Annotated in this window: 48 protein-coding genes and 2 pseudogenes (1 of these 50 cut by a window edge); 27 read left to right on the forward strand and 23 right to left on the reverse strand. The window is 70.3% G+C overall.

Annotation, left to right across the window (positions count from 1 at the left end):
• Positions 1-368: 368 nt before the first annotated feature.
• Positions 369-2,315, reverse strand: coding sequence for a GmrSD restriction endonuclease domain-containing protein (locus ACZ60Q_RS11740; RefSeq protein ID WP_469631894.1), 1,947 nt, complete (start codon positions 2,313-2,315; stop codon positions 369-371).
• A 1,685-nt stretch (positions 2,316-4,000) separates the two neighbouring features.
• Between ACZ60Q_RS11740 and ACZ60Q_RS11745 the strand changes: the two genes are divergently transcribed.
• Positions 4,001-4,468 carry an ATP-binding protein gene (locus tag ACZ60Q_RS11745; protein WP_469631897.1) on the forward strand — a complete coding sequence of 156 codons (468 nt, stop codon included), beginning with the start codon at positions 4,001-4,003 and terminating at the stop codon, positions 4,466-4,468.
• Positions 4,469-4,619: 151 nt separating this feature from the next.
• Here the strand turns inward: ACZ60Q_RS11745 and ACZ60Q_RS11750 are convergent, their stop codons facing one another.
• The 8 genes from ACZ60Q_RS11750 to ACZ60Q_RS11785 form a co-directional block, all read right to left on the reverse strand.
• Positions 4,620-5,372 (reverse strand): thioesterase II family protein, encoded by a 753-nt coding sequence (locus ACZ60Q_RS11750; RefSeq protein ID WP_469631900.1) that lies wholly within the window; start codon positions 5,370-5,372, stop codon positions 4,620-4,622.
• Between the two features lie 53 nt (positions 5,373-5,425).
• On the reverse strand, positions 5,426-6,535 hold the full coding sequence (locus ACZ60Q_RS11755) for a cytochrome P450 (RefSeq protein WP_469631904.1): 1,110 nt from the start codon (positions 6,533-6,535) through the stop codon (positions 5,426-5,428).
• A gap of 128 nt (positions 6,536-6,663) precedes the next feature.
• Positions 6,664-8,556, reverse strand: a complete 1,893-nt coding sequence (locus ACZ60Q_RS11760; protein ID WP_469631909.1) for an amino acid adenylation domain-containing protein — start codon at positions 8,554-8,556, stop codon at positions 6,664-6,666.
• Positions 8,553-9,323, reverse strand: coding sequence for a hypothetical protein (locus tag ACZ60Q_RS11765; RefSeq protein WP_469631912.1), 771 nt, complete (start codon positions 9,321-9,323; stop codon positions 8,553-8,555). The genes ACZ60Q_RS11760 and ACZ60Q_RS11765 overlap by 4 nt, the downstream gene beginning before the upstream one ends.
• Positions 9,324-9,327: 4 nt before the next feature.
• Entirely contained in the window at positions 9,328-9,726 is a 399-nt protein-coding gene (locus tag ACZ60Q_RS11770; protein WP_469631916.1) for a nuclear transport factor 2 family protein, read from the reverse strand.
• Positions 9,723-12,902: an amino acid adenylation domain-containing protein gene (locus ACZ60Q_RS11775; protein ID WP_469631920.1), complete on the reverse strand. Its 3,180-nt coding sequence runs from the start codon at positions 12,900-12,902 to the stop codon at positions 9,723-9,725. The genes ACZ60Q_RS11770 and ACZ60Q_RS11775 overlap by 4 nt, the downstream gene beginning before the upstream one ends.
• Positions 12,899-16,999, reverse strand: coding sequence for a non-ribosomal peptide synthetase (locus ACZ60Q_RS11780; protein WP_469631924.1), 4,101 nt, complete (start codon positions 16,997-16,999; stop codon positions 12,899-12,901). Before ACZ60Q_RS11780 ends, ACZ60Q_RS11775 begins: the two co-directional genes overlap by 4 nt.
• Positions 16,996-18,660: a condensation domain-containing protein gene (locus tag ACZ60Q_RS11785; protein WP_469631927.1), complete on the reverse strand. Its 1,665-nt coding sequence runs from the start codon at positions 18,658-18,660 to the stop codon at positions 16,996-16,998. The genes ACZ60Q_RS11780 and ACZ60Q_RS11785 overlap by 4 nt, the downstream gene beginning before the upstream one ends.
• Positions 18,661-19,147: 487 nt before the next feature.
• On the opposite strand from ACZ60Q_RS11785, the gene ACZ60Q_RS11790 reads away from it, so the two are divergent.
• The 10 genes from ACZ60Q_RS11790 to ACZ60Q_RS11835 are packed head-to-tail and all read left to right on the forward strand — an operon-like array spanning position 19,148 to position 27,150.
• Positions 19,148-20,665 (forward strand): AMP-binding protein, encoded by a 1,518-nt coding sequence (locus ACZ60Q_RS11790; RefSeq protein WP_469631930.1) that lies wholly within the window; start codon positions 19,148-19,150, stop codon positions 20,663-20,665.
• A complete protein-coding gene (locus tag ACZ60Q_RS11795) occupies positions 20,662-20,925 on the forward strand; it encodes a phosphopantetheine-binding protein (protein WP_469631933.1) in 264 nt (87 codons plus the stop codon). The genes ACZ60Q_RS11790 and ACZ60Q_RS11795 overlap by 4 nt, the downstream gene beginning before the upstream one ends.
• 2 nt (positions 20,926-20,927) lie before the next feature.
• Entirely contained in the window at positions 20,928-21,962 is a 1,035-nt protein-coding gene (locus tag ACZ60Q_RS11800) for an anthranilate phosphoribosyltransferase (protein ID WP_469631936.1), read from the forward strand.
• Positions 21,959-22,777, forward strand: coding sequence for a tryptophan synthase subunit alpha (gene trpA, locus ACZ60Q_RS11805; protein WP_469631938.1), 819 nt, complete (start codon positions 21,959-21,961; stop codon positions 22,775-22,777). Before ACZ60Q_RS11800 ends, trpA begins: the two co-directional genes overlap by 4 nt.
• Positions 22,774-23,148 carry an ectoine synthase gene (locus tag ACZ60Q_RS11810; RefSeq protein ID WP_469631941.1) on the forward strand — a complete coding sequence of 125 codons (375 nt, stop codon included), beginning with the start codon at positions 22,774-22,776 and terminating at the stop codon, positions 23,146-23,148. Before trpA ends, ACZ60Q_RS11810 begins: the two co-directional genes overlap by 4 nt.
• 12 nt (positions 23,149-23,160) lie before the next feature.
• A complete protein-coding gene (locus ACZ60Q_RS11815; RefSeq protein ID WP_469631944.1) occupies positions 23,161-24,300 on the forward strand; it encodes an acyl-CoA dehydrogenase family protein in 1,140 nt (379 codons plus the stop codon).
• Between the two features lie 6 nt (positions 24,301-24,306).
• The gene (locus ACZ60Q_RS11820) at positions 24,307-24,990 is read left to right on the forward strand and encodes a phosphoribosylanthranilate isomerase (protein WP_469631946.1); all 684 of its coding nucleotides are present in this window, start codon (positions 24,307-24,309) and stop codon (positions 24,988-24,990) included.
• Complete coding sequence (locus ACZ60Q_RS11825) at positions 24,987-25,772, forward strand: beta/alpha barrel domain-containing protein (protein ID WP_469631949.1); 786 nt, start codon at positions 24,987-24,989, stop codon at positions 25,770-25,772. Before ACZ60Q_RS11820 ends, ACZ60Q_RS11825 begins: the two co-directional genes overlap by 4 nt.
• Positions 25,769-25,984 carry an MbtH family protein gene (locus ACZ60Q_RS11830; protein ID WP_469631952.1) on the forward strand — a complete coding sequence of 72 codons (216 nt, stop codon included), beginning with the start codon at positions 25,769-25,771 and terminating at the stop codon, positions 25,982-25,984. Before ACZ60Q_RS11825 ends, ACZ60Q_RS11830 begins: the two co-directional genes overlap by 4 nt.
• A 29-nt stretch (positions 25,985-26,013) precedes the next feature.
• The gene (locus tag ACZ60Q_RS11835; protein WP_469631954.1) at positions 26,014-27,150 is read left to right on the forward strand and encodes a Glu/Leu/Phe/Val dehydrogenase dimerization domain-containing protein; all 1,137 of its coding nucleotides are present in this window, start codon (positions 26,014-26,016) and stop codon (positions 27,148-27,150) included.
• Between the two features lie 93 nt (positions 27,151-27,243).
• On the opposite strand, the gene ACZ60Q_RS11840 is transcribed toward ACZ60Q_RS11835, so the two are convergent.
• Both ACZ60Q_RS11840 and ACZ60Q_RS11845 read right to left on the reverse strand, forming a co-directional pair.
• Positions 27,244-27,831: a TetR/AcrR family transcriptional regulator gene (locus tag ACZ60Q_RS11840; protein ID WP_469631956.1), complete on the reverse strand. Its 588-nt coding sequence runs from the start codon at positions 27,829-27,831 to the stop codon at positions 27,244-27,246.
• Positions 27,832-27,925: 94 nt separating this feature from the next.
• The gene (locus ACZ60Q_RS11845; RefSeq protein WP_469631959.1) at positions 27,926-29,428 is read right to left on the reverse strand and encodes an MFS transporter; all 1,503 of its coding nucleotides are present in this window, start codon (positions 29,426-29,428) and stop codon (positions 27,926-27,928) included.
• Between the two features lie 328 nt (positions 29,429-29,756).
• On the opposite strand from ACZ60Q_RS11845, the gene ACZ60Q_RS11850 reads away from it, so the two are divergent.
• From ACZ60Q_RS11850 to ACZ60Q_RS11865, 4 genes are all read left to right on the forward strand, one after another.
• The gene (locus tag ACZ60Q_RS11850) at positions 29,757-30,569 is read left to right on the forward strand and encodes a hypothetical protein (RefSeq protein ID WP_469631962.1); all 813 of its coding nucleotides are present in this window, start codon (positions 29,757-29,759) and stop codon (positions 30,567-30,569) included.
• A 111-nt stretch (positions 30,570-30,680) separates the two neighbouring features.
• A complete protein-coding gene (locus tag ACZ60Q_RS11855; protein ID WP_469631963.1) occupies positions 30,681-31,211 on the forward strand; it encodes a carboxymuconolactone decarboxylase family protein in 531 nt (176 codons plus the stop codon).
• Positions 31,212-31,714: 503 nt separating this feature from the next.
• Positions 31,715-33,013, forward strand: a complete 1,299-nt coding sequence (locus ACZ60Q_RS11860) for an MFS transporter (protein ID WP_469631966.1) — start codon at positions 31,715-31,717, stop codon at positions 33,011-33,013.
• A gap of 374 nt (positions 33,014-33,387) precedes the next feature.
• Positions 33,388-34,962 carry an alpha/beta hydrolase gene (locus ACZ60Q_RS11865; RefSeq protein ID WP_469631968.1) on the forward strand — a complete coding sequence of 525 codons (1,575 nt, stop codon included), beginning with the start codon at positions 33,388-33,390 and terminating at the stop codon, positions 34,960-34,962.
• A gap of 209 nt (positions 34,963-35,171) precedes the next feature.
• Here ACZ60Q_RS11865 and ACZ60Q_RS11870 read toward each other — a convergent pair whose 3' ends face one another.
• The 3 genes from ACZ60Q_RS11870 to ACZ60Q_RS11880 form a co-directional block, all read right to left on the reverse strand.
• Positions 35,172-36,386 carry a hypothetical protein gene (locus tag ACZ60Q_RS11870; protein WP_469631970.1) on the reverse strand — a complete coding sequence of 405 codons (1,215 nt, stop codon included), beginning with the start codon at positions 36,384-36,386 and terminating at the stop codon, positions 35,172-35,174.
• Positions 36,387-36,786: 400 nt separating this feature from the next.
• Complete coding sequence (locus ACZ60Q_RS11875; protein WP_469631973.1) at positions 36,787-37,710, reverse strand: S1 family peptidase; 924 nt, start codon at positions 37,708-37,710, stop codon at positions 36,787-36,789.
• 68 nt (positions 37,711-37,778) lie between these two features.
• Entirely contained in the window at positions 37,779-38,309 is a 531-nt protein-coding gene (locus ACZ60Q_RS11880; protein WP_469632733.1) for a DUF302 domain-containing protein, read from the reverse strand.
• Positions 38,310-38,383: 74 nt separating this feature from the next.
• On the opposite strand from ACZ60Q_RS11880, the gene ACZ60Q_RS11885 reads away from it, so the two are divergent.
• The 3 genes from ACZ60Q_RS11885 to ACZ60Q_RS11895 are packed head-to-tail and all read left to right on the forward strand — an operon-like array spanning position 38,384 to position 40,859.
• The gene (locus tag ACZ60Q_RS11885) at positions 38,384-39,748 is read left to right on the forward strand and encodes a rhodanese-like domain-containing protein (RefSeq protein WP_469631976.1); all 1,365 of its coding nucleotides are present in this window, start codon (positions 38,384-38,386) and stop codon (positions 39,746-39,748) included.
• 5 nt (positions 39,749-39,753) lie between these two features.
• Positions 39,754-40,119 carry a rhodanese-like domain-containing protein gene (locus ACZ60Q_RS11890; protein WP_469632736.1) on the forward strand — a complete coding sequence of 122 codons (366 nt, stop codon included), beginning with the start codon at positions 39,754-39,756 and terminating at the stop codon, positions 40,117-40,119.
• Positions 40,116-40,859 carry a sulfite exporter TauE/SafE family protein gene (locus ACZ60Q_RS11895; protein ID WP_469631978.1) on the forward strand — a complete coding sequence of 248 codons (744 nt, stop codon included), beginning with the start codon at positions 40,116-40,118 and terminating at the stop codon, positions 40,857-40,859. The genes ACZ60Q_RS11890 and ACZ60Q_RS11895 overlap by 4 nt, the downstream gene beginning before the upstream one ends.
• Before the next feature lie 20 nt (positions 40,860-40,879).
• Here the strand turns inward: ACZ60Q_RS11895 and ACZ60Q_RS11900 are convergent, their stop codons facing one another.
• Entirely contained in the window at positions 40,880-41,167 is a 288-nt protein-coding gene (locus ACZ60Q_RS11900; protein ID WP_032791887.1) for a metal-sensitive transcriptional regulator, read from the reverse strand.
• Between the two features lie 82 nt (positions 41,168-41,249).
• On the opposite strand from ACZ60Q_RS11900, the gene ACZ60Q_RS11905 reads away from it, so the two are divergent.
• Positions 41,250-41,858, forward strand: a complete 609-nt coding sequence (locus ACZ60Q_RS11905; RefSeq protein WP_469631980.1) for a rhodanese-like domain-containing protein — start codon at positions 41,250-41,252, stop codon at positions 41,856-41,858.
• A gap of 520 nt (positions 41,859-42,378) precedes the next feature.
• Here ACZ60Q_RS11905 and ddaH read toward each other — a convergent pair.
• Both ddaH and ACZ60Q_RS11915 read right to left on the reverse strand, forming a co-directional pair.
• Complete coding sequence (gene ddaH, locus ACZ60Q_RS11910) at positions 42,379-43,191, reverse strand: dimethylargininase (RefSeq protein WP_469631981.1); 813 nt, start codon at positions 43,189-43,191, stop codon at positions 42,379-42,381.
• Between the two features lie 16 nt (positions 43,192-43,207).
• A pseudogene (locus ACZ60Q_RS11915) lies at positions 43,208-43,799 on the reverse strand (hypothetical protein).
• A 368-nt stretch (positions 43,800-44,167) separates the two neighbouring features.
• On the opposite strand from ACZ60Q_RS11915, the gene ACZ60Q_RS11920 reads away from it, so the two are divergent.
• Both ACZ60Q_RS11920 and ACZ60Q_RS11925 read left to right on the forward strand, forming a co-directional pair.
• A complete protein-coding gene (locus tag ACZ60Q_RS11920) occupies positions 44,168-45,745 on the forward strand; it encodes an amidohydrolase (protein ID WP_469631984.1) in 1,578 nt (525 codons plus the stop codon).
• 516 nt (positions 45,746-46,261) lie between these two features.
• A complete protein-coding gene (locus ACZ60Q_RS11925; RefSeq protein ID WP_469631987.1) occupies positions 46,262-47,467 on the forward strand; it encodes an MraY family glycosyltransferase in 1,206 nt (401 codons plus the stop codon).
• Between the two features lie 17 nt (positions 47,468-47,484).
• Here ACZ60Q_RS11925 and ACZ60Q_RS11930 read toward each other — a convergent pair whose 3' ends face one another.
• On the reverse strand, positions 47,485-48,363 hold the full coding sequence (locus ACZ60Q_RS11930; protein WP_469631989.1) for a glycosyltransferase family 2 protein: 879 nt from the start codon (positions 48,361-48,363) through the stop codon (positions 47,485-47,487).
• Between the two features lie 511 nt (positions 48,364-48,874).
• Between ACZ60Q_RS11930 and ACZ60Q_RS11935 the strand changes: the two genes are divergently transcribed.
• Both ACZ60Q_RS11935 and ACZ60Q_RS11940 read left to right on the forward strand, forming a co-directional pair.
• The gene (locus tag ACZ60Q_RS11935) at positions 48,875-49,855 is read left to right on the forward strand and encodes a metallophosphoesterase family protein (RefSeq protein WP_469631992.1); all 981 of its coding nucleotides are present in this window, start codon (positions 48,875-48,877) and stop codon (positions 49,853-49,855) included.
• The gene (locus ACZ60Q_RS11940; RefSeq protein WP_469631995.1) at positions 49,852-50,574 is read left to right on the forward strand and encodes a 4'-phosphopantetheinyl transferase family protein; all 723 of its coding nucleotides are present in this window, start codon (positions 49,852-49,854) and stop codon (positions 50,572-50,574) included. Before ACZ60Q_RS11935 ends, ACZ60Q_RS11940 begins: the two co-directional genes overlap by 4 nt.
• Positions 50,575-50,706: 132 nt before the next feature.
• Here the strand turns inward: ACZ60Q_RS11940 and ACZ60Q_RS11945 are convergent, their stop codons facing one another.
• On the reverse strand, positions 50,707-51,297 hold the full coding sequence (locus tag ACZ60Q_RS11945) for a histidine phosphatase family protein (protein ID WP_469631998.1): 591 nt from the start codon (positions 51,295-51,297) through the stop codon (positions 50,707-50,709).
• A 265-nt stretch (positions 51,298-51,562) separates the two neighbouring features.
• On the opposite strand from ACZ60Q_RS11945, the gene ACZ60Q_RS11950 reads away from it, so the two are divergent.
• The 3 genes and pseudogenes from ACZ60Q_RS11950 to ACZ60Q_RS11960 all read left to right on the forward strand — a co-directional run.
• Positions 51,563-51,778, forward strand: a complete 216-nt coding sequence (locus tag ACZ60Q_RS11950; protein ID WP_365083280.1) for a CbtB domain-containing protein — start codon at positions 51,563-51,565, stop codon at positions 51,776-51,778.
• A gap of 60 nt (positions 51,779-51,838) precedes the next feature.
• Complete coding sequence (locus ACZ60Q_RS11955; RefSeq protein ID WP_469632000.1) at positions 51,839-52,594, forward strand: CbtA family protein; 756 nt, start codon at positions 51,839-51,841, stop codon at positions 52,592-52,594.
• 59 nt (positions 52,595-52,653) lie between these two features.
• A pseudogene (locus ACZ60Q_RS11960) lies at positions 52,654-53,155 on the forward strand (SDR family oxidoreductase); the annotation flags it as partial.
• Positions 53,156-53,288: 133 nt separating this feature from the next.
• On the opposite strand, the gene ACZ60Q_RS11965 reads toward ACZ60Q_RS11960, so the two are convergent.
• Together ACZ60Q_RS11965 and ACZ60Q_RS11970 are read right to left on the reverse strand one after the other, a co-directional pair.
• Positions 53,289-53,951, reverse strand: coding sequence for a hypothetical protein (locus ACZ60Q_RS11965; protein WP_469632003.1), 663 nt, complete (start codon positions 53,949-53,951; stop codon positions 53,289-53,291).
• Between the two features lie 109 nt (positions 53,952-54,060).
• The gene (locus tag ACZ60Q_RS11970; protein ID WP_469632006.1) at positions 54,061-54,426 is read right to left on the reverse strand and encodes a tetratricopeptide repeat protein; all 366 of its coding nucleotides are present in this window, start codon (positions 54,424-54,426) and stop codon (positions 54,061-54,063) included.
• A 147-nt stretch (positions 54,427-54,573) separates the two neighbouring features.
• Between ACZ60Q_RS11970 and ACZ60Q_RS11975 the strand changes: the two genes are divergently transcribed.
• The gene (locus ACZ60Q_RS11975) at positions 54,574-55,539 is read left to right on the forward strand and encodes a pirin family protein (protein ID WP_469632009.1); all 966 of its coding nucleotides are present in this window, start codon (positions 54,574-54,576) and stop codon (positions 55,537-55,539) included.
• Positions 55,540-55,568: 29 nt separating this feature from the next.
• Here ACZ60Q_RS11975 and ACZ60Q_RS11980 read toward each other — a convergent pair whose 3' ends face one another.
• Together ACZ60Q_RS11980 and ACZ60Q_RS11985 are read right to left on the reverse strand one after the other, a co-directional pair.
• Positions 55,569-55,841, reverse strand: coding sequence for a hypothetical protein (locus ACZ60Q_RS11980; protein ID WP_469632011.1), 273 nt, complete (start codon positions 55,839-55,841; stop codon positions 55,569-55,571).
• 273 nt (positions 55,842-56,114) lie between these two features.
• Positions 56,115-57,671 carry the 3' portion of an ATP-binding cassette domain-containing protein gene (locus ACZ60Q_RS11985; protein ID WP_469632013.1) on the reverse strand. 444 nt of this gene lie beyond the right edge of the window, so only the last 1,557 of its 2,001 coding nucleotides appear in the window; its start codon lies off the right edge, out of view; the stop codon is at positions 56,115-56,117.

Consider the following 57,671-nt stretch of genomic DNA (forward strand, 5'->3'; position numbering starts at 1 on the left):
AGCATCCACCTGTGCACTCGGGCTCGCCCAGCACTACACGTCGCCCCTCGTCGGTCGCCCAGAGAGGGCCCGGGCCATCAGCCGGCAATGCCTCCTCTGCGAACGGACTGCGGCCTCCCTCTCCGCTCGCCGCTGCCACCACTTCCTCGCCATCGATCCGAAGAGATAATTGGGCAGCCCATCGAGAGCCCGGTGGCAACACACTGACCTCAAGCCGATTGAACACCCAAGTATCCTACGCGGATGTAGCCCTCTGGCCGACTATCAGTCGACCCCAGAGGAGGCGAACGTTGCCTGATGTGGCAGTAGCCGTCACTGATGAGCCTCGGCCATACCCGGATGCTTGAGGGATGCTGACGACGGAAAAGTCAGTCCGACCTTTGCTCAGTTCGCAAGCGGCTTACATAGTGGCGTAGTGACTGGCTGCTGTGGAAGACGCGGTAGTCACAGGACTCCAGTGCAGCGAGTTCGGTCGGGCTGGTCTCCGGGGCGAGCAGGACCGGTGTGCCGGTCTCTTCCCGGAGCCCCTGTGGCCAGAATGCCGCCGCGATGGTGATCGCCTCGCCGGTGCGAGGGTCGCAGACTTCGGCCTCGTACTCCGGCTGTGCCATGTCGGCGGCGGTGAGGAAGGCGACTAGTTCGGCCAGTCCCGGTACTTCTTCCGGGGCTTCTTCCTGGTCCGAGGCGCTTACTGCGGACCGAGGCAGAAGGCCCAAGGTCTCGGTGAGGGCGACCGGGGACGGGCCATTGTGGAGGACTCGGAGAAAGGTGTTGGCGGCGTTCGCCAGCAGTCGACGACGCTCTTCCAGGAAGTACCCGTAATTCTCCGGGCGCCACAGCAGCCGGTCCGTGGGAATCCACTGCGACGAGAGGGCTTCCGGCATCCGCTCCGCGATCTCATCCAGATAGACAGCCGGCGGTTTGGCGCCGATCTTAAGGTTGGAATTCTGCGTGAGAAAGCACAGATTGGCCACAGCGTTGACTTCCTCCCCGCTGTAACCGTATTCTCTCAGCCGGGCCTTGGGGAAGATGTGGTGGACCTGGAGTGAGCTGTTGCGTCCGAGCAGGGTGTTCTTGAGTGGAACTCCACTGAGCAGGTCCTGGGCACCATGGACCCGGGTAAGTAGGTAGAGCAGCGGGTAAAATCGGGAACCGATGCTGGAGGCGATGAAGTCGTCGGGGCGGATTTCGAGATGCCCTCGGCTGCGCTGGAGAACGGCGATCAGCGCATCCACCCCACCCTCGTCGAGGGCTTGGAGGTCCTGATTCAGAGCGGTCTCCGTGGCACCCGTGTAGCGCCCCCAGAGAAAGCTGTGAACGTACCAGTAGAACAGCCGGTCCCGGGTCATGGCGTCAGGGAAGGTGCCACCATGATGGTGCAGCAGTCGGCTCATCGCGGGAAATGCTCCGCGGCCGTTTACCACCCGGTCGTGATCGAGACCGAGTCGTCCCCCGAGGGAGTTCAGCAAGTAGGAGATGGCGGCGATGGTTTCTTGAAGACCGTCCTTGAAATCTGCCGTGCCGACATCGCCGAGCCTGGAGAACTCTGCCCCGCCGGTCACTACGGCGTTAGTGTTCCGAAGCAGCCAGTCCAGTTTGAAGTTGAATCCGGCATCGGACCAATCGATCAGTGCGTCTTTCATGGTCGCCCGGGCGCTGGGCCAGGAGGCACAGACGGCGGCGAGCGCCAGGTCCCCCTTCGAGAGCTTGGTTCCTCCGGAATTCACCCGGTTGAATATTTCCACCACGACATCGATGGTCATGTCCGGACCAGTGACATCCTCGACGTAGATCGTACGATCTTTGATCTGGGTGACGCGGTTCAATCGCTCGAAATAGGTCGCCTGCCGCACAGTATCGCCCTCGGCCAGCGCGGTGACTCCCATCAGATGTGCACCGAGCCCTTGTTGGAAAAGAGCGGTCACGCTGACCCAGGTGGGGTTGTCCTTCATCTTCGCCGGTGCGTAGAATTCAAAGGCTTCGGTATCGAGGTTGAAGTGGAGGCCGCCGAATGTGGCCGGATTTCCCTCGAAGAACTGGGGCGGTTCGCCGCGGGTGACACCGAACAGAGTGGTGACGCGCTGCTGACCATCGAGCAGCAGATGGATCGTGCCATCCTTTTCCGGTGAGTTACCCCGGGCATCGGCATTTGCTGCCTTGGTGCTCCAGGTGAGGAATCCCCCGATGGGATAACCGCGGTAGAGGGACTGGAAGAATCCACGGACCTGGGCACGGGTCCAGACGTAGCCACGCTGAAACTCCGGAAGTGCGATATCGCCCGAATTGACCTTGTCCAGGATCTGGGAAATCTGCATGCACTCCGCCCTCCGGACCCGGCGGCGCCCCACCGAATGCTGACATGAAGCGGTAATACTAGCGGTACGGACGGTTATCCCCTGACCCTAGGGGTGAGGTGAGGCTCCCTGAACCCGTTCGTCAACGTAGCCGACTTTGGGGCGTTGTTGTGCTCGATGGGGCACGGTCAGCCACGGGGGAGCCGCTGAGTCGCCCGGGTGAGGTCTTCCGGCAGCAGATCAGCAACCAGCTCCTTGATCGCGGCGGTGTCGTACGTTGTCATGGCCGCGGTCAATTTGGGATCCCGGGGTGCTTGGGTGGCGCGCCCGGGCTCCGGGCCGTGGGGATGCGGGCGGCCGAGGAAGTCCATTTGTTGCCATGCGTCAGGGTGCGCGGACGAAGGATGCTCAGAGCCCCACCCGTGGTCGTGTGGAGCGGTGGACCTCCTCGCAGTTTGCGGGCGCTGCCCGCCGCTGGCTGCCAGGGCTGCGGAGGCGCGGAGAGGTCGGCGTGCACTTCGGGTGTTCAGGCGTGCTGAGTGTGGAACACCACTTCGATGGCCCTTTTATGGACAAAAAATGAAGAATCAAGATGGGGGCCGGCCGGCCTCAAGCTGCCCAGGCGAGCCCGATAGCATGCGCTCGGGTTTTCCGGTCCGCCGTGTACTTTCGGTGGTCCGGAAAACCCGATAGCACAGGGGTGTGGAGTGAGGGAGAACCGGGTGAGGGTGTGGCGCGAGCGAAGTAGACGCAGGTCACGTGGCGTGAGGTATCTGGTATTCGTAGTCATCAAGGCAGACTAGGGTGGCCCGTCCGCCCGTCTGCTCGCGCTGGATTCGCTGGCGAATCCATTTAGCCAAGGTGGAAAACCGGCCAAGGTGATCGCGTGTGATTCCATGAAGTGCTCTACAACTGACTCGGTGGCATCGTCAAATGGGCTCGGATGCGGACCATGGTCATGAGGTTGCCTGGAGGTCATTTCTTCACCGTGCACCCGGAAGGAATCTATGAAGCCCAGTCCTTGTAAGCCTCCCTCCTTCGCTGTCATCCCGTCGCAAGGCTTCGGGCTTCATCCTGGGGAGCCGCACTCCACTACTGCGTCGGGACCCAGGAATCTGCTGTCGTCAACGGCTCTCGCCCCTACCCTGGTCAGCTGTCGCCACAGCAATCCGCACCCCCGCGAACGCGGACGGGTACCTCGTCGCGGGCTCCGAACCATCGCATTACGAGACCGTTCCAACATGGAGTCATGCCCAGGCGAAGCTGCCAGAGGCCGCCCCCGCGTTCCGCGAGAAACACGCTGACGGCCTCAGTGCTGCGACTGGACAACCCCCGCAGAGGCGGGGAAGAGGCGCCCCTTTGATTCCGGGCTCGCCTGGGCAGTGGAACACCCCCGCAGAAGCGAGGCTGGTGAGGATTCGGTTGGTCATGTGAGCTCGAGGCTGGTTCCGCGATCGATATATGGAACCGTCTCCCTGGATCTCTCGGCTCAGGAGAGTATCAGGCAATCCGTCGCCTATGGCAAGTTCAGTTACCCCTTCCATCTCGCTGGTTGGCCGCGATGGCTCAGACGGAGATAGCGGTGGCCATCGGGCGGTTGGTCGACAGGTAGCGGAATACCTCTAGTGCATTGCATTTTACTTGAAACCGGACTAAGTACAGGCCCCTTCGGGGCTACTTTCGCTCGTGAAAACGGCATTTCAGTCATGGTGATTCTTTCTCAACGCGAGTCGCAGTCGCCACCTCATTTCAGTTTTGAAGGGCTTCTTTCCGTGGAAAAATGCAGACTTGCCTCCTTCTCGCTGAACCGAACCGAGGTTTCTGTCCCGCATGCCCGCCGCATTGTGCGAGCCTTGGTCGGCAACTGGTTTATCCGTCTGGACAATGACACCGGATTCCGGCTTGAGCTGGTCACTTCTGAGCTGGTGGCCAACGCAGTGCGGCATGGAGCCGGGGCGATGCTCACCATCGACATGGACGTCGTTCCCCGTCCATGGCGGGTCCGTGTCGAGGTCCACGACGGCTCGACTGTCCTCCCGGAGCTGTCCACGGCTGGGCTGGATGCTGAATCCGGCCGCGGCATGCTCCTGGTCGCGAGCATCTCCTACGATCATGGGTCCGAGGGGACCGAGCAGGGTAAGGGGGTCTGGGCCGAGCTGGTTCTGCCTGAATAGCCGACGACCAATCGTGCGGCGACCCCCTGCCAGTAGAGCTCCGATTTGGGTCACCAGTGTGTCCTTCACAGTGGCTGCTGGAGTCGTTTCGGGGGTAGGAACGGGCGATGGACCCGCCGGGCCGGGTTCCTCGGCCGTCGGCTGAGTGCGGTCAGGGATGCGGGAGCGGCCGGAAAGCGGACCCCAGGACGGACAGCAGCTCCGCCGGGGCCTCCAGGAAGCGGTAGTGGCCTCCCTCCAGCAGTTCGAAGGACACCTCTCCGCAGGCCGGCCAGCCGGTCATGAGCGGCGACGGAACCCCATCGTCCGCGGACCAGCCGATGGCGGTGATCCGGCAGGGAAGCCGGAACGGTTCCGCCCTGTGATAGCGCTTGTTCATGTCGACATCGTTGCGCAGTACGCCCAGGTACAGGGCGGCCAGGCGCGGGTCCAGGGTGCCGCCCAGCTCCGTGACCAGTCGGCGCAGCTCGGCGGCCAGTTCGTCGTCGGAGAGTTCGAGAAAGCGGCCGTAGGGCCCGTCCTGGGGCGCCACCTCGGCCGAGACGAACAGCCGGGTCGGTGCGGGACGGCCCTGTGTGACGAGCCGGACGGCGGTCTCGTACGCGGCCAGCGCGGAGCCACAGTGCCCGAACAGGCCGTAGGGCCGGTCCAGATAGGGCAGCAGAGCCTCGCTGAGGCCGTCCGCGAGCGACTCGTACGTCGTGTACGCGGGCTCACGCATCCGGTTCTCCCGGCCGGGCGGCTGGACCGGGCAGATCTCGACGCCGTCGATCGACGACGGCCAGCGACGGTACATGGTCGCCCCGCACCCCGAGTAGGGAAGGCAGAACAACCGGGCGGACGCCGTCGGCGACGGCTCGCGCAGGAACCATTTGTTACGGGAGGGGACCGCTGGAGCGTTCACTCATGACCTTTCACGGGGGGAGAGAGATGGGCCTGTGGTGTCGTCTGTGGCACCTACCGGACGCGCGCGGTGATCGGCAGGTGGGTGAAGCCGGCGATGATGTTGGAACGCAATCGTCGCGGCACCCCCGCGAGTGCGAAGTCGGTGTACCGCCCGAGCAGTTCGGCGAAGAGAATCCGCAGGGTCACCCGCGCGACGCTGTGCCCGACGCAGTAGTGCGCGCCGACGCCGAACGCGATGTGCCTGTTGGGACTGCGCCGGATGTCGAAGGTGTCCGGGTCGGTGAAGACGGTCTCGTCACGGTTCGCTGACCCCAGCCACACGACGACCGCGTCTCCCGCAGGGATCACCACGTCCCGGAGCTCGATGTCGCGGGTGGCATGACGCATGAAGTGCTGGGTGGGTGAGGACCATCGCAGTGACTCCTCCACACCGCTGCCGAGCAGTTCGGGGTGGGCCGCCCAGTCGTCGAGCACCGGGGTTCCGGCCAGTTCCACCATCATCGCGGCGCTCGGTGGCTGGGCCGTGGTGACGGTCGCGCCGAGCAGCAGGCTGTAACAGTTGGAGACGATCTCGCCGGGCGAGAGCCGCCGCCCGTCCAACTCCATGCTCAGCAGCAGGCTGATCAGATCGCCGCCCGGCGAGCGCCGCCGCCGGGTGACGAGGTCCTGGAAGTAGGCGAAGAGCTCGCGATGGGCGGTCACCAGGGTGGCCTGCGGACCGTCGCCGATCTGGTACTCGGGATCGTCTGCGGCGACACACGCGTGGGTGAGCCGGACCAGTCGCGGCCGGTCCTGTTCCGGCAGCGCCATCAAGGTGCCGATCACCGCCATCGGCAGGCCGGCCATGGCGGCCGCGAAATCGAAGGGGCCGCCGTCGGCCAGTGGCCGGAGCGCCTCGGAGACGACGCGGCGGATGGCGTCCCGTTCACTGTTCACTGTCCTGATCGACAGCGCCTGTTGCAGAGGACCGCGCAGGCGGGTGTGTTTCGGGGGGTCGGTCACCGCCATCTGGTGGCCGCCCGCCGGGTCGTCCCTGCCCAGGAGATTGAGCAGAGTGCCCCGTTCGGAGGTGAACGCCTCGTGGTCGCGGAGCACCCGGACGGCCTCGGCGTACCCGAGGACCGACCAGTAGCCGGTGGAGCCCACCGACTGTCGGCTCACCGGAGCCCGGCGGCGTGACCGCCGCCCCGCTTCGGGTGCCCCGTCCAGTTGTGGGAGGCCGGGACCGGTCGGACCGGTCGCCCATGACGCGGAGACCGGACATCCCGTGGCCGGTGGGAGAGCGGTCATCAGGATCGGGTCTCCCCGTGCTCGGCGGTTGTCGGCTCCACCGGGCCGCTCGCGTCCGGTGTCTCCATCCGGGCGGTGAGGGCCGCGGCGAACTCCGCCACGGTCGGTGAGAGGTACAGGGTCTGCGCGGGGACCTCCACGCCGAACTCGTCGGCGGTGGCGACCAGTAGTTCGGTGGCGAGGAGCGAGTGCCCGCCGAGTTCGAAGAAGTCGTCCTCGGTCCCGATCGGCTCGACCCCGAGGAGATCACCCCACAGCTCGGTCAGCCGCGACTGCGTCTCGGTGAGGGGGGCGGCGAACGCGTTGGTCACGTTGCGGGGCACACGGGTGGCGACGGGGAGCGCCCGGCGGTCGATCTTGCCGTTGCGGTTCAGCGGAAGTTCGCGGCGGATGAGGACCGCCCAGGGGACCAGATGGGCCGGCAGGGCGGCCCGCAGCTCCTGACGCAGTCGCTCACCGAGGCCTGCCGTGTCTCCCCGACCGGGATCGGCAGGCACGACATACCCCAGCAACCGGGTGCCGCCCGCCGGATCGGCCTGCGGCAGCACGACCGCGTGCCGCACCTGGGGCAGCCGTTCCAGCGCGGCCTCGACGGCCCGTGGCTCGGCACGACGGCCCTCGATCTTGATCTGCCCGTCCGCCCGGCCGATGAACTCCAGCACGCCTTCCGGGGTCCATCGCGCCAGGTCGCCGGTCCGGTACATCCTGGCCCCCGGCTCGGTCCCGGACGGATCCGGAAGAAACCGTTCGGCGGTCGCGGCGGGGCGGTGGAGATAGCCGCGCGCCAGGCCGGCGCCGGCCGCGTACAGCTCGCCGCACTCACCGGTGCGGACGGGACTGAGCTCGCTGTCGAGCACGGCGACCCTGGTGCCGCTGATCGGGCGGCCGATCGGCACACTCGGTAGATCTCGGAAGGCTCCGCTGGTCCAGCAGGTGGTGTACGTGGTGTTCTCGGTCGGTCCGTAGCCGTTGGTGAAGACCAGCCGGGGGCGGCCGGTCAGCAGTCGTGTGACATGGGCCGGTGAGGCCACGTCACCCCCCGTCAGGACATGGCGCACGGCGGCGAACGCGTCCGGATGGAAGTCGATCATCTGGTGGAGGAGGCCCGTGGTCAGCAGGAGCACGGTCACCCGCTCGGTGCGGACGACCTGCGCCACCTCCTCCAGGGTGATGGTGCCCGGAGGGAAGACGACCAGGCGGCAGCCGTTGACCAGGGGCGCCCAGATCTCCAGTGTGGACGCGTCGAACGCGACCGGCGCGATGTGGAAGAAGACGTCCTCGGGCCGGATCTCCATCCAGTCCGTGCCCCGTACGAGACGGTCGACGGCCCGGTGAGGCACGCCGACCCCCTTGGGCTCACCGGTGGACCCCGAGGTGTAGCTGATGTAGGCGAGTCGGTCAGGGTCGGCCGGGAGGGCCGGACGTCGGCGACCGGTGCTCGGCCGCTCGGGCTCCTGGCTCCCGGAGATCGCGGTGACCGTACCGGGCACCCGCTCCCGCAGCGCCTCGTCGGCGATCACCATGCCGGCTCCGGCGTCATCGAGCAGCAGCCGGTGGCGGCTCGGCGGGTCGTCCGGTTCGAGCCCGAGGTACGCCCCGCCCGCGATGAGTACGGCGAGCAGAGTCACGATCAGCTCCGGTGACCGCCGCATCAGTACGCCGACGACATCCTCGTCGGCCAGGCCGGCCGACCGCAGGCGGTCGGCGAGGTGGCCGGCCCGGGTGGTGAGCTGACGATAGGTCAGGGTCTGTCCGCCGCAGGCCACCGCAGGGGCGTTGGGAGTCCGTTCCGCCTGCTCGGCGACCAGTTCGTGAATGCCGCGCGCGCTGAACCGGGGCCGTCCGCTGCCGATGAATCCCGCAACGCCGGTGGTGAAGACCGTCCTGCTCAACTGGTTCCCGCTTTCGTGTCGTGAAGTGTGGCCGCCGGGGCCGGACGTACCCAGGTCGCGGTGGCGCGGGCGAGTTCTGTCCCGTCGCGGCGGAAGAGTGCGGTGGTGCAGGTCCGGACCGGGCCGTCCCCGGGTACGCCGCGGCCGGCCACCACGACGGTCTCGCCGACGCGGGGAGGGATCCGGACGCGGGCCGCCATCCGGATGAGCAGCAGCGGGTCCCGCATCGGGCCGAGGGCCCAGCCCCCGGGGCAGTCCAGCGCCGCCCACACCAGTTCTTCTCCTACGGCGCCGGTCCCGTCGCAGGCGGCGGTGGACGGGGTCCAGAGACAGGCGACACGGTTTTGGGCGTCGGGTACCGGACCCGGCGCCAGCCGCAGCCCCTCCCGGTGGCCGTGACCACAGACGAAGCAGGTGGGAAAGGGGTGGTGACGGAGGCCCGCGTAGTCGCGCATGGCCCATTCCGCGACGGCCGGCGGTACCGGGCCGGCCGTGTCCGGGACGGACGCCCGGGGCGCCGCGGTGGCGATGAGTACTTCGCCGTGCCAGACATGGACCCGCCGGCCCGCCCGGATCAGCCGGAGGGCGCGTCCCAGCGGTGGCGGCGCGTGCAGTTGGACGGCGAGGCCGCCGTCCACCGACAGTATCCGGCTGGCCCGCGTCGCGATGAGTCCACAGGCGTAACCGCCGTTGGCACTGTGCGCCGGTCCGTTGTAGCGGCGGCCGACACGGATCGTGTGGTCGGCGCCGACGTCGGGCGCGCCCACCGCTTCAGACCGCCGGGACGAAGAAGAAGGTGTCCCGTGCCGCGATGCGGCCCTGCGGGGCCAGGCGGAAGAAGTCGGCGAACCGGAGTTCGACCTCGTCGCCGTCGCGCAGGACGCCGCGGAACCGGCCGTGCACCGCGATGTCCTCGCCCGCCGCCACCACGGCGGACAGGGTGTGCACACCCGCACGGATCACCCGCTGGTCGCGATAGAAGCGTTCCAGCTCGGTGTGTCCGACCAACGGCCGGTAGCCCGGTCGGCGGTAGTGCGCGTCAGGGGTGAACAGAGCGACCAGGGCGGGCACATCCCCGGCGTCGACGAGCCGGTAGTAGCGGCGGACCAGGGAGGTCCCCGGGGCTTCCGCCGCCGGAACACCACTGGAGTGGTGGACGGTGTGGGTCATGACGAGGAACTTTCTGTACGTGCCGTGGGAGAGGGGGAACCCGGGGAGAGGCCTGGAATCACCGTGGCCTGCGGGGCGTTGTCCAGAGCCTCGACCAGCCGGGCCGGGGTGCGTGCCTGGAACAGCGAGCCCAGGGTGAGTTCACGGCCGAACCTCACCCGCACCCGGTTGATGAGCCGGGTGGCCAGCAGGGAGTGCCCGCCGAGGGCGAAGAAGCTGTCGTCGGTGTTCACCGCGGGTAGTTGGAGCACCTCGGCGAACAGAGCGCACATGTCCCGCTCCGTCCGGGTTTCCGGTCGCCGCCCGGACGGAGCCGGTGCGCTGTCCGGTTTCGGCAGCGCGGCGCGGTCGACCTTGCCGCGGGGAGTCAGGGGAAGGCGGTCCAGCAGGACGATCGCCGAGGGCACCATGTAGTCGGGGAGTGCCGTGGTGACGTGGTCCCGCAACGCGGCCGGGTCGGGCCGCGGGCCCGCCGCGGGCACGACGTAGCCGATCAGACGGCTGCCCCCCGGGGCGCTCGTATCGGCGATCACCGTCGCCTGGGCGACGCCGGGATGGCCGGTCAGTACGGCTTCGATCTCACCCAGCTCGATACGGAAACCATGAATCTTGATCTGTCCGTCGGACCGGCCGAGGAACTCCAGTTCGCCGTCGGGATTCCAGCGCACCACATCGCCGGTGCGGTACATCCGGTCGCCCGGCCCGCCGAAGGGGCACGGCAGAAACTGGTGGGCGGTCGACCGGGGGTCGTTCAGATATCCGCGTGCCACCCCGGCCCCCGCGACGTACAGGACGCCCGGGACCCCCGGTGGCACCGGGGACAGCCTCTCGTCCAGCACGTACAGCCGCCGGTCGTCCATCGGACGGCCGAGGGGGACGGCATCGGGCACGGCCCGGCCCGGGCGCAGCACGCTGCGGGTGGTGAACGTGGCGGCCTCGGTCGGACCGTACCCGGCGACCACCACGGTGTCCGGACACCGGTCGAACACGCGCCGTACCGCATCGGCCGGCACCAGGTCGCCACCGGTCCACACCTGGCCCACCCGGGCCAGTGACCCCGGGGATTCCTCGGCCAGCACCCGGAACAGCCCGGCCGTCAGCCACAGTGCGCTGATCCGGTGCTCGGTGAGGAGCCGGTGGTAGTCCGCGAGGTCCAGTTCACCGGGCGGGGCCATGACCACCCGGCCTCCGTTGAGCAGGGGGACCCACCACTCGAAGCTCGACGCGTCGAAGGCGTGCGGGGAGTGTGCCAGGACCCGTGGCGCCGAGCTCCCGCTGCGCCAGCATCGCTGCGAGGTCAGGCTGATGAGGTTGCGGTGGTTGAGGGCCACGCCCTTCGGTGTGCCGGTGGACCCCGAGGTGTGCAGGACACATGCCAGTTGGTCCGGGTCCAGCGGGACGACCGGGTCTCCGGCCGGCTCCCCGGCGGGGCCGGGACAGGCGTCGACGACGATTCCCGGTGTGGAACGGGACAGTTCGTGTCCCCGGGTGGCCCGATGGGTGAGCAGTACGGTCGTACCGGTCTGTGCCATGACCAGACGCAGGCGGGCCGCGGGGGACCGGACGTCCAGGGGCACGTAGGCGCCGCCCGCCTTGCTGATGGCGAGTACCGACACCACGACGTCGGTGGAGCGTTCCATGAGGACGGCCACCGTGCTCTCGCCGCCGACCCCCAGGGCGATCAGCCGGTGGGCCAGCCGGTTGGCGCGGAGGTTCAGCTCGGCGTAGGTCAGGGCGTCGCCGTCGGACTCCACCGCCGTCGCGTCGGGGGTGCGGGCGACCACGGCCGCGAAGGCCCGGGGCAGTGTCGTCCGCGCGGACGGTCGCGTGGTGCGGTTCACCGCCACGACCGTCCGATGCCGTTCCCCGGGAGTGAGGATGTCGGTGTCGCCGATCGGACCGGCCGCGGTGGCGGCGGTGTCCAGGAAGCGGAGGAACCGCTCCTGGTGGGAGGTGAGTCCGGCCTCGGAGTGGAGCGCCGGGTTCGCGTCGATGTCGATCCGCGGCGCCGTGCCGTCGGACCGGTCGTAGACGGAGATCGAGAGGTCTTCCACCGGCCCGTTGGAGAGGTTGTGGGCGGTGGCCCGGACACCGGCGAACTCCGGACGGCAGTAGAAGGACATGATGTTGACGACGGGGCCGAACCCCACCTGCCCCGGCCGGTCCGGGCTCACTTCCCTGCGCAGGTCCTCACCCCGGTACCGCTGGTGCCGCCGCAGGGCGCCGATCTCCGCGGCGGTCTGCCGCACGAGGGTGCACAGGTCCCGTTCCGGCCGGACCCGCAGCCGCAGCGGCACCACGTTCGCCACCATCCCGGGAACGGTTCGCTCGGGCGCCTCCGTACGCCCTGTCACCGGCAGGCTGAGCACGACATCCCGCTCACCGGTGAGACGGTGGAGGTAGGCGGCGGCTGTCGCGATCACGGCGCTTGGCCAGCTCGTTCCCGCGTGGCGGGCGGTACGGTGCAACGAGGCCATGGTGGGGGCGGAAAGGCTGCTCGTACGACGGAGGAAGCCGCCGGAGGCCGCCGCCGACCGGTCGGTGAGGCCGAGGGGGCCGTGCCGGCCGGCCAGCCGCGCCACCCAGAACGCCCGGTCCCGTTCGCGTTGCTCCGATGCGAGGTATTCCGCGTCGCGTTCCAGGAGAAGACTCAGTGCTCCACCGGCGGACGGACCGCCGGCGGGAACGCCTTCGGCCAGCCCGGTGTAGATCCTGGCCACCCGCCGTGCGATGAGCGACATGCTGAAACCGTCGACCGCGATGTGGTGGGCGCGCTGGTACCAGAGGAAGCGCTCGGGCGCGATCCTGAACAGTGCCTGGCGGAACAGTGGATCACGGGTGAGGCCGATCGGTGTGGACAGGTCGGTCCGCATCCACTCCACCGCCGCCCGCCGAGGGTCGGGCGCCGAGCTGAGGTCGGCACGGTGCATCGACCAGTCGGGCAGCGGTGCGACGAACTGCCGGGGGCCATGGGCGTCCGCGACGATGCGCACACGCATGGCGTCGGTCTCGTCCGCCGCCTGCCGCAGCGCCCGCTCGAACAGGTCCGCGTCGATCGGGCCGGGGATGTCCAGATATTCACCGGTGTTGTACGCCGGGTTGCCGGGCCGCAGCTGGTGGGCGAACCAGATCCCCGACTGCGCTGACGACAGCGGCAGTTCGGCCGCGGTACTCATGGTGCGACCGTCCTTCCGGTTCCGAGCCCGTCCAGGGCCGCCGACAGCGCGTCGGCGAAGGACGCGACGTGTGGAGGAGACAGCATGTCGTGGTGGTTGCCGGGCACTTCGACCGTTATCAGCTCCCCCTCGGTGTGCCGCCGCCATCCCTCGGGAACCACCACCGGGTCGCTGAGCCCGGGATGGGTCCCGGTGCTCAGGAACACGTGGATCGACGTGCTCAGCCGTGCTGTCGGGCGATAGCGCGTGACGGCGTTCCCGTTGGAGGTGAAGACCCGGAGCATGCGCCGCAGCTGTTCGCCGCCCACCCGCGAGGGCAGCCGCTCCCGCCGGTGCGCGTCCTGGAGCAGTAGGGGGATGATGCCCTGGTCGTCGAGGCCGCCGACGTCCTGGGCCGGCAGACCGGAGGCGATGGCGAACCGGGCCGCCTCGCTCCCGTCGGGGGCGCCGGACCCGGCCAGGGTTCCGGGCGCTCCGATGTCGATGATTCCGAGGAACGCCGGCGGGCGCCCCGCCCGCTCCAGCAGACGGGCCAGCTCGAAGGCGACCAGACCGCCGAAGGACCAGCCCGCCAGCAGCAGGGGACCCTCGGGCGTCACCGTCCGTATCTCCTCCAGATAGCGCTCCGCCTGCTGCTCGACGGTGACGAGCGGCGCCTCGTCGGTGTTGTGGCCGACCGCCTCCAGGCCGTAGACCGGCCGGCCGGTGCCGAGGCTCCGGGCCAGGGGCAGATAGCAGCACACGTCACCGCCCTGCGGATGCACGAGGAACAGCGGAGCCTGCTTACGGTCGCCCTCCACGAGGGGAACCACGAGCTGCCGCAGGGTCTTCGTCGTGGTGGGCAGTTCCGCGCACAGACCCTCGACGGTGGGGTGACGGAACACCGCGCTGAGCGGTGCGGTGACGCCCAGCTCCCGCCGGATCGCGGCCATGAGTTCGACCGCTCTGAGCGAATGACCGCCCAGCTGGAAGAAGTCGTCCCGTATGCCGATCCGCGGCGTGCCCAGCACGCGCTCCCAGATATCGGTCATCCGCAGTTCCAGCAGGTCCCGCGGGGGCAGTGCGCACCCGTCGTGACCGGAGCGGGCGGGTGCGGGCAGGGCCTCGCGGTCCACTTTCCCGTTGGTGGTCAGCGGGATCCGGTCCAGTACGGTCAGTGTCGCCGGAACCATGAAGTCCGGCAGTGTCTCGCGCAACGAGCGCCGCAGGGCCGCCGGATCACCGCGGTGGTCATGCCACACCACGTATCCGGCCAGCTCGGCGTCGGGTCCACTGCCCCGTACCGCGACGGCGGCCCTGGCGACACCGGGCCGGGCACACAGCGCGGCCTCGATCTCGCCGAGTTCGATCCGGTATCCCCGGATCTTGACCTGTTCGTCGGTCCGGCCGAGGAAACGGAGGGTGCCGTCGGGCAGATGCCGCGCCAGGTCTCCGGTGCGGTAGAGCCGCTGGCCGCTGCGGCAGGGGTCGGGCACGAAGCGCTCGGCGGTCAGTCCCGGCCGGCCGGCGTACCCCCGGGTGACTCCGACTCCGCCGATGTGGATCTCACCCGGCACTCCGAGCGGTACCGCGGCCCCGGCCCGGTCCAGCAGATGGATCCGGAGGTTGCCGAGCGGGCTGCCGATCGGTACGGACGCCCCCGAGGGGTCGAGGTCCCGCTCCGCGTCGACACGGTGGGTGACACAGCCGACCGACGCCTCGGTGGGACCGTATCCGTTCCACAGCGTGGAGACGACGGCGAGCAGCCGCCGGGCCAGCCGGGGCTGGAGCGGCTCGCCCACGCAGATCGCCTGGAACCGGCCGCCCCGCCAGCCGCTGTCCAGCAGGAGCAGCCAGGTGGCGGGGGTGGCCATGAGGGTGGTGACGCCGAACCGGCGCATCATCTCCGCGAGCCGCGGCCCGTCGACGGCGACCTCCGCCGGGGCGATGACCACACTGGCTCCCCGGGCCAGGGGCATGAACACCTGGGGGACGAGGACGTCGAAGGAGATCGAAGCCACCGAGGCCACGACATCGGACGGCCCCAGATCCAGCTGCCGGCCGCGGACCACCAGATAGTTGACGACACCTTCGTGCGGAACGAGCACGGCCTTGGGGCGGCCGGTCGAACCCGAGGTGTAGATCGAGTACGCGAGGTTGCCGGGCCGTGCGAGCGCCGGCGCCCGTCCTGGGGGCTGGGCCGCGATCAGGTGCGCCTCGGTGTCCAGCCGTAGGGTCGCGGTGCTTGTCTCCGGCAGCCGGTCGGCGAGTGAGTGCAGGGTGAGCAGGAGCACCGCCCCGGCGTCGGCGAGCATGAACGCCAGGCGCCGATCCGGCAGTTCCGGGTCCAGCGGCAGATAGGCGGCACCGGACTTGAGCACGGCCAGCAGTGCCACGACCAGGTCGGCCGAGCGCGGCAGGCACACGGCGACGATGCGTTCCGGCCCCGCTCCCCTGGCCTGAAGGTACCGGGCCAGCCGGTCGGCGTCGCGGTCGAGCTGAGCGTAGGTGAGCCGCTGTTCACCGCAGCGGACCGCCACCGCCTCGGGGTCCAGCCGGGCCCGGTGTTCGATCAGCTCGTGTACACACAGGTCCGACGGGACGGACTCGGCGGTGTCGTTGAGCCGCACCAGCAGTTGTTCGCGCTCGTCCTCGGTGAGCAGGCCCAGCCGTGAGACGGGGAGGTCGGGATCGTCGGCCGCGCTGTCGAGCAGCCGCAGGTAGTGACCGGTCAGACGCCGCATGCTCGCGCGGTCGAACAGGTCGGTGTCGAACGCCACGGTGGCGGTCGTGCCGGTCGGCCGCTCGGCCAGCACCAGGCTCAGATCGACTTTGGCCGTGCCGTTGTCGATGCCGATCTGCTCGATCTCCACCCCCGGCAGCCGCAGTCCGGTATCGGGGTCGGACATACAGGCGAACAGCACCTGGAACAGCGGGTTGCGGTCGGGGCCACGTTCCGGCCGCAGCTCCCGCACCAGCTGTTCGAAGGGAATGTCCTGGTGTGCGTAGGCGTCCACCGTGGTCCGCCGGACCCGGCCGAGCAACTCGGCGAAGCCGGGATCGCCCGCGAGGTCGGTGCGCAGGACGAGTGTGTTGATGAACGAGCCCACCAGAGGTTCGAGCTCCGGCCGGGTCCGTCCGGCGACCGGAGTGCCCACCGCGATATCGCTCTGTCCGCTGTAGCGGGCGAGCAGCACTTGGAAGGCGGCCAGCAGGGTCATGAACAGGGTCACGCCGTGCCGCCGGGCCACCAGACGCAACCGGTCCATCAGCTCCTCGGGCACGTCGAAGGTGATCCGTTCGCCTCGGCCCGAGCGGACCGGCCCACGCGCGTGGTCGGCAGGCAGATCGAGGGTGGCCACGTCCGCGAGCTGGTCGCGCCAGTAGTCCAGATGGTGTCGCGCCCCCTCACCGGTGAGTTCGTTCCGCTGCCAGTGGGCGAAATCCGCGTACTGGAGCGTCAGTGGCGAAAGCCCGGGTTCCAGGCCCTCCAGCCGACTCCGGTACAGAGTCGACAGCTCGTCCCACAGCAGGGACATCGACCAGCCGTCGACCGCGATGTGGTGGACGACCACGGTGAGGAAGCAGTCGTTCTCGCCGACTCGCGTCAGTGACGCCCGCAGGAGCGGGGCGCGGGTCAGGTCGAACGGGCGCCGGATCTCGGTGTCGATGAGTTCGAGAGCCCGCTGTACCCCGCGGCCGGCCGGCTCCGCCCGGAGGTCCACCGTGTCCAGCCCGAACGGCTCCACGGGGGAGAGCGAGGGGCGGGGCCGTCCGTCCTGATCGGGAAAGGCCGTACGCAGCACGTCGTGCCGGTGCATCAGATGCGAGAGGCCGTCCGTGAGGGCGGCCACGTCCAGGGGGCCGCGCAGCCGGAAGACCGCGTGGACGTTGTACTGCGCGGGGCCGTCGAGGAGACGCTCGGCCAGCCACATGCGTTCCTGGGTGAATGACGCCACCTCCGCGCCCCGGGGGCGGGGCGGCACTGTGGCCGCCCCGCCGCCGGCGGCGAGATTCCTCCGTGCCGCGCGTACACGCCGGCCGAGCAGGTCCCGGCCGGTGGCCGGCGGGGGCCCGGTTCGCGTGCCGGGCCGGTGGCGACCGTGCTGTTCCGTCATCGGTGAAGGTCCTCTCCGGCGGGGGACAGCTCCGGCCCGGACCCGGTGCCGACGAGGTCCCGGGTCAGCTCCGCTTCGACGGCGTGCGCCAGCTCGGTGACGGTGGGGTGGTGGAACAGCAGGGCCAGCGGCAGTTCGAGGCCGAGCGCCCGGCTGAGCCGGGACATGACCTTCGATACGAGCAACGAGTGCCCGCCGCAACCGAAGAAGTCGGCGTGCACGCTGTCCGGGGTGACGCCCAGCACCTCGGTCCAGACGTCGAGGACGAGAAGCTCGGTCTCGGTGGGGGCCTCGTCCCGACCGCTCGGGGCCGTGGTGGGCGACGCCGGGGGAGCCGCGGCGCTCACCCCCGGGCCGAGTCGCGGGCCCCACGCCGAGATCGGCTGCTCGGGGTCGCCGACGACCCGGTCGAGCAGCGATCGGTACTCCCGGGCGATTCGTTCCATCGTGCTGTGGTCGAAGAGATCCGTGGCATAGCGCAGGACGCCGGTGAAGTGATCGCCGTGGTCGGTCAGGGACACCTCGACATCGAACTTCACCCCGCTGTGGGGGACCGGGTGGGCGCTCACCGTGAGTCCGGGCAGGCCGGAGGGGAGTGCGGGCACCTCGTCGAGCTGGAGCATGACCGTGAACAGCGGATGCCGGCCGAGGTCGCGTTCGGGCCGCACCTCTTCCACCAGCTGTTCGAAGGGCACGTCCTGATGGGCGTAGGCGTCCGCCGCGCATCGGCGGACCCGGTCCAGCACCTCGCCGAAGCCGGGATCGCCCGACAGATCGGCTTGCAGGACCAGGGTGTTGACGAAGAATCCCACCAGTGGCTCGACCTCGATCCGGGTCCGCCCGGAGATCGGTGTTCCCACCGGCACGTCGGGCGCTCCCGAGTGGTGCGCGAGCAGGACCTGGAAAGCCGCCAGCAGCGTGATGAACGGCGTCGCCTCGTGAGTACGCCCCAATGTTCTGATCCGGTCCGACAGTTCCTCCGGCAGGTCGATCCCCACCTGGTCGCCCCGGCCCGACCACAGCGCGGGGCGCGGCCGGTCGGTGGGAAACGCCGACGGAGTCCGGCCGGCGAGCCGCTTTTGCCAGTAGTCCAGTTGATCCCGCTGAGCCGGTCCGGTGTGGGTGCCGCGCTGCCAGTGCGCGAAATCCCGGTACTGCAGCGGAAGTTCCGCGAGGTCGGCCTCCCGCTCGCCGACGGCGGTCCGGTAGAGGGTGGAGAACTCCCGCCACACCACCGACAGGGACCAGCCGTCGACGGCTATGTGGTGGAACACCAGGGACAGCACATGGTCGTCGTCGGCGACCCGGATCAGCCGCGCGCGGAGCATCGGTCCGGTCCCGAGATCGAACGGGATCCGCGCGTCGCGGGCCATCAACTCCCGTACCCGCGCATGAGCTTGTGCGGCAGGCAGGTCCGCCAGGTCGGTCACGGTCGGCGTGAAGGTCCCGACCGGCTCCGTCACCTGGTACGGGCTGTCGTCGACGACAACGATCCTGCCGCGCAGCACCTCGTGCCGTCGCACGACTTCCGTCAGCGCCAGCACCAGGGCCCCTCGGTCCAGCGGGCCCCGCAGACGAATCGCCGTCGGCACGTTGTGATCCGGCCGACCGGGTCGAAGCCGGTCGAGGAACCACAGCCGTTGCTGAGCGAAGGACAACATCGTCGGAGTGTTCGCACTCCGATCAGGGCCGGGCATGAGCAGTTCACCTTTCACGGCGATCGGAAATCCTCCGCAGAAGAAATGCCCCGCTGATCAGCTGGGGTGCGAAGGTACGGCGGAGGCTAGTTGACGCTCGCTCCGCTCGGCAAGATCGAACAGGGGGACCGGGGCGTCAAGAAATCTTTGCGCGGCTCGGACGGGTTTGGCGGATAACATCTCAATGGCAGAGCAGTGGTGCGGTGTTCTGCTTCGAGGCGTAGAAATCGTCTCCGGTGTCGGTAGGAGCGAACGTGGTGTTCGCGCCGGTCAACGCTTGTACGTCCACTCTGTGGATATCAGGGCGTCATACGGGCGGGCCTGTTTCTCTGGTATTTCTTTTGATGCCGCTGGCCGACCGGAACGCGCTCCTCCATGCCGGACCGACAGGATGAACAAGCGCGTCGTGTACGTCCTTTGAACGGACTCGAACAACAAACTCAGGGAAGTAATGCCGAGGCAACACAATGTGGTGAGTTCCTTTGTCTCCCACGCCATCAGTCACCCTGATGATCCGGCGCTGGTCGGGTGCGGAGAGGCGATGACCTACCGTGAACTCCATGTGCTGGCGAACCGGGAGCGCGCCCGGATCACCCGGCTCGCACCGGAACGGGACAGGCCGATCGGCCTCCTGGCCGTCAAGTCGCCGGCGGCGATCGCCCTGGTACTCGCCTGCCTGATGGAAGGCCGGAGTTTCCTGCTGCCGTCGCCGACGCTCCCCCGTCACGCGCTGACGGAACTCCTCGAGCGGGCCGGCTGCCGGTACGTCCTGTCACCGGAGGACCCATCGGCGTCCTGGCCCGCATCGTCGCACCCCCTCCGCCCGAACGCGGCGGCCGAGCTACGAGGGGCCGGGCCGGGCCGCGACGTGTCCTTCATGTTCACCACCTCCGGCTCCACCGGACAGCCGAAGGTCGTACCCCTGCGCACGGGCGCGGTGGACCGTTTCACCGACTGGGCCGGAGCGAGGTTCCACATCGGGCGCGGGACGACGGTGCTCAGTTACGCCCCGCTCAACTTCGATCTGAGCCTGCTGGACATCTGGACCACCCTCAAGCGCGGTGGCCGCGTCGTTCTGGTCGACCCCGCGCGGGCCACCGACGCGCGCCATCTGCTGGACGTCATGGAGCGGTACGGAGTCCAGATCGTCCAGGCGGTGCCGATGTTCTTCGGGCTGCTCGCCGACGCGGGCGCGGCCCGAGGCCGACGGATCGACACGGTCGAACATGTCATCCTCACCGGCGATCACACGCCCACCCGGGTGCTCGCCGAACTGCCCCGGCTGTTCGGCGACGCGCGCCTGTGCAACGTCTACGGCTGCACCGAGACCAATGACAGCTTCCTGTACGAGATCGACGGCGCCGAACCGCCGGTCCGCCTGCCGATCGGCCGCCCGCTCCCGGGGGTGCACGCGATGATCGTCGACGCCGACGGCGAAACGCTGACGGGGCCGGGAACCGGCGAGCTGTATGTCACGACGCCGTTCCAGACCGACGGCTATCTCGACCGGGAACAGAACGCGGACAGGTTCACGACCCGCCTCCAAGGACAGCAGAGGCTGCGGTACTTCCGCAGCGGAGACCTCGTGCGTCGCGACGAGGCCGGGCGGATCACCCTGGAAGGCCGAAGCGACCACCAGGTCAAGGTCCGGGGAGCACGGGTGAACACCCGCGAGGTCGAGTACGTCCTGGAGGAGCACCGGGATGTGGTCGAGGCGGCGGTGGTGGCGGTGCCCGACGCGGTGGCCGGCCATCTGCTGAGGTGCCAGGTGCGCCGGAGACCGTCCAGCCGGCTGAACAGTCTGGAACTGCGCGGCCACTGTGCCGGGCGGCTTCCCCCCGCCGCGATCCCCTCGGCCCTGCGGATCGTCGACGACCCCCTGCCGAGGACCTCCACCGGCAAGATCGACCGCGAACTGATCGCGGCACACCCCCACCCGTCACAGCCGAGCGAAGGGCCGCAGAGGTGAAACACACCGCACTGGTGACCCAGTTCATCGTCGAGGAATTTCTGCCGGACATCGAAGCCGACGAACTGGACCCCGAATACGACCTGATGGCCGGCGGGGTCATCGACAGCCTCGGTCTGCTCAAGACCCTGGCATGGCTGGAGGACCGGTTCGACCTGCCCGCCGACGAGATCGACCTGGCCCCGGACAGCTTCCGCTCCGTCGGCGCGATCAGCAGACTCATCGAGCGCGTCCATCAGCGTCACCCGGAAGCGGGCTGACCGTGCACGAGGTGCTCCACGCGCTGCTCACCCACGATCGCCCCCTGGAGCAGAGCATGTGGCGGTCCTTCTGGGACGAGCTGCGTGACGGTGAACTCCCTTCCGTCGAGGCAGTGGCCCTGCTGGCCTCACTGTCCACCCGTATGCCCGATCACGACGGGCTGAACGGGTTCCTCCGCTCGCTCGACGAACGCCGCCCGGAAGCCGTCCCGCAGCTGGACAACACGGTCAACATCGTCGGATCCGGCGGCGGTCCGAGAACGTTCAACATCTCCACCGCGGCGGCCTTCACCGCCGCCGCGATGGGCGTCCGCGTGGTCAAGACGGGCTCCCGCGCGTACTCGGGCACCTGCGGTTCCCATGACCTGCTCGAACGGCTCGGCATCGGACTGACCACCTCGTACGAGCAGACCGCCGCCACACTGGAGCGGTTCGGTCTGGCCTTCGCGGGAGGCTTCGTCTACCCGCGGGAGGTGACGCTGCTGGCGCGGCGGATCCTTCCGATGGAGCTGCGGACGCTCGGCCGTTTCCTCAACACGGTCGGGCCGTTCCTGGCCGCGATGCCGGTCTCCGCGCAGCTCGTCGGGGTCTCGGACCCCGGGCTGCTGCCGAGTCTGCGGCAGGTCGCCGCCACCGTCACGGACAGAAGGATCTGGCTGTGCGCCAATGACCTGGGAGTCGATGAACTGGTCAGCGGCGTCGACAACGTCATCCACACCAATGAGGGACCCGGCGAGATCCACCTGAGAGCCGCGGCGCTCGACCCGGAGCCCGGCACGATCGCCGAACTGCGGCCGGCCGAACCCGTCGGGTCGGCGGTGGATCACTTCCTCGACGTGCTGTCCGGAGACCGGCAGGATCTCGCGGTACGCACCGTGTGCCTGAACGCCGCCGCACTGGCTGTCGCGAGTGGGCTCATCAGCGAGTGGACCACAGCGGTCCGGGCGGCATCGGATGCGCTGCTCGACGGCGCCGCTCTCGACCTCGTCCACCGGCTGCGGGCACACACGACAGCGGAGAAGGCGGCCCTGCGGTGAGCGGCTTCTTCGCACGGCGCCCGCCCAACCGGACAGGCCTGGCGATGTTCCTCAACGCGGGCGATCCGCCGCTGCCCGTACTGGCCGACGTCCTGCGGATGCTCGACGACTGCCGGGTGGACTGTGTGGAGCTGGCCGTGCCCTTTCCCGACTCGGTCACCGACGGCCCGGTCAACCGCCGGTCAGCGGCACGAGCCCTGGCCGGCGGCGTCGGGCTCGACGAGGTGATCGGCTTCCTCGGCCGGATCCGGCCACAGCTCGCGCATCTGCGCATCGTGCTCCTGGCCGACTGGAGTCACACGGTCAGACCCGTGACCCTGCCGGACTTCGTCGCCGGGGTCGCCGACTCCGGCGCCGATGGACTGCTCGTCCACGGTCTGCCACCACGGCTGCGGACCGACTACCGCAGAGCCGTCCACAGGGCCGGGCTGCCCATGGTGACCACCTGCTACGCCGCGTCGACGGCCGAAGTGAAGGCCGAGGCCGCCCGGTACGCCTCCGCCTATCTGTATCTGGTCGCCCACTACGGCCGCAGCGGCGGCGTCCTCACCGCCGGCCGCCAGGAGCTCGCCGCCGCGGTGGCCGCGTTGCGGCAGACGGCCACGGCGCCGATCGCGGTCGGGTTCGGCATACGTACCCAGGCGGACCTCGCCAGGGTCCGCGCCCTCGGCGCCGACGCCGCCGTCGTGGGCAGTGCCGGGGTCAGCCGCATCGAGCACGCCCTCGCCGTGCAAGCCGATGTGGTCGAAGAACTCCACACCTTCGTGCGATCCCTTTTCCCTTGTTCGACCCACCAGGCAGGAGACACCCCGTGATCGTCCGGCGACTCGACGAAGTGAAGACCGTGGACTGGGGGAACGGCCTCAGCCGCCGGTTTCTGCTCGAAGCCGACGGCATGGGCTACTCGATGACCGACACCACGGTACGCGCGGGAACCACGTCCCGACTGGAGTACCGGCGCCATCTGGAGGCCTGCTACTGCATCCGGGGCACGGGGGAGGTGGTGGACTCCGCCGGAACCTTCCATCCGATCGAGCCCGGCACGTTCTACGCACTCGACCGGCACGACGCCCACTTCCTCGTCGCGGGACAGGAAGAAGACCTCCGGCTGGTGTGCGTGTTCTCGCCCGCACTGCGCGGCGACGAACAGCACAGCCTGGACCCGTCCGACTTCTCCCAGTACTGACAGGACCGACACATGACCCGATGGAACGCCGACCAGAAGGCCCTGCGCCAGGACCTCGGCCGTCGGTACGACGCGCTGAGCGCGGGCCATACCGAGCGGGACGCCGAGGGCGTCTTCCCGCGAGAGCAGTGGAGACTCATCCGGGAGTCAGGGATCCTGGGGCTCCCCTTCGAGGAGCGGTGGGGCGGGCTCGGCCGGTCCCTGCTCACCACCATGTACGTGCTGGAGGGACTCGGCGAAGGATGCCGGGACGGCGGACTGAACTTCGCGGTCACCACCCACATGGTCAGCACCGGGGTCCCGTTGCAGCGGTTCGGGTCCCCGGAACTCCAACAGCGCCATCTGCCGGGGATCTGCTCCGGCGAAAGGATCGGGGCACACGCGATCACCGAGGAGGGGAGCGGATCCGACGCGCTGGCCATGCGGACGACGGCGACACGCGAGGGCGACGACTTCGTCCTGCGGGGCGACAAGTCCTTCGTCAGCAACGGCCCGGTGGCCGATGTGTTCGTGGTCTACGCCCGTACCCACCCGGACGGAGGCCCGCTCGGCATCACCGCGTTCGCCGTGGAGCGGGGCACCCCGGGGCTGGTCATCGGCGGACCCGTCGGCACCATGGGGCTGAGAACCGCGCCGCTGGGCACCTTGCGCTTCCACGACTGCCGCATCCCCGCGTCCGCCGTGATCGGCCGAGTCGGCTCGGGGTTTCTGATCCTGGACCACGTGATGAAGTGGGAGGTCCTGTGCTCCTTCATCGTCAGTGCCGGGCAGATGCGGTACCGGCTCGACCGCTCTGTCGAGCATGCGCGCAAGCGGACCCAGTTCGGCCGGCCGATCGGTTCGTACCAGTCGATCGCCAACAAGATCGTGGACATGAGGATCGGCCTGGACACCACCCGGAAATGGCTCTATGACACCGCGGTCCGGATGACGGACGGTGCGGACGTCACGCGGGACATCGCCATCAGCAAGCTGCTCGCCGGCGAGAACAACCTCGCCTCCGCCCAGGCGGCCGTACAGATCTTCGGCGGCAGGGGCTATCTGACCGAGTACGGCCTGGAGAAGGACCTGCGCGACGCGACGGCCGGACCGATCTACTCCGGCACCTCGGAGATCCAGCGCAACCGCATCGCGTCCCTGTTGGGGTTGTGACCTCTGATGCTGGTCAAGATCTGCGGAGCCACCACCGTCGAGGACATCGAACTGCTCGCCGCGTCCGGGGCCGATCTCGTCGGCCTGTGGCACGGCATTCCCGGCGGCCGTGCGGATCTGTCGGTGGAGAAGGTCTCGGCACTGGCGCACGCCGCACGCGGCACCGCACGGCTCCGTCCCGTACTTGTCACCTTCCTCCACGACGCCGAGACACTCAGCGCGGCGGCCGCCGGCGCACGGGTGCGCTGGGTCCAACTGCACGGCTACCAGCCGCCGGGCATGGTCCGAGCGCTGAAGAACGCCGCGGAGCTCACCGTCGTCAAGGTCCTGCACCTGGGCGCGGACCGGTGCGTGGAGCGGTCCCTGATCGCGTCGTACGAACGGGCGGGAACGGACGTCTTCCTGCTCGACGCGGTGGCCGGGGACGGCCGGATCGGCAGCACCGCGCACCGGATCGACCGCAGGGCCGTCATGGAGATCGTGGACCGGCTGTCGCGGCCCTTTCTGCTCGCCGGTGGTGTAACGGGCGACAGCGGTCAGGACGACCGGGCGGTGGTGGAGCATCCCCTGTTCCTCGGGATCGATGTGGACACAGCGGCCAGAGACCCCGGTGGACGACTGCGGGCTGCCCGGGTCACCGCTCTGGGACGGGGCTGGCGAGCGATGGACGATCGGAAGGCCGCCAGGTGACGACCACGTTCATCGAGGCACTCCTCGGCGCCCACCGACCGGTGATCATGGAAATCAAGCGGAGGGACTCCGCCGGCCGTGATCTGTTCGGCGGCAGATCGGCCGCCCGGATCGCCGCCGAGTACCTGGACGCCGGCGCCCCCTGCCTCTCCGTGGTGACCGGTCAGTGGTTCGGCGGCACCCAGGACCTGTTGCGCGAGGTCGCCGGGGCAACCGATCTGCCGCTGTTGCAGAAGGACTTCATCACTCGCCGGAGCCAGTTGCTCCAGGCCAGGGAGAGCGGTGCGTCCGCTGTCCTTCTCACGGCCTCGCTGCTGCCGCGCTCCACACTGGGCAACCTGGTCGACCACGGCCTGCGGCTCGGTCTGACCCCATTCGTCGAGGTGGCCGACGAGGCCGAGCTCCGCCGTGTGCCCCATCCCGAGTACTGCGTGGTCGCCGTGAACAACAAGGACATCGCCAACCGGGAGCGCGGCGGGGCGGACACCGGGCGCAGCACGTCACTCCTGCCCGCGGTACTGCGTGCCGGTGCGCGATGCCCGGTCAGCGCCGGCGGGATCGACCGTCCCGAGGTCGCCGCCCGGCTGGTCCGGGAGGGCTTCGCCGGTGTCCTCATCGGGACGGGGCTCCTGCGCGCGGGCAGCCTGCCGAACTGGCTGGACGCCTACGACCGCTGCCACGCCGCCGCCCGCGCCCCGACCGCCTCCGGTCCACCGGACCGGTCCAACCCGCCCGCCGCCCCGGCGGCACCCGTACCCGCCGACACTGGAGACATCACATGAGCGACGCAACGGCAGAGCAGTGGAAGGTCGTCGTCAACGACGAAGAGCAGTACTCGATCTGGGCCGGTGGCCGGGAGTCGCCCGCCGGCTGGTCCGAGGTCGGCGTGCACGGCACCAAGGACGAGTGCCTCGCGCACATCGAGCGCGTGTGGACCGATATGCGCCCCCGGAGCCTGCGGCTGCGGACCGCTGGGGAAGCGGGAGCGCGGTGAACCGGACATTGCCACAGCAGACTCCCGCCGTGGAGACCCCGCCCCTGCTCTCCACCACGCTGAGCATGCCGGGGTGCGACGCGCGGGGTTGGGTCGTCGTCGACCGTGTGGTCGGCGGCCTGGCCATGGGCGGGACCAGGATGACCACGGCGGTGACCGAGCCGGAACTGGCCCGTCTCGCCCGGGCCATGACCCAGAAGCTGGCGCTGGTCGGCCTTCCCATCGGCGGCGCCAAGGCCGGTATCAGACCCGGCCCTGCCGCCGCCGACGACCGGCCCCGGCTCATGCGGGCCTTCGGCCGCGCGGCGGCCCCGCTGCTGCTCGGCGGGGTGTACCTCGGCTGCGACCAAGGCACCACCTACGCCGATCGGCAGCTTGCCTTCGAGGCCGCCGGATACGACATCGCCCGCCGGGCCGGCGCGACCCGTCTCACCGTCGGCTGGTCCGAACTGTGGCACCACATGGCCGACATCACCGGGTTCGGGGTGGCCGTCGCGGTACTCGGCGCCTTGCGCGCCGCCGGTACACGGGCCCCGCGGCGCATCGTGATCCAGGGGTTCGGAACCGTCGGGCGCGCGGTGGCCCACCACCTGGCGGCCCATGGCCACCGGGTGGTGGCGGTGGCCGATGTCCGGGGAACGCTCGAGGACCCGCGCGGACTGCCCGTCGCCGAACTCATCGCCCTCACCGGCGACGACGGCACGATCGACCGGACACGGCTGCCCGCGACGGTCCGGGTGCACGGACCCGGGCGGGCCTGGCTGCACCTCGACGCCGATGTGCTGGTGCTGGCGGCATCCGCCGGCGCGGTGGACGAGGACACGGCGCCCGCGGTCCGTGCGGGCCTGGTGGTCGAGGGCGGAAACATGAGCTGCACCGCCCCGGCCCGTCAGCTGTTGCGGGAGTCCGGCCACACCGTGCTGCCGGATGTGGTCGTCAACGTCGGAGGTGCGGCGGCGACCGGCTGTGTCCTCGCCGGACTGGCCCCGTCCGATCTGCCGCTGCCACAGCTGTCCACCTGGCTGCGCGACTGGGTTTCCGACCGGATCACCAGGAACTGCGAGCTCGTGCAGGAACTGGCCGCTTCGGGCAGTACCGATCCGGTCGCACGACTGCTCGCCTCGTCCGGTGCTCACCGGTCGTCGGCGACCGTCGCCGGACCGTGACCGGCAGGGCGCGGGGCCGTCCGGTTCCGCGCGGCACCGGCCCTCCGATGCCGGGCTCCGTGTCGCCCTGCCGGGCCCTCGCGGGTCCGGCTCTCAGGAAGCGGGCGGGCTGTCCCGGCCTGTCGGCGATTCCAGCAGTTGGCGCAGCATCGGGCCGGAGAGCCGCAGGACGTCGTCCAGGTCCGCTTCGGAGAGGTAGGGCATCTTGAGCATTTCCCGCTGGACCGCGATGCCGAACAGCGTCGCGGACAGGAGAGCGGCCCGCAGGTGGGCGTCCGGGCCGTCCATGGCCTCGGCCAGGGGATCCACTGCCCCCGTGGTCGCTTTCTCGCGGAGGAGCTGTGCGGCTTCCTCGTTGGTCATCGCGGCGCGCAGCAGGGCGAACATCGGGTCGTGCTGCGGCCCGGCGAAGTCCGCGAGCATGGTGCGGAGGTAGTCCGCGCCCTGCTGGTCGGACACTTCCAACTCGGACGGGTCGAATGGAGCCTGCCACTCCACAGCTTCACGGAAGAGGTGCTGCTTGGTGCCGAAGTATTTGATGACCGAGGATTTGTCGCACTCCGCGGCCGCCGCGATGCTGCGGATGGTGGCGCGCTCGTAGCCGTGCCGGGCGAATTCCTGACGGGCGGACTCCAGAATGCGGCGGCGGGTCCGCTGGCCCTTGCGTGCCTGCTCCGGCATGGCGGTGTTCCTCAATCCTCGGGTGACCGGGGTGGTGATCGTACGTGGACGGCCGGGCCCGGGGCGATCTCCCGGGCCCGGCCGTCCTCACATGTCAGCCCATGTGTACGGGGGTCGGCTGGTCGGCCGTCCCGGGCGTCGGGCGCTTGGCGTTGACGGCGAGTCCGACCACGGCGATGCCCGCGATCATCAGGGCCGCCGAACCCACCAGCGCCGCGGTGTAGCCGTCGGTCAGCGCGCTCGCGGCGCGTTCGAGCAGGCTGGTGTCCTGTGTGGCCAGCGCCTGGTAGTAGGCGCCGTCCGCGTTGGGCAGCTTGTCGTCGGCCCTGGTCGTGGAGACGGTCGCCAGGACGGCGAGGCCGATCGCTCCGCCGATCTGCTGGGCGGTGTTGAGCAGCGCCGACGCGATACCGGCGTCCTGGTGGCCGACGCCGGAGACCGCGCCGAGGGTGACGGGGAGGAAGGCTGTTCCCAGGCCGACCGAGGCGATGAACATGGCCGGCATCAGGTGCCCCCAGTAGGAGGATTCCGGGGTCATCGTGCCGAACCACAGCATGCCCGCGGCGGCCAGCGCCAGGCCCGGAATCGTCAGGGTGCGCGGCGCGAACCTCGCCACCAGCTTCGAACCGGCGCCCGTGGCCATGCCCATTCCGAGGCTGAACGGAATGTAGGCCAGACCGGTCTCCAGCGCGTTGAAGCCCAGCACCTGCTGCATGTAGAGCGAGAGGAAGTAGAACATCGCGAACATACCGGCGCCGATGAACAGCATCGTCACGTACGAGCCGGCCCTGTTCCGGTCGGCCAGCAGGCGCAGCGGCATCATCGGCGCCGCGACCCTGGACTGGAGAGACACGAAGGCGGCCAGCAGGACGGCGGCCGCGCCGAAGAGCGCCAGCGTGCTGCCGTTCGTCCAGCCGTGCTCACCGCCCCGGGTGATCGCGTAGACGAGGGAGACGAGACCGGCGGTCCCGGTCACCGCGCCGGGCACATCGAGGCGTCCGCGCACCCGCTCGCTCTCGGCGAGCACCTTCGTGCCGAAAAGGACCGCCAGGCCGATCGGGACGTTCACGAAGAACACCCAGCGCCAGTCGAGATACTCGGTGAGCACGCCGCCGAGCAGCAGCCCGACGGTCGCCCCGATGCCGGACATGCCGGCGTACACCCCCATCGCCTTGTTCCGCGGCGCGCCCTCCGGGAACGTCGTGGTGATCAGCGACAGTGCGGTCGGGGCCGCCACCGCCGCGCCCACGCCCTGGAGCACGCGTGCCGCGATCAGCAGCTCCTGGCTGGTCGCGAAGCCGCCGAGCAGTGACGCGACGGTGAACAGGGCGATGCCGAGCCGGAATATCCTGCGCCGCCCGAACAGGTCGCCGATGCGGCCTCCGAGCAGGAGGAGGCCACCGAAGGCCAGAACGTAGGAGTTGACGACCCAGGCGAGCCCGGAGGCCGAGATGTCCAGTTCTTCCTTGAGGCTCGGCAGCGCGATGTTGGTGATCGTGCCGTCGAGTACGACCATCAGTTGGGCCGAGGCGATGACGGTGAGGGCCAGTCCCAGGTGCCGGCCGGCTCCTGGGGGTGCTGCGGTGGGTGACGACATGACTACCATCCAGAAAAGTGTACGGGCGTTGCTATTTCTGGTTCAGGTAACCGGCCACCCCTGTGTTTGATTCCCCTGGGGGGTATGTGAGCTGCATCACGACGCCTTCGCGTGCCGATCCCTCAGGGGTCTGATCTGTGTCGCGGGGTCGCTCCGGCCTCGGCGGCCCGGCCTTTCGGGCGGGCGCCGCGTCCGGCGGTGGCCCCTCGTGTCGACACGCCGTGCATGGAAATGTTCCTGATGGAAATACCCCCCTGGGGTATGGTGTTGTGGTGGGTATCCGGGACACGGACCACGTCACAGGACGCATCACGAAGGTGGAGACACAATGAACAGCACTTCCGGCCACGACATGACCGGCCACGACATGACCGGCCACGGCGGAGCCCGCCCCGGCGGACTGTCCGTCTCCGAGAACGGGTACACGCTCGAACTCGACGCGACGGTCCTTCCTCTCGGAGCGCAGACGGTCACCTTCCGGATCACCGGCCCCGACGGCATGCCGGTCACCGAGTACGTGGCCGAGCACGAGAAGGAGTTGCACCTCATCGCGGTCCGCCGCGACACCACCGGCTTCCAGCACGTGCACCCTGTGCGGGACGAGCAGGGCACCTGGAGCGTCGGGCTGACCCTGACGCCGGGGGACTGGCGATTCTTCGCCGACATCCACCCGGCCGGACACGACGGAACCATGACGCTGGGGATTGACGCCGCAGTCGCCGGACCGTACGAACCCCAGCCGCTCCCCGAGGACACCCGCACCGCCCGCACCGGCGCGTACACCGTCACCCTCGACGGAGCCCTCGTGCCCGGCGAGGCGAGCGATCTGACCCTCACCGTCAGCAGGGACGGCCGTCCCGTCACCGACCTCCAGCCCTATCTGGGCGCCTACGGGCACCTGGTGGCGCTGCGCACAGGCGACCTCGGCTACCTCCACGTCCACCCGGAGGGCGAGCCCGGTGACGGCACCACCGAGCCGGGGCCGACGATCACCTTCATGGCCGTCGCGCCGACGGGCGGCGCGTACCGCCTCTACCTCGACTTCCAGCACGACGACACCGTCCGGACCGCCGAGTTCACCGTACGGGCCACCACGCCCGCCGCCCCCGCGCCCCCGAGCCACCACCACGGCCACCACTGACCGCGTGAACACCATCGACCGGCCTCCGTGGCACAGGGCGTGGCCAGGAGACCTCCGACCCGGCATGCCCCACCGCCCGCCCCCGCACATACCCATACGCGAAGGACCGTCATGGCCCGTCTGACCCGACTCACCCCCGACACGGCGGTCGGCGCCTCGCGCGACCTCCTCGCCGAACTGGCCTCACGCCACGGCCGGATCGGGGACATGGTCTCCACGATGGCCCACTCGCCCGCTGTCCTGGGCGGCTACCTCCAGCTCAGCCGCGCCATGGGACGCGCCAAGCTCGACCGCAGGGTCAGCGAACGGATCTCGATCGCCGTCCAGACCCGGCAGGGCTGCGGGCTCTGCCTCGACGCCCACATCAGCGCCGCCCGCGCCCTGGGCGTGGACGAGGAAGAGATCGAACGCGCCCGCGAGGGCACCTCGGCCCACCCCGCCATCGCGGCGATCATCGCCCTCGCCCTCCAGGTCTACCGCGAGCCGACGTCGATCACCGACGAACAGATCGGCGTACTGCGCGAGCACGGCTACAGCGACCGCGCGATCGCCGATGTCGTCGGCGTCGTCGCACTCAACATCCTCACCGGCTCCTTCAATCTGCTCGCCGGCCTCACCCCGGGAGGCGACGGCGATGCGTAGAGAGAGACCCGTCTGTATCCGCTGGGCACGGCCGCCACCCCGGCGCCGTGCCCAGCCGCAGGGACACGAAAGGGCAACCGCCATGTGACTGTTGGCCATCCGCGGCTACCGCTGCTTGTTCAGCGCCCAGATCATCGCCCTCCTCGGCACCGGGCCGGCCGCCGTGGCCCTCGGGCTCCTCGCCCATGAATGATGGTCCTGGCCCTGCCGCTGGTCACCGAGGTCCGGCACATCCACGTCCTGATCGGCTTGCTCCCAGCGGCCTCGGCGGCGTTCACCCCGACCTTCCAGGCCGTCATCCCCCACATCGTCACCGACCGGGTCGCCTCCACCCGGGACTTGGGGCCTTGCTCAGGACACCGCGGCTGCGCGGCGTCATGGCATTCAACCTCGTCGCCGCGGCGGGATCGATCGTCGTCGTCAACACGGGATTCCCCCGGCGGATGCGATATACATGCCTTGCAATACCCCGTCGGGGTATCTGGTGTTGGGGAGGGATAGTCGTGGGACTGTTCGCGATTCGCGATTTCCGCCATCTGTTCAGTGCGCAGATCATCGCCCTGTTCGGTACGGGGCTGGCGACCGTCGCGCTGGGGCTGCTCGCCTATGAACTCGCCGGCCCGAGCGCCGGAGCGGTTCTCGCCACCGCTTTGACGATCAAGATGGTCCTGTACGTCGTCATCGCACCGCTGGCCGCGGCCTATGTCGACCGTCTGCCGAGGCGGAGGCTGCTCACCGCCCTCGACGTGGTCCGGGCCCTGGTCGTGATCGCGCTGCCGTTCATCACGGAGATCTGGCAGATCTATGTGCTGATCGGTGTTCTCCAGGCGGCATCCGCCGCGTTCACGCCCACATTCCAGGCGGTGATTCCCGACATCGTCACCGGCGAGGCCGACTTCACCCGGGCGCTGTCGGCCTCTCAAGTCGCCTACACCATGGAGAGCCTGCTGAGCCCGGTGCTCGCGGGCGTGGCGCTGTCGTTCATGACCTTCAACTGGCTCTTCGTCGGCACGTCCATCGGGTTTGTCGTCTCCGCCCTGCTCGTGCTGTCGACACGTGTCCCCGACGCCCGGCCCAGCGAACACACGCGAGCGTGGGACCGCGTCGCCTCGGGGATCCGGACCTTCATCGCGACACCGAGGCTGCGCGGCATCATCGCGCTGAATCTGGTGGTCGCCGCCGCGGGTTCGATCGTCGTGGTCAACACCGTGAACTATGTCCGCGACGAACTCGGCGGAACCCAGACCGACGTCGCCTGGACGCTCGCGGTCTCCGGCGGCGGCACCCTGCTGGTCGCGCTCCTGCTGCCGGGCGTACTCGACCGCATCAGCGAACGCACGGTGATGATGACCGGCGCCACGGTCCTGATGGCGGGCGTCGCCGCCGCCGTCGCGATGAGCGCGGCCGGCTTCACCACCTGGGCGGGCACCGCGGCCGTCTGGGCCGTCATCGGGAGCGGGATGGCGCTGATCGTCACACCGACGGGGCGGGTGCTGCGCCGTTCGGCCAAGCCGAACGCACTGCCAGGGGTCTTCGCGGCCCAGTTCTCGCTGTCCCATCTGGCGTGGCTGGTCACCTATCCCATCGCCGGCTGGGTCGGCACGGAATCAGGGTTCACACTCACCTGGACGATCCTCGCCGCCCTCGCCGCACTGGGCACCGCCGCCGCACTGGCGCTGTGGCCGCACGAGGAGATGGCCGAGGCCGCCGAAACCGTCGCCGACCTCACCGTCCGGGAGGAGACCGAGGCGGCGGAGGGCACGCTCGCCGTCTGCCAATGCACCTGCGTACAGACGGTGTGAGGCCGGAGGCGGCCCTGCCCTGACGCTCCCGGTGCCGGAGACGCCGGAAGGGACGCCTGTGGTGTGTCCTTCACGGCGGCTGCTGGAGACGTTTCCAGGGTAGGGGTCGACCCGGAGAGGCTCGGTGGCTCGCCGCGGCCGGCCGAAGGCCGGATCGACGCCGCAGGACGACCGGATGAGGCGGTGGCCGCGGCCGGGCACCCGTCGGATACCGCAGCACTGTGCGCGATCTGTTTCGCCGGCTGCTGGAGGAAAAGTCGCGTAGACGAACTCCCTTACCCCGTCAGCGCATTACCCTGACCGACGATCCCGCGGTCCGTCCCTCCGGGCCACTGGAGAGCGCCATCAACATCCCGGCGAACGAAGGTACTCCCTTGCTCCTGAGACGACGAGTGACCTCCACGATTGCCCTGGGCATCGCCGCGCTACTCGCCCCCGCGCTCCTCGGCGCTACCGCCGCGGCCGTGCCCACGGCCGGGCCCGGTCCGTCGGTGGCCCCGCCGGCCACCGTGTCCTCATTGGCCTGGCAGGGTTGCGGCGACGGCATTCCCGCGACCGTCGAGTGCGCGACTCTCAAGGTCCCCCTCAACCACCGTGAGCCGGGCGGCAAGAAGCTCGATGTGTCGCTGTCCCGGATCAAGGCCGCCGACCCCGCCAAGCGCCGCGGTGTCCTCCTGTTCAACCCGGGCGGCCCCAGCACCTCCGGGCTCTTCTACCCCCTTGCGCTCAGCGCCTATCTGCCGCAGTCCGTGAAGGACCGGTACGACCTGATCGGTTTTGATCCGCGCGGGGTCGGTTCGAGCAGTCCCATCGCCTGCGGGACGACCGACGCCGGTGAGCGGAAGACGTACCGGCCCTACGCGGAGGCGACGTTCGCCAGGGACGTCGCCTGGGCGCGCGGCATCGCGGACCGGTGCCAAAAACTCAACAAGGAAACGCTCCCGTACATCAACACCCGCGACACGGCACGCGACATGGACATCATCCGCGGGGCCCTCGGGGAGCGGAGGATCTCGTACTTCGGACTGTCGTACGGGACCTATCTCGGTTCCGTGTACACCCAGTTGTTCCCGCACCGTGCCGACCGGTTCGTGCTGGACAGTGCGGTCGACCCCCAGAGGGTCTGGCGGAGCATGGCGCGGTCATGGGCTGTACAGGCCGAAGCCACGTTCGACCGGTGGACCGAGTGGACCGCCCGCCAATCGGCGCGGTACGGACTCGGTGACACGCCCGCCGAGGTCGAGAAGCTGTTCTGGGACATCGTGGCGCGCGCCGACCGGCAGCCGCTGGATCTGGGCGGGACCATCTTCAACGGAGCCGATGTGCGTGAGTACATACGCTGGGAGATCTCCCACCCGTCTCTCGCGGCGGGGACTCTGGGGCTGCTGAGGGACGCCGCCGCGGGCAAGCCCGTCCCGACCTTCCCCATCTTCGTGCCGACCGACAACGAGCTGGCGAGCTATGTGGCGATCATGTGCGGTGATGTCCGCTGGCCCACCCACCCGGCCGTCTACCAGGCCGATGCCAGGCGTGACAGCGTTCGCCACCCCCTGTACGGGGACTCCGTTTCGAATATCTTCCCGTGCGCTTTCTGGGACCGGCCGACCGAAGCGGCCACCAAGGTCCACAACAAGGTCCCCGCGCTCATCGTCCAGAACGAATGGGACCCGCAGACGCCCCTGGTCGCGGCGCTCGGTCTGCGGCGGGCACTGGAGGGCTCCCGGCTCGTCACCGTGGACGAGGGGCAGGGCCATGGTGTCTACTCGCTCGGCATCAGCGCCTGCGCCGACGATGTCACCACGCGGTATCTGACCACCGGCAGGCTCCCCGCCGGGGATGTCACCTGCGCCGCCGACCCGAACTCCGCGGCCGCCGACTCACCTTCCACCACGCCGAACTCCGCCCCCGGGCCGCCGCACTTTCTTCGGGCACTGATTCCCCAGCGGTGACCTCTGCGGGAGTCCACCGCGCTGCCTGCCCGCCGCCCCGGGCGTTCCGGCTCACGGCTCCGATGTCAGCCACCTCGTAGGGATAGCCCGGCACGGACCGCCGAACGGTCACGCTCCGCCTGGTTTCCTCCCGCACCCACGCGGGAGGAAACCAGGCGGAAAGCGAAGTCCGCCCCTTACCGGAGCTCCCGTCGAGGCAGCGGCGGATGTCAGCGCTTCCAGACGGTCGCGCGCCAGGTCGTCGCGTTACCCGCGCCGTCGGTACCGACGGCGAATCCGGCGATCACTCCGGCGTCGTTGACAGCGAACGCCGCGGCGTAGGGGCCGAGAGGCGACGGCGGCAGCGGGACGACCGTGCCATCGGGCTTCCACAACAGGGCCTTGTCCAAAGCGGGGTTACCAGCCGGCGGCCACGCGTACCCGACGGCCGTGCCCCGGTTGTTGATGGCCAGCACCTCCCCTGCCGCTTCCGCCGGATTGGCGAGCAGTGTCCGCGTGCCGTTCGCGTTCCACCGGGCCGGGTCGCCGTCCGGGGAGTCCTCCAATGAAGCCCCCACGGCGGTGCCCGCCCGGTTGACGTCGTATCCCCGCCCGCGCCCGGCGTCGCGGACGGTGCCGTCGGCCGCCCACACCAGGACCCGGTCGTACGCCGTGCTCCCGGCAAGCCGCCCGTGACCGAACACCATGCCGTTGTCGGTGATGTGGCTCGTCCGGGCCCCGGCGAACCCCGGAGGGAGGGGAAGTGCGCTCACGACACCCGCCGCGGTCCAGCGCACGGGGTGGGCGGGGCCACCGGAGACATCGCTCTGCTCGGACCATCCGACCGCCGTGCCCGCGTTGTTGATCGACGCCGCGGTTCCGCTGCTGTCGCCGGGCAGCACGGGCAGGACGGTCCTGCTGCCGTCGGGCCGCCAGCGCAGGGGGCGGGAAAGGGAGTTCTCCTCCTGGGCGTCGCCGACCGCGACCCCGGCGTTGTTGACGGCCGACGCGTTGCCGCTGCGAGATCCGCCGGGGAGCGCCAACCGGGTCGGGGTGCCGCCCGGTGTCCAGCGAACGGGGTGGACGTCGGACAGCCCGTCGTAGGAGATGCCGACCACCCATCCGGCGTCGCTGAGTGCGGTCGTGCGGCTGAACTTCTCACCGGTCAGCGGCGCCAGGAGGGTGTAGCCGGAGCGGCCGGCCTGCCACCTGATCGCGAGTGGCCCGTCGGATCCCTCCCCGTAGTACTCGCCGATGACCCTGCCGCTGCTGTTCAGCCCCTTGACGAAACTGTGGAGCCCTCCCGGCGGAATCGGGAGCAGCCGTGCGGTCGGCAGCAGTTCGGAGGGTGTGGCCACCGCCATGGGTACCGAACCCAGGAGGAGCAGAGCGGTCGCCGCCGTGGCGGCGAGGGACACAGATCGGGAGATGCGCAATCGGGCCATCCGGACACTCCTGCTCTCGTCAATGACATTGACGTACACGTGCATGGGCGTTTCGTCTGTCCCAGGCAGGCAGAAGAGCCCGCACCGCAGCCCAATCCTCCGGTTCCGGTGCCCCTTTGGCAGCCTGATCTCCGGAACGACCGAATTCGAACTCGGTTCACCTCGCTCACTACCGCCCGCTGTCCCACGCATCCGCCGCACGCCACGGGCGGTCCGGGCCTCCCAGTGACGGCGCTCAGCTGCACTTCCGGTCCACGGCGACGGTCGCGGCCGACGGCCGATGAGCGCCCTCGCCCGCCCCGGGCATGGCGTGACATCGCAGCGGATTCCGGCCACCCGCTCAGCCCCATGCCTCCGCGTGGCACCAGGACCCGGGCCGGTCGGGGCAGCCAAGGCATCCTCAGGCGGTGCGGTGGGTCTTGCGGCGGCGTACCGCGAAGGTTGTGGCGGCACCGGTGAATGTCAGCGCGGTGGCCACACCAGCGATTGTCGCGGTGCCGTCGTTCGTGCCGGTGTCGGCGAGGTCTGTCTCCTCGCTCGCGATCGGCCGGGCGCTGTTGGCCTTCATGGTCTTGTCGATCCAGCCGGCGTATGCGGGTGCGCTGCTGTAGAGGCCGGGGCCCTGCGAGCACGGCACGTTCGGGGCTCCGGGCCCGGACGTGATGCCGATCAGCTCCCAGCGGCCTTCCCGGCCCTTCACGACCTGCGGCCCGCCGGAGTCTCCGAAGCACGCCATGGAGTTGGGCACGGTGGCGATGGTGCACAGCCGCGTCGTGTCCGCGTAGCCGGGCGCGCACTCTGACGCGGCGCCCCTGCGCGTGTTCAACTCCTGGAGCCGGTCCGGGAACTTGAGCGTGGTGTCGCTGGTGGTGCCGAAGCCGAGCAATCGGGTCGGGGCGCCGGGCTTTCCGGCCTCGGCGGCGATCTTGATGGGCTTCTGCTCGACCGGGCGGTCCAGCCGGATCAGCGCCATGTCGTTCTTGTTGGCGGCCTTACCGCCGCCGTTCACATAACCGGGGTGGATGTACACCCCGTCGATCTTCCGAACCGTGCCGCCGGACTTGCGGTGGTCGCTGCCTACGCGCACGATGCCGTCCAGTTCGAGGCCGTCGCCCTTCACGCAGTGGGCCGCCGTCAGTACCCACCGTTCCTCGATCAGTGACGCCCCGCAGGTCCCGTCGAGAAGTCCGTGCTTCGGAGCCGACTCCGGGATGGTTGCCATGAAGGGGTACTTCTCGGTGGAGTCCGACCCGTTGACGATGGCCCCGGCGGCCCCGGTCATGCCGACCGTGAAGGCAGTGGCGAGAGCACCAACGGCAGCCATCCGGGGAGCAGTACGACGGCGCAGTGGCTTGAGGCTGAACACAGATGGTTCCCTTGCTCGGTGGATCCCTACCCGTCCAGCCTCGCCGTCCGGGGCCCGCTGAACCATCCGGGCAACAGGCTGGTCGATACGGGGGCCATCCCCAGCTCTGAACTGGGGAAAGCCGTTGCCTGGAGAAGCCGTACCCGGCGCACCGTGCACGTGGGACCGGTCAGCGTGACCACGGTGGTCGGATCGATCGCCTGTACGCGTGCAGGGTCGCGCTCACTCCGCGCCGCGACGTTGTGGGGCAGCAGCGGCCCGATCGACCGGTCCACCTCCGGTGCCTGGTGCGTCAGGGGCGAATCGCGGGCTCCGAGGATCTGGTGCGGCTCCATGGCGTGGTCGAGCTCTGCCTTCGGCGTTGCCTGTACGTCGATCGCCGTCGGTACGCCGAAACCCTGATCGGACAGGGCGTTGCGGGACGGCCTCCGTAGCCCCCTCGAACGTGCCGTCGGGGTTCGCGCTGCGGTCGTGGGGCAGGGTGCTCCGCCTCGCCGGCTCGCTGAGGGCGGCCCGGCGGCCCCGGCTCGTCCGTCGTGGCCGCCAGGCCTCGAAATATACCCCCGGGGGTAAAGGTGTTACGGTGAATTGCATACCCCCGGGGGTAATTTTTCGTTGGAGGGAGACTCCCGTGTTCTTCGTTGAAGCCATCGAACTGGAAGGTTTGGGCAACCGCAGCTACTTGGCCGGTGGTCGGCAGGCGGCGGTCGCGGTGGATCCGCCGCGTGACATCGACCGGGTGCTGGCCGCCGCGGCCCGACGTGGTGTGGCGATCACTCATGTGGTCGAGACGCACATCCACAACGACTATGTGACCGGCGGTCTTGAGCTGGCCCGTATCACCGGAGCCGCTTACCACGTTCCGGCCGGCGCACACGTTTCGTTCGCCCGGACCGCCGTGTCCGACGGCGACACCGTCGTCATCGGCGCGGAGCTGACCCTGGGCGCGGTGGCGACTCCCGGGCATACGCCGCACCACATGTCGTACGTGCTGAGCGAGGCGGGCAGGCCCGTCGCCGCGTTCACCGGCGGTTCTCTTCTCATCGGTACGGTGGGGCGGCCCGATCTCGTGGAGCCGCGGCTCACCGAGGAGCTGGCCCGTGCCCAGCACGCCTCCGCCCGCCGCCTCGCGGACGCCCTGCCCGATGGGACCGAGGTGCTGCCGACCCATGGGTTCGGCAGCTTCTGCTCGTCCGCCCAGGCCGACGGAGAGGCAACCACGATCGGCAAGGAGAAGGCGGCCAATCCGGCTCTCACCATGGACGTGGACACCTTCGTCGCCGAGCTGCTGGCGGGACTGGAGGACGTGCCCGCGTACTACGCGCACATGAGCCCTGCCAACGCGGCCGGGCCCGTACCCGTGGACCTGACCGCGCCGGCCGTGGCCGACCCGCACGACATCGCCGCGCGGCTCGCGGCGGGGGAGTGGGTGGTGGATCTTCGTAACCGCGTCGCTTTCGCCGAGGGGCATGTCGCGGGGGCGTTCAACTTCGAGGCGGACGGCAAGCTCGCCACGTACCTCGCCTGGTTGATCCCGTGGGGCAAGCCGGTGACCCTGCTTGCCGAATCGGCCGAGCAACTCGGCGCAGCCCAGCGGGAGCTGGTGCGTGTCGGCATCGACCGGCCGGCGGCCGCCGCGACCGGCGGTCCTGCGGACTGGCTTCGCGCCGGCGAGAGCGTCGCATCCTTTCCCCGTGCCACATTCGCCGAACTGGCCGGTCAGGAAAGGGACCGGATCGTCGTGCTGGACGTACGCCGCACATCCGAACGGGCCAAGGGCTGGATCGAGGGATCGGTGCACATCCCGATCCACCGGATCCACCGCTGTATCGACGACGTGCCCGACGGCACGGTCTGGGTGCACTGTGCGGGCGGTATGCGTGCGGGCATCGCCGCGTCTCTGCTGGTCGCATCGGGACGTGACGTGGTCGCCGTGGACGATGGTTTCGACGCCGCGGCCGTGGCCGGACTGACCGTCGTCACCGAGGAAGGGTGACGACGATGTTCCTCTTCCGTAGACGTGGACAGCGCCTTTCCACGGGCGAGGCGCGCACCCGCACCAGCGGAAAGCGGCCCGAAGCCGTTCTGCTGGACGTGCGGGAGAAGTCCGAGTGGCGGACCGGCCACACTCCCGGCGCGGTGCACGCGCCGCTGACCGCCCTGGTCGCGGGCGTGCCGCTTCCGGCGGCGGCGCGGGAGAGGTCGCTGGTGGTGATCTGCCGCAGCGGACACCGCTCGCAGCAGGCCGTGAAGCTTCTCGCCGAGCGGGGAGCGGACGCGGTGGACGTCAAGGGCGGCATGATCGCGTGGGCCGCCGCCGGGCTGCCGGTGATCGACGAGCGCGGTGACGGCGGCTCGATAGCGTGACCACTTTGGTTCTCGCCCTCGTCGCCGGGACGGTGATCGGGCTGGCGCTCGGTGCGCTCGGCGGCGGTGGCGGTGTCCTGGCGGTTCCGGCACTGATCTACCTGCTCGGCTTCTCGGCGGCCTCGGCCACCACGGCCAGTCTGATCATCGTCACCGTCACGTCGGCCACCGCCCTCTACGCGCACGCCAGATACGGCCATGTCGCCTGGAAAGACGGCGTGCTGCTGGCGGCGGCGGGAGTCATCCCGGCGTTCTTCGCCGGAGCCGCCGCCGACGACCTGCCCGAAGCGGCTCTCACGACGGCGTTCGCGGTGATCGCCGCCTTGGCGGCGCTGCGGATGCTACGGCCCTCCGCTCCCGAGCCGAAGGAGGGGGTGCGGCCTGTGAAGGCGGCCGGAACCGGCGCCGGTCTCGGCGCCGTGACGGGATTCCTCGGGGTGGGGGGCGGATTCCTCGCCGTGCCCGCCCTGGTCGGCGTCCTTGGCCTGCGGATGAAACAGGCCGTGGGCACCAGCCTCCTGGTCATCACCGTCAATTCCCTCGCCGCCCTCGCGGCCCGATCGGGAACCGGAGACGACCTTCGATGGGAGGTGATCGCCCCGTTCGCCGGAGCGGCGGTCCTCGGGGCCTGGGACGGCAAACGGCTGGCAGCGAAGGTCTCCGGCGCCACTTTGCGGAGAGTCTTCGCGTACGCACTGTTCGCGGTGGCATCCGTCATGATCATCGACGTGGTCGCCTGAGCACGCGGGCCACCCCGGCGTCAGGCGAGCGAGAGGAAGAGCTTCTCGAGCCGGGCGCGCATCTCGTCCCGGGACTCACCCGAACGCCGGCCGTCCTCCACCTCGGTCAGGCACTGCTGGAGCCCGGTGGCGATAATCGCGAACCCGGCCCGGTCCAGCGCCCGCGACGCTGCCGCCAGCTGCGTGACGACCTCCTCGCAGTCCCGCCCTTCCTCGATCATCCGGATCACCCCGGAGATCTGCCCCTGCGCCCGGCGCAGCCGGTTCAGGACTGCCTTGAGCTCTGCTCCCGCCAGATCAAGCTCCATCATCACTCCTCATGAAATACCCCCAGGGGTAATATACTCCCCCTTGGTGGGGCCCCGTCGACAGAAAAGGATGACACCCGCCATGACCCTGCCCGCCGCCTTCACCACCCACGAGACCCGCAGCCGCCTCTACGAGTTGACGGTCATCGACGTTCGCACCCCCGGTGAGTACGCCGGCGGCCACCTGCCCGGTGCCCTCAACATCCCTCTGGACCAGATGCGGCGGGCTCTCGCCGATATTCGGCAGGCCGCGGACCGTGGTGAGGTCCTGATCGTCTGCGCGTCCGGCGCCCGCTCGGAGAACGCCTGCCGGATCCTCGCCGAGAACGGCATCGCCACCGCCACGCTCAGTGGTGGCACCAGCGCCTGGGCGGCCGACGGTCACGACCTGCACCGCCCCCAAGACGCCCGTGCGACCTGGGGCATGGAGCGGCAGGTCCGCCTCACCGCCGGAACCGTGGTCCTCCTCGGCCTGCTCCTCGGCCTCCTCGTCCACCCCGCGTTCCAGATCCTCTCGGCAGGCATCGCCGCCGGACTGGTCTTCTCCGCCCTCACCAACACCTGCGGCATGGCCGGCATGCTCGCCAAACTGCCCCACAACCGCACCGGCGGGGCCGGCCTCGATGCCACCCTTGCGGCACTGCGCAGCTGTTCACCGGACACGACGGGAGAGGGGCGCTCGGGACAGTAGGCCACCGTCTCGCCGGCCCGTTCCCGATGGCCCGTCCGCCTTCGGGTGCGGCCCTTGACCCGGGCGTTCCTCGCGCATCTCGAAGTTCATCGCATTTCCTGAGCCGGGGTGTCGCGACGACCACCGGGGACCTGAAGCCTGCGGTGCTCGACGAATCGGAACCGACAGGGCCGGTGACACGACCGCGACCGCCGCTGTGGTCCCGGGGTCCAGCGTCGCGAGCTCCACCAGTTACTCACGGGCGCCGGAGCCGAAGACCTCGTGCGGCTCGGACACCACAGTGGCAAACCAGCCCGGCACCGTGCTCGTGTCCCCCGTCTCGAACTCCACCCCCTCCTCCCAGGGTTCGAGTCCGCCACCGCCAGGGCGAAGGAGGACGGGCAGCCGGTCTGGAGGGCGTACGCGGCCCTGACCGCGCAGAGCGGGCGCGGAGGGAAGGTCCTCGGCTCGGCGGTCATGCGCCCACGCTATCGACGCCCCCGCGGCCTCCCCACGGAGTCTCCACGGGGAGGCCGCCCGCTCAGGCGTCCCGGCGCAGCTCCAGGGTGCAGCACTTCACGCTGCCGCCCGCCTTGAGGAGCTCCGACATGTCAACGCCGACCGGGCGGAACCCGTGCTCGCGCAGCTGTCCGGCCAGATCCGTCGCGTTCTGCGGCAGGACCACGTTGTACCCGTCCGACGTCGCGTTCAGCCCGAACGCGGCGGCGTCGGCGGCGGAGGCGAGGAGGGCGTCCGGGAACAGCCGCCGCAGCACGGCAAGGCTGCCGGGGGAGAAGGCCGCCGGATAGTAGGCGAGCGTCTTCTCGTCGAGCACGGTGAGGGCGGTGTCCAGGTGGTAGTAGTCGGGGTCGACGAGGGTCAGCCCGATCACCGGGCGTCCGAAGTACTCCTGCGCCTCGTCGTGGGAGCGGGGATCGCTCCGGAACCCGGTGCCCGCCAGAAGCCAGTCGCCGGCCAGGAGATAGTCTCCCTCCCCCTCGTTGACGAACGAGGCCGTGCGCGGCTGCGGGTAGCCGTTGTCGCGCAACCAGTCGTGGTAGGCCGGGCCCTCGGCGATGCGCTCGGCGTCGCGGAACCGGGCCACCAGGGCTCGCCCGTCGACGACGGTAGCGCCGTTGGCCGCGAAGACCATGTCGGGGAGACCGGGGACGGGGGTGATCGTGTCGACGGTGTGCCCGAGGTGCAGGTAGACCTCGCGCAGTCGCTCCCACTGGGCGGTGGCCAGCGGAGTGTCGACAGGCTTCGTCGGGTCCATCCACGGGTTGATGGAGTAGACCACGTCGAAGTAGGTGGGCCGGCACATGAGGTAGTGCCGGGCACGTGCGGTACGCATGGGTAGGACCCGATCGTCAGGGGCGGCCGGTGAGATGGCCGCCCATCGAGGTGAAGCACTCGGTCGCGGGCAGCTCGCGGCCGCCCGAGGTCCTTACGGCTGTGATCGCCGGGCGGTGGTCGCGGCCTGGGCGGGCGTCGACTCCGGCGACGGTCACGGCGTCGCCCTCGCGGTGGAAGGCGCGGCCCGGGGTGCCGCAGTGGTGCCGCTGGGACACGACGGCGGAGACGGCCTCGACACGCTGCCCCGGTGGAACGTGAAGGCGGCCGGATGCGGTGCCGACCGGGCGCGGACCGGACGCTTCAGGTCCCGGGCCGACCACTTCCCGTCGATGTGGATGTCCCTTCGGGGCGCTTGTGGTGTCCGTCGTGCGGTCCGTGACGCCCACTTCCGGCTCGCCGTTGCCGAGCGCCCGGGCCGACGGTGAGAGACCCGCGTGGGCGGGCAGCGGCCAGTCGTGGACAGTGAGCGTGCCGTGCCGCGGCAGGCGGTGCGGCCGCGGCGGAATCCAGGTGCGCCACCATCGTCACCACGCCGTGCTCGGAGTCCAGGAGGGCGTGCAGGGTGCGGTGCTCCCAGGCCCGGTGACCGAACATGACGACCCGCATGGGGATGCTCCCATACTCCTCTGCTCCTTGGGAGAACGATCAACTGACGCATAAGTAAAGCAAGGCTTACCTAAGAATGCAACGGTGCTTCGCCGCCGGGCCGGTTGATTCCGTCGACGTGGCGGATGCCCGTAAACCCAGCGGCGGAAAGGGCGTTGACGGCCGACGGTGCCGGGCTCCGCCCATGCCCGTCCGTGCCGGGCTCGGCCCATGCCCGATTCGGGGGGCCTGTGGTGCCCGCCGCGCCCCGGCAGTACATTCCGGCGGACGGCCGGGAAACCTGGCGCTGAGGCCCTCGCAGTCGTACGGCTCCGAGGAATTTCGCGCCTGTGTAGCCCCCCCCGGAACCTCCGACGGACGGACTGCCCGTGCTCTGTACGCGACTGACGAACGCACGCATCCTCACGATGGACCCCCGGCACCCCGTCGCCCACGACCTCGGCATCTGGCGGGGACGGGTCGTCGGTGTGGACGAGGCCGTGACGTCCCTGCCCGCCCGTGAGGTCGTCGACCTGGGCGGCGCCACTGTGCTGCCCGGTTTCATCGACAGCCATGTCCACCTGGCCTGGGCCGGGTTGAAGGCCGGCACGCCGAGCGTCGCCCCGTGCGAGCGGGTCGAGGACATCCTCGCCGTCGTGGACGCGGCGGCCCGGCGTCCGGACCCTTCCGGTGCCTGGGTGGACGTCGCCGGGTACGACCAGCGGGCCCTGGGCCGGCATCTGACCGCCGCCGAACTGGACCGGGTCAGCCACGGCCGCAGAGTCTTCCTGATGCACGACTCCGGGCACGCCTGTGTCGTCAACACCGCCGTGCTGGAGCTCCTGCCGGACGGGACGCCGCACGAGAACGGCTTTCTCGCCGAGAGCGCCATGACCACCGCCCGCCGGCTGCGGCTGCCCTACTCCCAGGAAGAGCTGGCCGACGCGATCGAGCTCGCCGCCCGCACCTGCCTCGACGAGGGGATAACGGCCTGCGCCGAGGCGGGCATCGGCGGCGGGCTCCTCGGCCACAGCCCCGTCGAACTGGGCGCCTACCAACTGCTCAGGGACCGCGGCCGACTGCCCCTGCGGATCCAGCTCATGGCCTCCGGCGACACCCTGCGCCCCCGTGACACCCATGCCGACGACGGGTTCCCCCGGGCCCTGGACCTAGGTCTGCGCACCGGGTTCGGCGACGACTGGCTGTCCCTCGGCGCGCTGAAGATCTACACCGACGGCGGGATGATGGCGCGTACGGCGGCACTCACCTCCCCGTACGAAGGCACGACCGACAACGTCGGCTGCTTCCAGGACGACCCCGACCGCCTCGCCGACCTCATCGTCGACGGCCACCTCGCCGGCTGGCAGCTCGCCGTCCACGCCATCGGAGACCGCGCTGCCGATCTCGCCCTGGACGCCCTGGAGCGGGCCCAGAAGCTGCGCCCCCGCCCGGACGCGCGCCACCGCATCGAGCATGCCGGGCTGATCCGCCCCGACCAGTTGCCCCGGTTCGCCGGGCTCGGCGTGAGCGCGGTCGTCCAGCCCGGCTTCCTGCGCTCCTTCGGCGACGACTACGCGGCGGTGATGGGGGAGGAGCGGGCCGGCTGGCTGTACCGGGGCCGGGGCTTCCTGGACCACGGGGTCGGCCTCGTCGGCAGCTCGGACCGTCCCGTCACGGACGGTTCACCGCTGCGGGCCATCCAGTTCATGGTCGAACGCGCCTCTGGGTCGGGCCGCCTCGTCGGCCCGGACGAGGCCGTCACCGTCGACGAGGCCTTGCGGGCCTATACGGTCGCCGGTGCCCACGCCTGCCGCTGGGAGGATTCGGTGGGCGCCCTCTCGCCGGGAATGCGCGCCGACCTGGTGGTGCTGGGTGACGACCCGCACCATGTGAACCCCTCTCGGATTGGGGACATCGAGATCGTCGGGACCTTCGTGGACGGCCGGGACACCCGTGTCGCGAGGTGACGCCATGCGTGGGGAGAGGGCGGAGAAGGGGGCGAGCGCCGAGTGGGTGGCCGTCGTGTCGTACGGGACCCTGCCGGGCCGCCCGCGGCCCCCGGCGGCCCCTTGCGCCTGACTGCGGGATCGAGGCGTCGACTGGACGCCCCTCTCCGGGAATCCCGTCCGCTTCGATCTCGCCTGCGGCGTCGGTGTGGACGGGCGCTGGTACTGGCACGGTCGGTACGTCGTCCGGGTCCGCGCGGACGCGTTGCGCGGCCTGGGCCTGCCCCCGATCGGCCCGCCGCCGTGATCAGCGGTCCCTCTCCGTCCCGCGATCTGGTGGCAGTCGGGCAGCAGAACAACATGTCGCTTTTGTCGTGTTATTTAGGGTGAATATGGACGTCAGCCCGTAGGTTGGGGAGAAACGCCACCCGAGTGGCGTCCCGTGTCCCCCGACCCGCACTGGGACCGGGCTGCCGCCGTTCCACCGGCCGCCCGGCGTCCCGCGCCGCAGGTCATGAACGAGGAAAGGCAGGGCAGGTGAACGTGCTGGGGATCATCGCCTCCGGTGTGGCCGCGCTGTTCATCACGGTCGCACTCGCCAAGGTCGCCCGCCGTGCGGCGCTCCGCCACGCCCCGGACGCATCGGGCGGGCGTGCGCCACGGGCCGAAACGTCGCGCCGGGCAGGTGGTGCGACGATCGTGCTCGGCGTCGGCACGGCCGCCGGCGGGGCTCTGTGGCTCGGCGCGGCGGACGACTCCGCGGGCTCCGTCGCGGGGCTGCTCGCCGGGGCCGGGGTCGTCGCCGCCCTGGGAATCGTCCATGACCTGAAGCCGTTCCGGGCCGCCCTCCGCCTCCCCGTTCAGACGGCCGCCGCGGTCCTCGTCGTCTGCCTCGCCGGGCTGTCACCTGTGGCGAGCGTCCCGGCCGTGCTCTGGATCGTCCTCGTCAGCAACGCGTTCGCCCTGCTCGACCACGCCGACGGACTGTTGACCACCGTCGGCCTGGTCACCGCCGCCGGGCTGCTCGCGTGCGCCGCCGTCGGCGGGAGCCCCGACCTCGCTCTGCTTCCCGCGACCCTGGTGGCGGGCCTGGCCGGCTTCCTGCTCCACACATGGCACCCCGCCCGCCTCCGGCTCGGCGCCTCCGGTGCGCAGTTCACCGGATTCGCGCTGGCCGCCTCCGGCGCGCTGATCCAGGCGGCCGCCCCGTCGGGCCGCGCCGCGTGGGCCGCGCTGCCGATCCTGGCGACGGTGGCCCTCGCCGACACCGCCCTGGTCCTGATCTCCCGCCGCCGTGCCGCGCGTTCCCTGCTGCGCGACATGGACGACCACATCGCGCACCGTCTGCGCCGGGTCCGCGTCACCGTGCCGGGCACGGCAGTGCTCCTGGGTCTGTGGGCGGCCGTGCCCGTCACCGCCGCGGTACTGGTGCACGCGAAACTGCTGCACCCCGCGTATCTCCTGCTGCCGCTGACGGGGACTGTGGCAGCTGTGTTCGCCCTGCTGAGGGTTCCGGCGTACGCCTCGCCCCGTACGGCCCCGCCCCGTACCGCCGCCCGGCGCACCACGGCGCCCACCACCGGCACCGAGATCCCCTCCGCCGCCTCCGCGCCGGGTGTCACAGGCCCGGCTTCCGGGAAGGGCACGTCTTCCGGCACCGCCAGGACCGCCGTGCGGCATCCCACCGTGCCGCCCCCGCCCACCGGCCGGTCCGCCGCCGCGGTCGCCGCCGAGCGAAGCTGACACCGCCCGGCCCGTGATCACCCGCGCAACCGGCCGAGCGTGGCGCGGGCCGCGGTGCGCGCGTACGGGGAGAGCATCAGATACGGCGCCCACGGCCAGGTATGCCGCAGGCAGAACACCCACCACGGGCGGAGCGGCAACTCCTGTACGGAGGTCACGCGGCGCAGTGCCTCCCGGACGCCGATCCCCGGCTCCCGGGATCCGGGAGCGCCCGGCCCGCCCACGCACTCGCCGGTATGCCCCGGGGCGACGAACACGCTCACCCCGGCCCGCCGCGCGCGGCAACCGTGGTCGTAGTCGCCCATCCGGTGGCGGAAGACCTTGTCGGGGTCCCCGATGAGGTCGTACACGGCACGGGGCACCAGGACCACGCGCCCGTCGTATGTGTCGCAGGGCTCGGGCCGGTGCTCGCCGGGCTCGACGAGGACCAGAGACCTGCCCCGCCGGCCGGAGTACACCGTGTCCCCGTACGCGTTCCGCACCGCGCCCACGACGACGGTCCCGGGCCCGGCCGTCCCGGCCGTGCGCAACAGGTTCGCGAGGGCGTCCGGAAAGAGCTCGACCCCGTCGTCGAGCCAGAGCTGATGCGTCCACGAATGGGTCGGCCCGCCGGGCGTACCCCCGCCGCCCCCGCCGCCACTGCGACTGTTGCGGCTCGCGATGCGCAGCGCCAGATTGTGGGGGACGTCCGCGCCCACCGGCACGACCTCCACCGCCGGATGCCGCAGTCGGACCGCCTCCGGCGTACCGTCGGTGCTACCGGTGTCCACGAGGTGTACGCCGAGCGTCGTACCGGCGGGGAGCCCGCGCTGCTCCTGAAGGGCGGACAGCGCGGACAGAGTCCGTGCGCGGCGGTCGTGACTCGTCATCAGTACGGCCAGGTGAACGGAGTGCACAGCGGGCTCCTCAGCTCCTGAATCACATCATTCACGCATGGAAGCTGACATTCCGCACAAGCGGGGCGAGTGATCGCCGAACCGACCGCGAACCCGCTCGGGCCGGTGTGGGGATCCGCGCCCCCGCGCCGGTCCTGCCGCCTGCCGCGCTCTCCGCCGGCTCACGGACCGTCGCCGATCTCCAGGACGGTACGCGGGAGCTCACCGGCACCCTGACCGGCGCCGGGAGCGGTCTCACGGCCCTGGAGCGGACCCGTGACGCCATCAGGCTCCTGCCCTGCTCCAGGTCCTCGCCCTCACCGTCGCCCCGGCCGCGCTCGCGACGCTCTCAACTCCGGCCGAGGAGAAAATAACTGACGAGACCTCACCGCTGGGGTGGGCCTCGCCCGATGTGCCCGCCGTCCGAAACCCGGGGGAACCGCGAGGGGAGCGTGAGAGGCTACGTTCCCAGCGGCTCCCCACCGTGCGGACGGAGCCGGACCACTGCCGACAGATCGGGAAACCAGCGCCCATGACGCCTCCGAGCGACCCCGCACCGCACGGTGCTCCCGCCGCCGTTCCCGCCCCCGGCGAGGGGAGCCGACAACAGGGCGGGGGCCGTCTGCTGGCCGTGAGCGATCTGCATGCCGCGGTGACCGACAACCGGTCCATCGTGGAGTCCCTGCACCCGACGTCCGACGCGGACTGGCTGATCGTCGCCGGCGATGTGGCGGAGACGCCGGAAGACATCCGGTGGACGCTCGGACTCCTCGCGGAGCGCTTCGCCCACGTGATCTGGACCCCCGGCAACCACGAGCTGTGGACCCTGGCCAAGGATCCGGTCCAACTGCGCGGTCAGGCCCGTTACGACCACCTCGTCGAGATGTGCCGGGACCTTGGAGTGACGACTCCGGAGGACCCGTTCCCGCTGTGGCCGGGCCCGGACGGACCGGTGGCGATCGCACCACTCTTCCTCCTGTACGACTACACCTTCCGCGCCCCGGGAACGCGTACGAAGGAGGAGTCGCTGGCCGTCGCGCACGAGTCCGGCATCGTCTGCAACGACGAATACCTCCTGCACCCGGACCCCTACCCGACGCGGGACGACTGGTGCCGCGCCCGGGTCGCCACGACCGGACGCCGGCTCGCGGAGCACGACCCCGGGATACCGCTCGTCCTCGCCGGGCACTGGCCGCTGGTCCGGGAACCCACGTCGGTGATGTGGTACCCGGAGTTCGCCCAGTGGTGCGGCACCGAACTGACCGCCGACTGGCACCGCCGCTTCAACGTCACCGCCGTCGTCTACGGCCACCTCCACATCCCCCGTACGACCTGGTACGACGGGGTGCGCTTCGAGGAGGTCTCCATCGGCTACCCCAGGGAGTGGCGCGAGCGGGGACACCCGCGCGGCCTGCTGCGGCAGATCCTCCCTTACGAGGGCGAACCCGCCCCACCGGCACGCACCGACGTCGAACCGTCCGCACAGCGGCGCACCCCCGGAGGCTCCTCGTGATCGAGCGACTGCTGCCTGCCGACGTCTCCTGTGCGGCCACCCGCGCGGAGACCGTCCCCGACGGATTCCTCTTCCCCGAGGAGGAGGCGCTGATCGCCAAGAGCGTGGCCAAACGCAGGAACGACTTCGCGACGGCCCGCACCTGCGCCCGGCGCGCCATGGCCGGACTCGGCCTGCCGCCTGTGGCCGTGCTCCACGGTCACCGGGGGCGACCGCTGTGGCCCGAGGGGATCGTCGGCAGCCTCACGCATTGCAACGGTTACCGGGCGGCCGCGCTGGCCCGCGTGACGGGCGTGCTGTCGCTGGGCATCGACGCGGAACCGCACGCCCCGCTGCCCGTCGGCGTAAGGGAGTTGGTGACCCTGCCCGCCGAACGTGCGCGGATCGGTCCGCCCGCGCCGGAAGGCACGGACGAAATCCACTGGGACCGTGTCCTGTTCAGCGCAAAGGAGAGCGTCTTCAAGACCTGGTATCCGGTCACGGGCATCGAACTCGACTTCATCGAGGCTGACCTGACGTTCCATCTGACGGACGGACCGGGTGGCAACGAAGGCAGGCCTGGGGGAGGTACCGCAGCCGAGGGAACGTTCGCCGCACGTCTGCTCCTCACGGACCCGGCCCTGCCGACGACGCTGCACGGGCGGTGGCGGATCGAGGACGACATCGTCGCCACGGCCGTGCTGGTCCGGCCCGACTGGCGGGAGAGCGAGGGGGCGTGACGATCGGGGGAGCGGCTGGCAGCGGCGACCGGCAGGCCCGGGGGAGCGTTGCGCGGAGAGGTTCGGTGTGTCGTGTGGGTGCTGCGCGGTGACGATCGGCGGGCCGAGGGGGCCGATGGCGCGCAGCGGCGTTCAGTCGTTCGTGGGGGCGGTGAGCGGACGGCCCAGCGCCACGTTCCACCGGTCCGACCGCCCGCTGAGTTCGGTCAGGGCCAGCGGGGCGACGTCCAGCCGCCAGAACGCCTCGGCCGGCAGCCGCAGGCCATGGACGACCGCCGCCCGGACGACGGCGGTCTCGGCCACGGCCAGGAAGCCCGCGCCAGGTGCGTCCGGACCGCCGAGGGAGTCCAGCCACCCTCCGATCCTCCCGACCAGGTTCCGCAGCGACTCGCCGCCGTGCGGAGCCGCCGAAGGATCGCCGAGCCAGGCGGTCAGTTGCGCGGGTTCGGCTGCCGCCACGTCGTCGAGGCGGCGGCCGGACCACCTCGCCAGATCCCAGTCGGCCAGGGCCGGTTCGGCCCGCGCCGCCAGGCCGAGCGCCTCGGCGGTCTCGCGGCACCGCTCGGAGGGGCCGCTGAGCGCGAGTCCGGTCGCCGGCACCGCGCCGGCCGCTGCCCGCGCGCGCTCCCGACCGGACCGGTCCAGGGGAGCGTCGCCGTCGAAGCGGGCCTCCCGCAGCGCGGCGTTCATCGCCGGTGAGATCAACATCACCCGTACGGTCATGTCCCTGCCCTCATTTCTTCGCCAGGGGTTCCAGGGTCCTGTCGCCCCAAGGGATCCGTGCTCCGCGACTCCGCAGATTGGACCATGGCGGTGCCTGCGCGCAGGCGGTATGGTCGCGTCGACCAAGACGAGGGTGCGACGGAAGTCCGGTCAAGAATCCGGCACGGTCGCGCCACTGTGAACCCGCATCCGCGGGGAAGTCAGACCCGGCACCTTCGTCCGAGGCACCACGACAGGGACGCGTGTTCCCACAGGAGGTTCTGCCATGGCACAGTCCGCCGTTCCGGCAACAGGGGCATCCACGATCGCCCCGATCTCGGCGAAGGCCATTGCCCCGTGGGCGGTCTTCTTCGGCATCCTCATGCTCGTCCTGCTGTACTTCGTCGGCGCCGAACAGGGTGCCACCGCGCTCATCTCGGGCGAAGGCGTCCACGAGTGGGTTCACGACGGCCGTCACCTGCTCGGCTTCCCCTGCCACTGAGACACCTGAGCAACCAGGGAATCAGCGGACGCGGGAAGCATGGGAAATCAGGAAACCATCGTGAACTCCATATCTGTCAGAGCTCTGCTCGTACGCGGCATGCTCGCGGGCCTGGTCGCGGCCGCGTTCGCGTTCGCCGTTGCCTACTTCCTCGGCGAGTCCCAGGTGGACGCCGCCATCGCCCTCGAAGAGGCCCACAGCCATGACCACGGCGGTGGCGAGGAGTTGGTCAGCCGCACCATGCAGGCCACCGGCGGACTCGCCACCGGTGTTCTTGTGTTCGGCGTCGCCGTGGGCGGGATCGCCGCCCTCGTGTTCTGCTACGCGCTGGGTCGCATCGGCGACTTCGGCCCCCGGGCCACCGCGGCGCTGATCGCGGGCGCCGCGCTGCTCACGGTCTACGTGGTGCCGTTCCTCAAGTACCCGGCCAATCCGCCCGCCGTCGGCAACCCCGACACCATCGGCGAGCGCACCGTCCTGTTCTTCCTGATGGTCGCCCTCAGCGTGCTGCTGGCCGTCGCCGCCGTCATCGTCGGCAGACGGCTCGCTCCTCGTCTGGGCAACTGGAACGCGACCGTCGCGGCAGCCGCCGGCTTCGTTCTGCTGATCGGCCTCGCCTACGCCTTCCTGCCCTCCTTCGACGAAGTGGGCAAGGACTTCCCAGCCGGTCTGCTGTGGGAGTTCCGGCTCTCCACGCTCGCGGTGCAGGCGACGCTGTGGAGCGTCTTCGGCGTCGTCTTCGGGCACCTCACCGAACGCCTCCTGGCGCCCGCCACCCTCGCCGCGACGCCCCGCACCGCGAGTGCGGTGAACTGAGCCCGACCGCGCGCACGCCCACATACAGACGCATCGTACGGACGTACGGGCGCACGAGAGAGGCCATCGCCCAGCAGACGGACGTGGCCTACGAGGTCGCCGTCGCGGCACTTTCGACGTCACCGAGGCCACGTTCGGCGGCATCGACGCGGTGGTGCACGCGGCGGGGGTCATGGAGCTCGCCCGTCGGCCGAGCTCGAACTCGACGTGCTCGACCGGATGCACCGCACCCGTCGCCGGGGCACGTTCGTGGTCGACCAGCGGGCCGCGCGACGGCTGCACGAGGGCGGGGCCGTCATCAACTGCTCCAGCACGGTGCTGTCCCTGGCCCTGCCCGGCTACATCGCGTACGGCGCGACCGAGGGCGTCGTCGAGGCGATGACCCTGATCCTCGCCCGTGAGCTGCGCGGCCGGGACATCCCCGTCAACGCCGTGGCACCGGGGCCGACCGCCACCGCCCTCTTCCTGGACGGCGAGGACGAGAGTTCTGCCGCAAGGATGGAGGCCCAGCGGCCACCGGAGTTGCTGGGCACCCCGCAGGACATAGCCGAGGTGGTCTCCTCAGGAGTACGGGGTGGGTCCGAGCACCGCCGGTCAGTGCGGTCGCCCAGGGGGGCGAACATGGGGGCGTCGGGCGTCGGGCGTCAAGGTGCCGGGGATCTGGGGCTGGGGCTGTGGGCAGGGTGCGGAGTTGTCATGGTGTGGGGGAGGAGGCGTCGTGATCACGTAAGCCGTCCTCCGTGCGGCGTGCCGCGTTGCCGACGATCTGTTCGAGGCCCTTCTGTACGTCGTGTTCCGTGCTCTCGTGCGGTGCGTACGCGGACACCGTGAGCACGAGGTCGCCGTTCCACAGGAGGAGGGTGCGGCCGGGGCGTCCTTGGTTGCCGGCCGGTATCGCGTAGGCGGCGTCGTGGACCTTTTCGGGGCTGCGTCCGTGGGCACGGTCGAGGTCCTTCTTGACGCGGTACGCGTGACGGGCGGCCTTGGTTTCCTCGTACACCGAGGCCCTGGTGCTGAGCTTCCAGAACGTGCCGTCGGGGGCCTTCAGGTCCGCGAGGCAGCCGGTCTGCCGGTAGAGCGGCCGGGCACCGTTCTCGCCGATGTCCTCCCGGGCGCCGGGGGAGGCGGAGTCGGTGGTGGTGCTGAGAGTGAAGCCCTCGGCGGGCGCCGCGCCCGTGAGGACATCGCACGGCTTGCCGGTCCAGCTGTGGGTTCCCGGCGGGCGAGCGGTCTGCCCGGCTGTCTCCCCGGTCCTATCGCCACCGCCGCCGGTACAGCCGGCCGAAATCGCCACCGCCAGCCCGATGAGCGCGGCCGACCGCGTCCGGCCTGAAGCGGCGCTCCTGGATCCGCGCATTTCCCACCCCTTCGTCCTGGAGACCCCATTGTCCGATGCGGGGATCGGCGGGTAAAGGCGACCGGGCCCGCACCGAGTGGTGAGGGCCCGGCCGGTGACACGGAGCGGCTCAGGAGCGGGCGGCTCCGGGGCCGAAGTCGCCGGTGAGGGCGGCGGCCATCCGCAGGTGCGGCGCCGCGTCGGTGGCCCGCCCCTGGCGCTCCAGCGTCCGGCCCAGCATCAGGTGCGCGTAGCTCTCCACCGGGTCGAGCTCGAGGACGGCCCGGAGCTCCTTCTCCGCCTTCCCCAGCCGGGCGGAGTGGTAGTAGGAGCGGGCCAGCAGCAGGCGCGGAGCGACCTGCTCCGGCACTTCCTCGACGAGTCCGCCCAGGATCCGCGCGGCCGTCAGGTACTCCTTGGCCTCGAAGAACATCTGCGCCCGGTCCCACCGGTCGGCGGCGGTGCCGAACTCGTAGTAGGTCTCGGTCTCGCTCACGTGTCCTCCTTCGTGTGGTGCGGGCCGGTTCCGGACCGCCCCGCCGTACGTTCAGCGATGACAACGCCGCACAATGGTTGAATATTCCACTAAAATTCTGGCGTGGGACCCGGTGCCCCACGCCCCTACGGGAATAGGTTGAGCGCCATGAGCAATCTCGATCGCCAGGCCACGCCCTCCGTCTGCGGAGGGCGCGGCTTCGTCGTCGCCGAGCCCGTCCGTGAGCTTCTCGCCCCCCGCCGCGTCCAGCTGGGCGAGGGCACCGAGGTCCGCCGCCTGCTGCCCAATCTGGGCCGGCGCATGGTGGGCGCCTGGGCCTTCGTGGACCACTACGGCCCCGACGACATCGCCGACGAGCCCGGAATGCAGGTCCCGCCGCATCCCCATATGGGCCTCCAGACCGTCAGCTGGCTCCACGACGGGGAAGTCCTTCACCGGGACAGTCTCGGCAGCCTGCAGACGGTACGACCCCGTGAACTGGGTCTGATGACCTCGGGCCGCGCCATCAGCCACTCCGAGGAAAGCCCGAAGCAACACGCCCGGCTGCTGCACGGAGCGCAGCTCTGGGTGGCCCTCCCGGAAGCGCACCGCAATATCGAGCCGCACTTCCAGCACCACACGGACCTGCCCGTCGTCACCGCCCCCGGTGTGACCGCCACCGTCATCCTGGGCGAACTGGACGGTGCGGTCTCGCCCGGCACCGCGTACACCCCGATCGTCGGCGCCGACGTGGCCCTGACCGGCGGCGCCGAGGCCCGCCTGCCCCTGGATCCCGACTTCGAGTACGCGGTCCTGTCCATGTCGGGCGAGGCCGAGGTCGACGGCGTCTCCGTGCTGCCCGGCTCGATGCTCTATCTCGGCTGCGGCCGCACCGAACTGCCCCTGCGCGCCGTCTCCGACGCCGGGCTGATGCTCCTGGGCGGCGAGCCGTTCGAGGAGGAACTGGTCATGTTCTGGAATTGGATCGGACGCACCCACGAGGAGATCGCCCGGGCCCGTGAGGACTGGATGAACGGCACCCGTTTCGGCGAGGTGGAGGGCTACGACGGCCCTCCGATTCCGGCCCCCGAACTGCCTGCGGCACAGTTGAAGGCGCGGGGAAGGGTGCGCTGACCTCAGGTCATCTCCGCAGATGAGGGACGTCATACGCAGGGGGCGGGCACCCCGGTGAGCTGTTCGGCGCGCCGAACAGGGGGAGGGGTCAGCCCGGGATGCCCGCCGCGTTCGGAGACTTGGAGCAGCTGTGCCAGGGCGACGAGTTCACCGACGAGCCCCTCCTCGGCGCCGAAGACGTCGGGGAAGACGCCGCGTAACCTGGCCGCGGTGGTGGTACGGCGGAGGCTGTAGGCGTGGAACAGCCCGGCATGGAACTCCTTCGGCACGATCGACGAACCGTTCAGGGCGCGGCGCGGCACAGCTCGGCGGCCAGGGTGCCTTCCCGCCGCCGGACAGCCCGTTGAGCCGGATGATCACGCCACGGCCCGCACGTACGCGGTGGCGGTCTCGTGGACCGGGCGGGGAGCGGGTGCCCTGCCGGGCCAATCGAAGATCATCCGGCAGGTGGGGGTGTCGATACCTCACAAGGAGCATGGACGAGGCGTCGGAGAGTGTCCTGGTCCGGCGGCGGTGCCTCCTGCGGGATCGCCTGGCCTCCTGTTCCGACCGGTGAGCGGGGCGGGGGATCCGGCTCAGGAGGCCGCCGTACCCTCCGTCCGGACGCCGGTGCCGTTCGGCCCCGGCTGGGCCGGTACCGCCGGAGCACGGAACTGCCGGGCCTGCAGCTCGTACGCGTCCCGGAACGCGCCGGTCCCGGTGGCCGGGTCCATGAGCTCTGCGAAGGTGCCGTGCTCGACGACCCGGCCCTCGTCCAGGACGTAGATGCAGTCGGCCTCACGGACGCTGTGCAGGCGGTGAGTGATCAGCACGGTGGTCTGCCCCGCTTCGGCCAGCTGGTGGATCTGGTCGAAGACCCGCTGCTCAGCAGCCGGGTCGAGCGCGCTGGTCGGCTCGTCGACGATCAGCACCCGGCCCTGCCGGTGGCGGGCGCGAGCCAGGCCCATCTTCTGCCACTGCCCGCCGGAGATCTCCTGCCCGCCCTTGTATCCGCGCGCGAGCAGGGTGTCCAGCCCCCGGGGCAGGCCCTCGACGACCTCGTCGGCCCCGGCGTACGCGGCGGCCGGGGCGATGGCCGCGTCGTCCATGGGCGCGGTGGGGCGCCCCGCACCGATGTTCACCCGGGCGGTGAAGGGCCACCGGTAGAAGTCCTGGGCGACCATCGCCACCCGGTCGAAGAGCTGGGCACGATCGGCCTCGGCCGTGCTCACCCCACCCCACAGGATCTGCCCGCCGTCCGGGAGCCGAAGCCCGCACAACAGCTTGACCAGCGTCGACTTGCCGGATCCGTTGCGGCCCACCAAGGCCACCGTCCGCCCGCGCGGAATGACCAGATCCACCTCGTGCAGCGAGGGGGCATCGGAGCCCGGGTAGGTGAAGGTGACCTTCTCGAAGCGGATCTCCTCGGCCTCTTCCGGAAGGGCCCGTCCTCCAGTCGGGATGGCGCGCCGTGCCGCCTCGTCGCAGAGCGTTTCCAGGTCGGCGACGAACAAGGCCTCGCCCTGGACGTCGGTGACGCGCACCACGAGATCGGTGATGCTCGCGGATCCGGTGCGGATCGCCAGCACCGCCGTGCCGGCGACGGCGAGGGCCACCTGTCCCTGCAACAGCAGCAGCCCCAGCACTCCGTACGTCGTCAGCGTCGCCAGCCCGGCGGCGGCGTCGGCGCCGAGGGTGATGCGTACCCCGATCTTCGCCAGCCGGGTCTGCTCCCGTTCGCTGGTCCGGGCCATGCCCCGGAAGTGCTTCAACAGGAACGGCCCGACGTCGTGGACACGGACCTCGCCGGCCGCCTGCTGGTCGATCAGCAGGCGGCTGATCAGCTGCGAGGCGCGCACGTGCTGCACGAACCGGTGCCAGCTCACATACCGGTGGCGCGCCATCGTCAGCGCGCTCCATGCCCGGGGTGCCGCCATCGTGGCCAGCAGCGGCAGCAACGCCCAGTGCAGTACGGCCAGCACACCACCGGCGGCGACCAGCGAGATCGCCGCGGTGACCACCGCCGCGCAGTACACCAGCATCCGCCGGGCAGAGTCCGCACCGTACTGCGCGGAGTCCATCAGCCGGTGGAAGGCGTCGTCCTCGACCGCCTCCAGCTCCACCCGCGCAACCAGCGCCAGGTACCGCTCGGT

Source organism: Streptomyces sp. NPDC104313 (assembly GCF_055583985.1).

Coding starts and splice junctions, on each gene's coding strand:
- ACZ60Q_RS11830 (WP_469631952.1), top strand. CDS start 25,769: ATGAGCGACGCAACGGCAGAGCAGTGGAAGGTCGTCGTCAACGACGAA.
- ACZ60Q_RS11900 (WP_032791887.1), bottom strand. CDS start 41,167: ATGGAGCTTGATCTGGCGGGAGCAGAGCTCAAGGCAGTCCTGAACCGG.
- ACZ60Q_RS11870 (WP_469631970.1), bottom strand. CDS start 36,386: ATGGCCCGATTGCGCATCTCCCGATCTGTGTCCCTCGCCGCCACGGCG.
- ACZ60Q_RS11775 (WP_469631920.1), bottom strand. CDS start 12,902: ATGAGTACCGCGGCCGAACTGCCGCTGTCGTCAGCGCAGTCGGGGATC.
- ACZ60Q_RS11840 (WP_469631956.1), bottom strand. CDS start 27,831: ATGCCGGAGCAGGCACGCAAGGGCCAGCGGACCCGCCGCCGCATTCTG.
- ACZ60Q_RS11850 (WP_469631962.1), top strand. CDS start 29,757: ATGAACAGCACTTCCGGCCACGACATGACCGGCCACGACATGACCGGC.
- ACZ60Q_RS11905 (WP_469631980.1), top strand. CDS start 41,250: ATGACCCTGCCCGCCGCCTTCACCACCCACGAGACCCGCAGCCGCCTC.
- ACZ60Q_RS11780 (WP_469631924.1), bottom strand. CDS start 16,999: ATGACGGAACAGCACGGTCGCCACCGGCCCGGCACGCGAACCGGGCCC.
- ACZ60Q_RS11790 (WP_469631930.1), top strand. CDS start 19,148: ATGCCGAGGCAACACAATGTGGTGAGTTCCTTTGTCTCCCACGCCATC.
- ACZ60Q_RS11945 (WP_469631998.1), bottom strand. CDS start 51,297: ATGACCGTACGGGTGATGTTGATCTCACCGGCGATGAACGCCGCGCTG.
- ACZ60Q_RS11935 (WP_469631992.1), top strand. CDS start 48,875: ATGACGCCTCCGAGCGACCCCGCACCGCACGGTGCTCCCGCCGCCGTT.
- ACZ60Q_RS11890 (WP_469632736.1), top strand. CDS start 39,754: ATGTTCCTCTTCCGTAGACGTGGACAGCGCCTTTCCACGGGCGAGGCG.
- ACZ60Q_RS11770 (WP_469631916.1), bottom strand. CDS start 9,726: ATGACCCACACCGTCCACCACTCCAGTGGTGTTCCGGCGGCGGAAGCC.
- ACZ60Q_RS11875 (WP_469631973.1), bottom strand. CDS start 37,710: ATGGCTGCCGTTGGTGCTCTCGCCACTGCCTTCACGGTCGGCATGACC.
- ACZ60Q_RS11845 (WP_469631959.1), bottom strand. CDS start 29,428: ATGTCGTCACCCACCGCAGCACCCCCAGGAGCCGGCCGGCACCTGGGA.
- ACZ60Q_RS11820 (WP_469631946.1), top strand. CDS start 24,307: ATGCTGGTCAAGATCTGCGGAGCCACCACCGTCGAGGACATCGAACTG.
- ACZ60Q_RS11740 (WP_469631894.1), bottom strand. CDS start 2,315: ATGCAGATTTCCCAGATCCTGGACAAGGTCAATTCGGGCGATATCGCA.
- ACZ60Q_RS11950 (WP_365083280.1), top strand. CDS start 51,563: ATGGCACAGTCCGCCGTTCCGGCAACAGGGGCATCCACGATCGCCCCG.
- ACZ60Q_RS11745 (WP_469631897.1), top strand. CDS start 4,001: ATGGTGATTCTTTCTCAACGCGAGTCGCAGTCGCCACCTCATTTCAGT.
- ACZ60Q_RS11975 (WP_469632009.1), top strand. CDS start 54,574: ATGAGCAATCTCGATCGCCAGGCCACGCCCTCCGTCTGCGGAGGGCGC.
- ddaH (WP_469631981.1), bottom strand. CDS start 43,191: ATGCGTACCGCACGTGCCCGGCACTACCTCATGTGCCGGCCCACCTAC.
- ACZ60Q_RS11785 (WP_469631927.1), bottom strand. CDS start 18,660: ATGTTGTCCTTCGCTCAGCAACGGCTGTGGTTCCTCGACCGGCTTCGA.
- ACZ60Q_RS11965 (WP_469632003.1), bottom strand. CDS start 53,951: ATGCGCGGATCCAGGAGCGCCGCTTCAGGCCGGACGCGGTCGGCCGCG.
- ACZ60Q_RS11855 (WP_469631963.1), top strand. CDS start 30,681: ATGGCCCGTCTGACCCGACTCACCCCCGACACGGCGGTCGGCGCCTCG.
- ACZ60Q_RS11815 (WP_469631944.1), top strand. CDS start 23,161: ATGACCCGATGGAACGCCGACCAGAAGGCCCTGCGCCAGGACCTCGGC.